This is a genomic window from Quatrionicoccus australiensis, assembly GCF_020510425.1.
GTDB lineage: Bacteria > Pseudomonadota > Gammaproteobacteria > Burkholderiales > Rhodocyclaceae > Azonexus > Azonexus australiensis_A.
In genome coordinates this window covers 3,927,367-3,982,236 of sequence record NZ_JAHBAH010000001.1, presented here as the reverse complement: position 1 = coordinate 3,982,236, position 54,870 = coordinate 3,927,367, and the positions used below count along the sequence as shown (strand labels likewise).

General features: G+C 62.0%; 65 protein-coding genes and 4 tRNA genes (1 of these 69 only partly in view). 14 read left to right on the top strand and 55 right to left on the bottom strand.

All coding sequences use genetic code 11. The features are described from left to right. Together KIG99_RS19075 and KIG99_RS19070 are read right to left on the bottom strand one after the other, a co-directional pair. On the bottom strand, positions 1-1,129 hold the 5' portion of the coding sequence (locus tag KIG99_RS19075) for an OprD family outer membrane porin (protein WP_226461603.1). Its footprint begins 188 nt before the window's first position; 1,129 of the gene's 1,317 nt are visible here — the first part of the coding sequence; it begins with the start codon at positions 1,127-1,129; its stop codon lies off the left edge, out of view. A 32-nt stretch (positions 1,130-1,161) separates the two neighbouring features. Then, positions 1,162-2,580 carry a diguanylate cyclase gene (locus tag KIG99_RS19070; RefSeq protein ID WP_226461602.1) on the bottom strand — a complete coding sequence of 473 codons (1,419 nt, stop codon included), beginning with the start codon at positions 2,578-2,580 and terminating at the stop codon, positions 1,162-1,164. A gap of 345 nt (positions 2,581-2,925) precedes the next feature. Between KIG99_RS19070 and ccoN the strand changes: the two genes are divergently transcribed. Both ccoN and KIG99_RS19060 read left to right on the top strand, forming a co-directional pair. Then, positions 2,926-4,353 (top strand): cytochrome-c oxidase, cbb3-type subunit I, encoded by a 1,428-nt coding sequence (ccoN, locus tag KIG99_RS19065; RefSeq protein ID WP_226461601.1) that lies wholly within the window; start codon positions 2,926-2,928, stop codon positions 4,351-4,353. Next, the gene (locus KIG99_RS19060; protein WP_404817896.1) at positions 4,350-4,556 is read left to right on the top strand and encodes a cbb3-type cytochrome oxidase subunit 3; all 207 of its coding nucleotides are present in this window, start codon (positions 4,350-4,352) and stop codon (positions 4,554-4,556) included. Before ccoN ends, KIG99_RS19060 begins: the two co-directional genes overlap by 4 nt. A 40-nt stretch (positions 4,557-4,596) precedes the next feature. Here KIG99_RS19060 and KIG99_RS19055 read toward each other — a convergent pair whose 3' ends face one another. The 14 genes from KIG99_RS19055 to KIG99_RS18990 all read right to left on the bottom strand — a co-directional run bounded on the left by KIG99_RS19055 (position 4,597) and on the right by KIG99_RS18990 (position 15,705). After that, a complete protein-coding gene (locus tag KIG99_RS19055) occupies positions 4,597-4,800 on the bottom strand; it encodes a zf-HC2 domain-containing protein (protein ID WP_226461600.1) in 204 nt (67 codons plus the stop codon). Further along, entirely contained in the window at positions 4,794-5,387 is a 594-nt protein-coding gene (locus KIG99_RS19050) for a sigma-70 family RNA polymerase sigma factor (RefSeq protein ID WP_226461599.1), read from the bottom strand. The genes KIG99_RS19055 and KIG99_RS19050 overlap by 7 nt, the downstream gene beginning before the upstream one ends. Continuing rightward, positions 5,369-5,908, bottom strand: a complete 540-nt coding sequence (locus KIG99_RS19045; RefSeq protein ID WP_226461598.1) for an HvfX family Cu-binding RiPP maturation protein — start codon at positions 5,906-5,908, stop codon at positions 5,369-5,371. Before KIG99_RS19045 ends, KIG99_RS19050 begins: the two co-directional genes overlap by 19 nt. After that, a complete protein-coding gene (locus KIG99_RS19040; protein ID WP_226461597.1) occupies positions 5,905-6,648 on the bottom strand; it encodes an HvfC family RiPP maturation protein in 744 nt (247 codons plus the stop codon). The genes KIG99_RS19045 and KIG99_RS19040 overlap by 4 nt, the downstream gene beginning before the upstream one ends. Continuing rightward, positions 6,645-7,505, bottom strand: coding sequence for an HvfB family MNIO-type RiPP peptide maturase (locus KIG99_RS19035; protein ID WP_226461596.1), 861 nt, complete (start codon positions 7,503-7,505; stop codon positions 6,645-6,647). Before KIG99_RS19035 ends, KIG99_RS19040 begins: the two co-directional genes overlap by 4 nt. A gap of 65 nt (positions 7,506-7,570) precedes the next feature. Further along, a complete protein-coding gene (locus KIG99_RS19030; protein WP_226461595.1) occupies positions 7,571-7,852 on the bottom strand; it encodes an HvfA family oxazolone/thioamide-modified RiPP metallophore in 282 nt (93 codons plus the stop codon). Positions 7,853-7,993: 141 nt separating this feature from the next. Beyond that, entirely contained in the window at positions 7,994-9,220 is a 1,227-nt protein-coding gene (gene nosD, locus KIG99_RS19025; RefSeq protein WP_226461594.1) for a nitrous oxide reductase family maturation protein NosD, read from the bottom strand. Positions 9,221-9,286: 66 nt separating this feature from the next. After that, positions 9,287-10,657: a cbb3-type cytochrome c oxidase subunit I gene (locus KIG99_RS19020; RefSeq protein WP_226461593.1), complete on the bottom strand. Its 1,371-nt coding sequence runs from the start codon at positions 10,655-10,657 to the stop codon at positions 9,287-9,289. A 10-nt stretch (positions 10,658-10,667) separates the two neighbouring features. After that, positions 10,668-11,096, bottom strand: a complete 429-nt coding sequence (locus KIG99_RS19015; RefSeq protein WP_226461592.1) for a c-type cytochrome — start codon at positions 11,094-11,096, stop codon at positions 10,668-10,670. 163 nt (positions 11,097-11,259) lie between these two features. Further along, on the bottom strand, positions 11,260-13,095 hold the full coding sequence (locus tag KIG99_RS19010) for a nitric oxide reductase activation protein NorD (RefSeq protein ID WP_226461591.1): 1,836 nt from the start codon (positions 13,093-13,095) through the stop codon (positions 11,260-11,262). Between the two features lies 1 nt (position 13,096). Beyond that, a complete protein-coding gene (locus tag KIG99_RS19005) occupies positions 13,097-14,068 on the bottom strand; it encodes a 4Fe-4S binding protein (protein WP_226461590.1) in 972 nt (323 codons plus the stop codon). Next, positions 14,049-14,849: a CbbQ/NirQ/NorQ/GpvN family protein gene (locus tag KIG99_RS19000; protein WP_319002412.1), complete on the bottom strand. Its 801-nt coding sequence runs from the start codon at positions 14,847-14,849 to the stop codon at positions 14,049-14,051. Before KIG99_RS19000 ends, KIG99_RS19005 begins: the two co-directional genes overlap by 20 nt. After that, positions 14,849-15,109, bottom strand: a complete 261-nt coding sequence (locus KIG99_RS18995; protein ID WP_226461589.1) for a cytochrome C oxidase subunit IV family protein — start codon at positions 15,107-15,109, stop codon at positions 14,849-14,851. Before KIG99_RS18995 ends, KIG99_RS19000 begins: the two co-directional genes overlap by 1 nt. After that, complete coding sequence (locus KIG99_RS18990; protein ID WP_226461588.1) at positions 15,106-15,705, bottom strand: cytochrome c oxidase subunit 3 family protein; 600 nt, start codon at positions 15,703-15,705, stop codon at positions 15,106-15,108. The genes KIG99_RS18995 and KIG99_RS18990 overlap by 4 nt, the downstream gene beginning before the upstream one ends. A 411-nt stretch (positions 15,706-16,116) precedes the next feature. Between KIG99_RS18990 and KIG99_RS18985 the strand changes: the two genes are divergently transcribed. Then, positions 16,117-17,739, top strand: a complete 1,623-nt coding sequence (locus tag KIG99_RS18985) for a methyl-accepting chemotaxis protein (protein ID WP_226461587.1) — start codon at positions 16,117-16,119, stop codon at positions 17,737-17,739. A gap of 68 nt (positions 17,740-17,807) precedes the next feature. Then, positions 17,808-18,356 carry a glutathione peroxidase gene (locus KIG99_RS18980; protein ID WP_226461586.1) on the top strand — a complete coding sequence of 183 codons (549 nt, stop codon included), beginning with the start codon at positions 17,808-17,810 and terminating at the stop codon, positions 18,354-18,356. 60 nt (positions 18,357-18,416) lie between these two features. Here the strand turns inward: KIG99_RS18980 and KIG99_RS18975 are convergent, their stop codons facing one another. The 17 genes from KIG99_RS18975 to KIG99_RS18895 form a co-directional block, all read right to left on the bottom strand. Beyond that, a complete protein-coding gene (locus KIG99_RS18975) occupies positions 18,417-19,658 on the bottom strand; it encodes a hypothetical protein (RefSeq protein WP_226461585.1) in 1,242 nt (413 codons plus the stop codon). An 11-nt stretch (positions 19,659-19,669) separates the two neighbouring features. Next, positions 19,670-20,425 (bottom strand): hypothetical protein, encoded by a 756-nt coding sequence (locus KIG99_RS18970; protein ID WP_226461584.1) that lies wholly within the window; start codon positions 20,423-20,425, stop codon positions 19,670-19,672. Positions 20,426-20,466: 41 nt separating this feature from the next. Then, the gene (locus KIG99_RS18965) at positions 20,467-21,012 is read right to left on the bottom strand and encodes a hypothetical protein (protein ID WP_226461583.1); all 546 of its coding nucleotides are present in this window, start codon (positions 21,010-21,012) and stop codon (positions 20,467-20,469) included. After that, positions 21,009-21,287, bottom strand: a complete 279-nt coding sequence (locus KIG99_RS18960) for a DnaJ domain-containing protein (protein WP_226443844.1) — start codon at positions 21,285-21,287, stop codon at positions 21,009-21,011. The genes KIG99_RS18965 and KIG99_RS18960 overlap by 4 nt, the downstream gene beginning before the upstream one ends. A gap of 7 nt (positions 21,288-21,294) precedes the next feature. Further along, on the bottom strand, positions 21,295-21,540 hold the full coding sequence (locus KIG99_RS18955; RefSeq protein WP_226461582.1) for a hypothetical protein: 246 nt from the start codon (positions 21,538-21,540) through the stop codon (positions 21,295-21,297). A gap of 42 nt (positions 21,541-21,582) precedes the next feature. Then, entirely contained in the window at positions 21,583-22,065 is a 483-nt protein-coding gene (locus KIG99_RS18950; protein ID WP_226461581.1) for a type II secretion system protein, read from the bottom strand. Between the two features lie 6 nt (positions 22,066-22,071). After that, entirely contained in the window at positions 22,072-22,437 is a 366-nt protein-coding gene (locus tag KIG99_RS20815; protein WP_319002411.1) for a type IV pilin protein, read from the bottom strand. A 5-nt stretch (positions 22,438-22,442) separates the two neighbouring features. Next, a complete protein-coding gene (locus KIG99_RS18940) occupies positions 22,443-22,916 on the bottom strand; it encodes a type II secretion system protein (protein WP_226461580.1) in 474 nt (157 codons plus the stop codon). Continuing rightward, on the bottom strand, positions 22,913-24,523 hold the full coding sequence (locus tag KIG99_RS18935) for a secretin N-terminal domain-containing protein (protein WP_226461579.1): 1,611 nt from the start codon (positions 24,521-24,523) through the stop codon (positions 22,913-22,915). The genes KIG99_RS18940 and KIG99_RS18935 overlap by 4 nt, the downstream gene beginning before the upstream one ends. Next, complete coding sequence (locus tag KIG99_RS18930; RefSeq protein ID WP_226461578.1) at positions 24,520-25,023, bottom strand: hypothetical protein; 504 nt, start codon at positions 25,021-25,023, stop codon at positions 24,520-24,522. Before KIG99_RS18930 ends, KIG99_RS18935 begins: the two co-directional genes overlap by 4 nt. Next, positions 25,020-25,526 (bottom strand): GspMb/PilO family protein, encoded by a 507-nt coding sequence (locus KIG99_RS18925; protein ID WP_226461577.1) that lies wholly within the window; start codon positions 25,524-25,526, stop codon positions 25,020-25,022. Before KIG99_RS18925 ends, KIG99_RS18930 begins: the two co-directional genes overlap by 4 nt. Continuing rightward, entirely contained in the window at positions 25,523-26,746 is a 1,224-nt protein-coding gene (locus KIG99_RS18920; protein WP_226461576.1) for a hypothetical protein, read from the bottom strand. Before KIG99_RS18920 ends, KIG99_RS18925 begins: the two co-directional genes overlap by 4 nt. Continuing rightward, complete coding sequence (locus KIG99_RS18915) at positions 26,727-28,298, bottom strand: GspE/PulE family protein (RefSeq protein WP_226461575.1); 1,572 nt, start codon at positions 28,296-28,298, stop codon at positions 26,727-26,729. The genes KIG99_RS18920 and KIG99_RS18915 overlap by 20 nt, the downstream gene beginning before the upstream one ends. Continuing rightward, the gene (locus KIG99_RS18910; protein ID WP_226461574.1) at positions 28,295-29,506 is read right to left on the bottom strand and encodes a type II secretion system F family protein; all 1,212 of its coding nucleotides are present in this window, start codon (positions 29,504-29,506) and stop codon (positions 28,295-28,297) included. Before KIG99_RS18910 ends, KIG99_RS18915 begins: the two co-directional genes overlap by 4 nt. 6 nt (positions 29,507-29,512) lie before the next feature. Then, positions 29,513-29,941, bottom strand: coding sequence for a type II secretion system major pseudopilin GspG (gene gspG, locus KIG99_RS18905; RefSeq protein WP_226461573.1), 429 nt, complete (start codon positions 29,939-29,941; stop codon positions 29,513-29,515). Positions 29,942-30,004: 63 nt separating this feature from the next. Beyond that, positions 30,005-31,306 carry an NAD(P)/FAD-dependent oxidoreductase gene (locus tag KIG99_RS18900; RefSeq protein WP_226461572.1) on the bottom strand — a complete coding sequence of 434 codons (1,302 nt, stop codon included), beginning with the start codon at positions 31,304-31,306 and terminating at the stop codon, positions 30,005-30,007. Positions 31,307-31,323: 17 nt separating this feature from the next. After that, entirely contained in the window at positions 31,324-31,713 is a 390-nt protein-coding gene (locus tag KIG99_RS18895) for a c-type cytochrome (protein WP_226461571.1), read from the bottom strand. Between the two features lie 158 nt (positions 31,714-31,871). Here KIG99_RS18895 and KIG99_RS18890 point away from each other — a divergent pair, with 158 nt between their 5' ends. The 6 genes from KIG99_RS18890 (at position 31,872) to KIG99_RS18865 (ending at position 36,568) form a co-directional block, all read left to right on the top strand. After that, a complete protein-coding gene (locus KIG99_RS18890) occupies positions 31,872-33,308 on the top strand; it encodes a HAMP domain-containing sensor histidine kinase (RefSeq protein WP_226461570.1) in 1,437 nt (478 codons plus the stop codon). A gap of 9 nt (positions 33,309-33,317) precedes the next feature. After that, positions 33,318-33,644 (top strand): hypothetical protein, encoded by a 327-nt coding sequence (locus KIG99_RS18885; RefSeq protein ID WP_226461569.1) that lies wholly within the window; start codon positions 33,318-33,320, stop codon positions 33,642-33,644. Continuing rightward, positions 33,645-34,979: a response regulator gene (locus KIG99_RS18880; protein WP_226461568.1), complete on the top strand. Its 1,335-nt coding sequence runs from the start codon at positions 33,645-33,647 to the stop codon at positions 34,977-34,979. Positions 34,980-35,144: 165 nt separating this feature from the next. Continuing rightward, positions 35,145-35,582: an RNase H family protein gene (locus tag KIG99_RS18875; RefSeq protein ID WP_226461567.1), complete on the top strand. Its 438-nt coding sequence runs from the start codon at positions 35,145-35,147 to the stop codon at positions 35,580-35,582. Beyond that, entirely contained in the window at positions 35,524-36,252 is a 729-nt protein-coding gene (locus tag KIG99_RS18870) for a hypothetical protein (protein WP_226461566.1), read from the top strand. The genes KIG99_RS18875 and KIG99_RS18870 overlap by 59 nt, the downstream gene beginning before the upstream one ends. 100 nt (positions 36,253-36,352) lie before the next feature. Next, positions 36,353-36,568: a hypothetical protein gene (locus KIG99_RS18865; RefSeq protein WP_226461565.1), complete on the top strand. Its 216-nt coding sequence runs from the start codon at positions 36,353-36,355 to the stop codon at positions 36,566-36,568. 68 nt (positions 36,569-36,636) lie between these two features. Here the strand turns inward: KIG99_RS18865 and KIG99_RS18860 are convergent, their stop codons facing one another. The 9 genes from KIG99_RS18860 to KIG99_RS18820 all read right to left on the bottom strand — a co-directional run bounded on the left by KIG99_RS18860 (position 36,637) and on the right by KIG99_RS18820 (position 40,941). Then, a complete protein-coding gene (locus KIG99_RS18860; RefSeq protein WP_226461564.1) occupies positions 36,637-36,819 on the bottom strand; it encodes a hypothetical protein in 183 nt (60 codons plus the stop codon). Between the two features lie 202 nt (positions 36,820-37,021). Continuing rightward, on the bottom strand, positions 37,022-37,342 hold the full coding sequence (locus KIG99_RS18855) for a hypothetical protein (protein ID WP_226461563.1): 321 nt from the start codon (positions 37,340-37,342) through the stop codon (positions 37,022-37,024). A gap of 50 nt (positions 37,343-37,392) precedes the next feature. Then, positions 37,393-37,478, bottom strand: a tRNA-Leu gene (locus tag KIG99_RS18850). A 69-nt stretch (positions 37,479-37,547) separates the two neighbouring features. After that, positions 37,548-37,623, bottom strand: a tRNA-Gly gene (locus KIG99_RS18845). Positions 37,624-37,630: 7 nt separating this feature from the next. Continuing rightward, positions 37,631-37,704, bottom strand: a tRNA-Cys gene (locus KIG99_RS18840). A gap of 51 nt (positions 37,705-37,755) precedes the next feature. Continuing rightward, positions 37,756-37,831, bottom strand: a tRNA-Gly gene (locus tag KIG99_RS18835). Between the two features lie 54 nt (positions 37,832-37,885). After that, positions 37,886-38,464, bottom strand: coding sequence for a CDP-diacylglycerol--glycerol-3-phosphate 3-phosphatidyltransferase (gene pgsA, locus KIG99_RS18830; protein ID WP_226461562.1), 579 nt, complete (start codon positions 38,462-38,464; stop codon positions 37,886-37,888). 5 nt (positions 38,465-38,469) lie between these two features. Next, positions 38,470-40,281 carry an excinuclease ABC subunit UvrC gene (gene uvrC / locus KIG99_RS18825; protein ID WP_226461561.1) on the bottom strand — a complete coding sequence of 604 codons (1,812 nt, stop codon included), beginning with the start codon at positions 40,279-40,281 and terminating at the stop codon, positions 38,470-38,472. Between the two features lie 12 nt (positions 40,282-40,293). Then, the gene (locus KIG99_RS18820; protein ID WP_226461560.1) at positions 40,294-40,941 is read right to left on the bottom strand and encodes a uracil-DNA glycosylase; all 648 of its coding nucleotides are present in this window, start codon (positions 40,939-40,941) and stop codon (positions 40,294-40,296) included. Positions 40,942-40,956: 15 nt separating this feature from the next. Between KIG99_RS18820 and earP the strand changes: the two genes are divergently transcribed. From earP to KIG99_RS18800, 4 genes are all read left to right on the top strand, one after another. After that, positions 40,957-42,048 carry an elongation factor P maturation arginine rhamnosyltransferase EarP gene (earP, locus tag KIG99_RS18815; RefSeq protein WP_226461559.1) on the top strand — a complete coding sequence of 364 codons (1,092 nt, stop codon included), beginning with the start codon at positions 40,957-40,959 and terminating at the stop codon, positions 42,046-42,048. 38 nt (positions 42,049-42,086) lie between these two features. Beyond that, entirely contained in the window at positions 42,087-42,644 is a 558-nt protein-coding gene (efp, locus tag KIG99_RS18810; protein ID WP_226461558.1) for an elongation factor P, read from the top strand. Between the two features lie 141 nt (positions 42,645-42,785). After that, complete coding sequence (argC, locus tag KIG99_RS18805) at positions 42,786-43,736, top strand: N-acetyl-gamma-glutamyl-phosphate reductase (RefSeq protein ID WP_226461557.1); 951 nt, start codon at positions 42,786-42,788, stop codon at positions 43,734-43,736. Positions 43,737-43,849: 113 nt separating this feature from the next. Continuing rightward, positions 43,850-44,617, top strand: coding sequence for a hypothetical protein (locus KIG99_RS18800; RefSeq protein ID WP_226461556.1), 768 nt, complete (start codon positions 43,850-43,852; stop codon positions 44,615-44,617). 10 nt (positions 44,618-44,627) lie between these two features. On the opposite strand, the gene nagZ is transcribed toward KIG99_RS18800, so the two are convergent. Genes nagZ through rpoE form a run of 13 tightly spaced genes read right to left on the bottom strand, consistent with a single transcriptional unit; the run spans position 44,628 to position 54,764 of the window. Continuing rightward, on the bottom strand, positions 44,628-45,635 hold the full coding sequence (gene nagZ, locus KIG99_RS18795; protein ID WP_226461555.1) for a beta-N-acetylhexosaminidase: 1,008 nt from the start codon (positions 45,633-45,635) through the stop codon (positions 44,628-44,630). Continuing rightward, complete coding sequence (acpS, locus tag KIG99_RS18790) at positions 45,632-46,009, bottom strand: holo-ACP synthase (protein WP_226443805.1); 378 nt, start codon at positions 46,007-46,009, stop codon at positions 45,632-45,634. The genes nagZ and acpS overlap by 4 nt, the downstream gene beginning before the upstream one ends. Then, positions 46,006-46,761, bottom strand: coding sequence for a pyridoxine 5'-phosphate synthase (locus KIG99_RS18785; RefSeq protein WP_226461554.1), 756 nt, complete (start codon positions 46,759-46,761; stop codon positions 46,006-46,008). Before KIG99_RS18785 ends, acpS begins: the two co-directional genes overlap by 4 nt. Continuing rightward, positions 46,758-47,486 (bottom strand): DNA repair protein RecO, encoded by a 729-nt coding sequence (gene recO, locus KIG99_RS18780; RefSeq protein ID WP_226461553.1) that lies wholly within the window; start codon positions 47,484-47,486, stop codon positions 46,758-46,760. The genes KIG99_RS18785 and recO overlap by 4 nt, the downstream gene beginning before the upstream one ends. Next, the gene (gene era, locus KIG99_RS18775; RefSeq protein ID WP_226461552.1) at positions 47,483-48,367 is read right to left on the bottom strand and encodes a GTPase Era; all 885 of its coding nucleotides are present in this window, start codon (positions 48,365-48,367) and stop codon (positions 47,483-47,485) included. The genes recO and era overlap by 4 nt, the downstream gene beginning before the upstream one ends. Beyond that, entirely contained in the window at positions 48,364-49,032 is a 669-nt protein-coding gene (rnc, locus tag KIG99_RS18770; protein ID WP_226461551.1) for a ribonuclease III, read from the bottom strand. The genes era and rnc overlap by 4 nt, the downstream gene beginning before the upstream one ends. A gap of 6 nt (positions 49,033-49,038) precedes the next feature. Next, positions 49,039-49,389, bottom strand: a complete 351-nt coding sequence (locus KIG99_RS18765) for a DUF4845 domain-containing protein (protein ID WP_226461550.1) — start codon at positions 49,387-49,389, stop codon at positions 49,039-49,041. 10 nt (positions 49,390-49,399) lie between these two features. Next, positions 49,400-50,188 (bottom strand): signal peptidase I, encoded by a 789-nt coding sequence (gene lepB / locus KIG99_RS18760; RefSeq protein WP_226461549.1) that lies wholly within the window; start codon positions 50,186-50,188, stop codon positions 49,400-49,402. An 11-nt stretch (positions 50,189-50,199) separates the two neighbouring features. Then, a complete protein-coding gene (gene lepA / locus KIG99_RS18755; protein WP_226461548.1) occupies positions 50,200-51,990 on the bottom strand; it encodes a translation elongation factor 4 in 1,791 nt (596 codons plus the stop codon). Positions 51,991-52,050: 60 nt separating this feature from the next. Next, entirely contained in the window at positions 52,051-52,296 is a 246-nt protein-coding gene (locus tag KIG99_RS18750; RefSeq protein WP_226461547.1) for a glutaredoxin family protein, read from the bottom strand. Further along, complete coding sequence (locus KIG99_RS18745; RefSeq protein WP_226461546.1) at positions 52,297-53,706, bottom strand: DegQ family serine endoprotease; 1,410 nt, start codon at positions 53,704-53,706, stop codon at positions 52,297-52,299. Positions 53,707-53,727: 21 nt separating this feature from the next. Beyond that, entirely contained in the window at positions 53,728-54,168 is a 441-nt protein-coding gene (locus tag KIG99_RS18740; protein WP_226461545.1) for a SoxR reducing system RseC family protein, read from the bottom strand. Further along, positions 54,165-54,764: an RNA polymerase sigma factor RpoE gene (gene rpoE / locus KIG99_RS18735; protein ID WP_226461544.1), complete on the bottom strand. Its 600-nt coding sequence runs from the start codon at positions 54,762-54,764 to the stop codon at positions 54,165-54,167. The genes KIG99_RS18740 and rpoE overlap by 4 nt, the downstream gene beginning before the upstream one ends. Between the last annotated feature and the right edge of the window lie 106 nt (positions 54,765-54,870).

The following is a 54,870-nucleotide window of genomic DNA, read 5'->3' as shown; positions in this document are numbered from 1 at the left end:
ACAGCAGGCTCTGCTCGGCCAGGCCAATCGAGCGTAGATCCCACAGCACGGCGAGCTTGGCCGTCCGGCTGCCGGCAATGGCCGAGACACCGTTGTTTTCGGCAACGACATAAGGCATCACGACGAACTCCGGGTAGCCGCCCCAGTTGCCATAGGCGCTGACCGTGTTGCGCTGGCCGGTGAACCGGTTGCCGGCCAGTGCCACGCTCAGTCCGCTCGCCTGGTGCGCCAGGGTGCCCTTGAGGCCATACAGAGAGTAGGTCGCATTGAGGCCCTGGCGGGCCAGATAGTCCTTGAACTGACCGACTTCCGCGACATGGTAGGTCTGCGCCTCGGCGACGAGCGAAATATCGTGGCCGAGATCCTGTTTGACGCGGCCGTCGAGATACAGCGAGTTCAGGGTATCAATGCCGTAATAATTCCAGGCCTGGACGCGAAATGCCTTGTCGTAAACCAGGCCGGTAACCCAGACGCCCTTGTTGCCGACCACGCTGGACGGATCGAGCGTCGTGCCATGCGGGCCGTCGAGCGCGCCGTTGGCGGCGACGCGCAGCGAGGTATAGGCCTGCTGCGACATGCTGCGGAACTCGGCAAAGCTGACCACGCCGTCCAGACCGGACATCCGGCTGACATAGGCCAGGGTCAGCGTGGTGTCGGGCAGGTCGCGATTGGTCAGCGTCACCGCCTCGAACAGGTTGGGAATAATCCGGTAGTCGTAGGTATTGATCAGCGGCGAGAAAAACTCCTGCCGCCCGGCAAGCAGTTGGGTCCGGCCCGCTGCGAAGCGGACCTGCGCCTCGCCGATCAGCGAGTACGGCTTCTTGTCGACATCGAACATGTAGGCATCGGTGCGCCGCGCATCGTCGCGCCGCGTTCCCAGGTCGCCGGTGGTGTACCACGCCGCTTTCAGGCTGAAACCGTAGAACGTCCCGGTCTCGCCGCCGAGCTTGCCGCCAAAGCCGGTCGTATTCTGGTTCAGGCGGCCGCCTTTCTTGTCGTCGGCAATGTACATCGCCTTGAAATAGCCGGCGACGCTGCTCTCCGCCAGGGCCGAGCGCAGGTCCTCGCCGGCCTGCACCGGCAAGGCGCCGCAAATGGCCGAAACCGCCAGCGCCAGCCGCAGAAGCACGGACAAACTGCAGCGCTGCCCCATGCTGCGGCTTATTGCACTTCGACGCGATTGCGTCCGAGATGCTTGGCCCGGTAGAGCGCCGCATCGGCCCGCCCAACGATATCGGTGGCCTTGTCCCCGGACAGGAAGGCAGACACGCCGAAACTTGCGGTCAACTGCAAGTCTTTAGCGAACGAATTGGCAACAAAAGCCTGGCGCAGGCTTTCGGCCAGGATGCACGCACCACTCACATCGGTATGCGGACAGATCAGCATGAATTCCTCGCCGCCCCAGCGCCCGAGAATATCGGTTTCGCGGCGCCGTGCCGCAAGCAGCCTGGCCACGTCGACCAGCACCTGATCGCCGACCTGGTGCCCATGCTGGTCATTGACCTGCTTGAAGTGATCGATATCCAGCATGATGACGCTGAAGGGATGGCCAAAACGCAAGGCGCGGTGGATTTCAACATCGAAGGTTTGGTCGAGCTTGCTGCGGTTGAACAGGCCGGTCAGCCGGTCGGTCACTGAAAGACGCACCAGTTCGCGGTTCAGGGTGCTCAGCTTGCGATTCCAGTAAATCGCGACGAGCAGCAGGCAAGCGGCACCCGCCACGATCTCCCATATCGTCCGGTAATCCGGCTTCGGCTGCACACGGATTGCGACATGCCGATTGGAAATTTCCTCGCGTTCCTGCGGCGAAATACTGCCGACGCCCTTGTCGAGAATGTCGCGCAGGACGGGCTCGTCCTTGAGCACGCCGATCCGCAGGCGGTTCGTGTATTCCGGAATCTGACCGGCGATCTTCAGGTTGAACAGGCCTTCCTTCTTGATCGAATAGGCGGCAACCATCAGCGAGCGGATGGTCATGTCGGCCTGGCGCGTCGACACCAGGGCGATCGATTCGTCTTCGCTGTTGGTCAGGATGACGCGCAAGCCGGGATAGTCACGCCGCACCCGCTCCTCGACCATCGTGCTGCGCGGCAAGGCGACGCTTTCCCCCTTGATGCCGGCCAGGTCACCGATAAAGGGATGCTCTTCGCGCGTCACGATGATGTTCGGGTCGCTGAAGATCGGCTGTGTGAAGATCAGCCATTTGTCGCGCGCCGGGGTCTGGTTGAGAAAGCTCATGATCTGGCAATGCTTGCCCTGCGAAGCGGCCAGGCTTTCTTCCCAGGTCTTGACCGGGTACAGCTCGACCTTCAGGCCGACCCGGCTCGCCACCAGTTGCACCAGATCGGCCGCAATGCCTTCATGCCGGCCTTGCTGGTTGATACGCTCGAAGGGAATCCAGTCGGGATCGACACACATCCGGATGCTGGCGACCCGCTCGACATAGGCCTGTTCGCCCGGCGTCAGGCCTATGTCGAGCGGCGCGCCGTCAGCGGCATGCACGACCGCCGGCACCAGCACGCCAAGGGCCAGGCAGCAGTTGCGGACGGTTTTCAGGAACTTTCGGGAAAGAGGCAGCAAGGCGGACGGTTTCTGACGGGAGAAATGAGCTTGACGGGAAGCATCCAGCCGCTTCCTGCCGGTCAACAGGGGAATGCATTATAGATTCCCTGCTCGCCAACGCCTGCAGCGGGCAGAAATATAGTGCAACGGCATCAGCCGACCTGGCCGCGCCAGCCCGCAGCGCGGCACTCCCGGTTTGCCCAAGCGCCGCATTCCCTTGTCCGGCGCGCCTTTGCACTGAAATTTATTTGTAACGAAACGGAACTATTTCACGTCGCCCCTGACCAACAGCCGGCCGCAAAAAAGGCCCGATACGCCGCACCATAGCGACGATCGCTTTCATTCAACAACAGGGCTAGTTCAATGTCAGCAATGGAACACACTTACAACGACAAGGTCGTCCGGCAATTTGCCGTGATGACGGTCATCTGGGGCATCGTCGGCATGCTGGTCGGCGTTGTCATCGCGGCGCAGCTGGTCTGGCCGGAACTCAACGTCGGGCCGTACTTCCACTTCGGCCGCCTGCGCCCGCTGCATACCAATGCGGTGATCTTCGCCTTCGGCGGCTGCGCGCTGTTCGCGACCTCCTATTACGTCGTGCAGCGCACCTGCCACGCCCGCCTGTGGGGTGGCGCGCTGATTCCGCTGACCTTCTGGGGCTGGCAACTGGTCATCGTGCTGGCGGCCATCACGCTGCCGCTCGGCATGACGCAGGGCAAGGAATACGCCGAACTGGAATGGCCGATCGACCTGCTGATCGCCGTCGTCTGGATTGCCTATGCCGCCGTTTTCTTCGGCACGATTGCCCGCCGCACGGTATCGCACATCTACGTCGCCAACTGGTTCTACGGCGCCTTCATCATCGCCGTCGCCCTGCTCCACATCGTCAACAGCGCGGCCGTGCCGGTTTCGCTGACCAAGTCCTACTCGGTCTATTCCGGTGCGCAGGACGCAATGATCCAGTGGTGGTACGGCCATAACGCGGTCGGCTTCTTCCTGACCGCCGGCTTCCTCGGCATGATGTATTACTTCGTGCCGAAGCAGGCCGGGCGTCCGGTGTATTCCTATCGCCTGTCCATCGTGCACTTCTGGGCGCTGATCTTCACCTACATGTGGGCCGGCCCGCACCATCTGCACTACACCGCCCTGCCCGACTGGACGCAATCGGTCGGCATGGTCTTCTCGCTGATCCTGCTCGCGCCGTCCTGGGGCGGCATGATCAACGGCATCATGACCCTGTCCGGCGCCTGGGACAAACTGCGTACCGACCCCATCCTCAAGTTCCTGGTCACCTCGCTGTCCTTCTACGGCATGTCGACCTTCGAAGGCCCGATGATGGCCATCAAGTCGGTCAATGCGCTGTCGCACTACACCGACTGGACGGTCGGCCACGTGCACTCCGGTGCCCTTGGCTGGGTGGCGATGGTGTCGATCGGCTCGATCTACTTCCTGATCCCGAAACTGTTCGGGCGCAAGGAAATGTATAACCAGCAACTGGTCACCGTGCATTTCTGGATGGCGACCATCGGCACCGTGCTCTACATCGCCTCGATGTGGATCGCCGGCGTCATGCAGGGTCTGATGTGGCGCGCCGTCAATACCGACGGCACGCTGGCCTACAGCTTCGTCGAGGGCGTCAAGGGTTCCTACCCGTTCTGGGCGATCCGCTGGCTGGGCGGGATCTTCTTCCTGTCCGGCATGCTGCTGATGGCGTATAACATGTTCAAGACCATTGCCAACGGCAAGGTCGCTCCCGTCCCGGTTCTGGTACCGGCCGAACACCACGCATGATCTTTGCGATAAAGGCCATCACCATGGATATCAACGAAATGCGTTCCCTGATCACCGTTGCAGGCCTGGTCTGCTTCCTCGTGATCGTTTTCTGGGCCTACAGCGGCCGCCGCAAGTCCGACTTCGCCGAAGCCGCCAACCTGCCCTTCTCCGATCCGGAAGAGCTGGAGCTGCAACGCAAGGCGCTGTTGCTGCGCCGCTAAACGGCGGGCTGGACGGTCAACGGGGCTACGGCCCCGTTTTTCATTTGGGCGGCTGCTCTTCGTCGGCCTCAACCCGGCCGAGGAAGCCGCGACAAGCGGTACGCAGAAAGTCCATCTGTTCGCGGAAGTTGCGACAGCCGCTGCACATCGCCAGATGCAGGTGCAACTGCAATTGCTCGCCGGTACCCAGTTTGCGATCCAGTCCTTCGGACATCAGGTGGGTGGCTTCCTTGCAGCTCAGCATGGCTTTTCTCCCGGTGCGAACCAGCTCGTTTCCAGGCAGCGGCGCAGGCCGTTGCGGGCGCGATGCAGGATCACGTTGCAGTTGCTGACGCTGATCGCCAGCTCGCTGCAGACCTCGGCGGTCTCGAATTCAAGAAACTCGCGCATCATGAAGACGCGCGCCGTGTTTTCCGGCAGGTGATTCAGGCAGATCTCGAAGACCTCCCAGAAGCGGCTTTCGCGCAGCGCTTCCTCCGGATTGCCCCAATCGCCCGGACGTGCCTCCGGCCGCCAGTGGGCGTTCTGCTTGAACAGCGTGTCGAAGGCTTCATCCAGCCCGGCCTCATCTTCGCCGAGCGCCGAGATGTTGGTGGTGCGGCTTTGCTGGCGGATCAGGTCGACGATCTTGTGACGCAGGATGGCAAACACCCAGGTCTTCAGCGCGGCGCGCCCGGCAAACTGGCGCGCCCCCGAGCAGGCCGCGGCCAGCGCCTCCTGCACCGCATCTTCGGCCAATGCCGCATCGCGCAACTGCAGTTGCGCGAACTTCAGCAGGTCGCGGCGGATGGCGGTGACAAAATCAGCGTCGATCAGTGCGGTGTCGGGCAAGGCGGCGTCCTGCAGGCGGCGGTTGATGAGGTGCGCTCGAAAAAGCGCCGGATCAGGGTGTCGACCGACAGCTTTCCCGGCCCGAGCAGCAGTAGCGGCAAGAGCATACCAATGAACAGCACGGGCAGTTTGAAATTGCCCTGACCATGGTCGGTGAAGCCGTAACCCTGCATCAGTTCGGCCAGGCCGGACCAGCTTTCCGGCCAATGCACGGCGGCGATGGCGACCACGGTCAACACGATCAGCGATACGGAAAAGAAGCGCGTCGCCAGCCCCAGCACCAGTGCGACGCCGCCCAGCAATTCGAACCAGGTCGCCATCTGCCAGCTGATTTCCGGCGGCACGACATTGAACGGGAAGGGAAAGCGGTCGACGATGTCGGCGAACCAGTTTTCACCGTGAAATTTTTCCAGCCCGGACTCGAAGAAATCCCAGCCGAGCAGCAGGCGCAGGCTGAGCAGGCCGAAATAGAGACCGAGCGCATCGACAGCGGTCAACGCGCGCAAAACGAGCTTTTTCATGTGTGACTCCCAAGCAGGATGCCCTGCCCGCGCAACTCGGTCAGTAACTCGCGACCGTAGCTAAGCAGTAGTTCCGGCTGCGGATGCCCGATTTCATCGGCCAAGCGCAGCAGCAAGCGGCGGCCGCTAGTGGCTTCGTCGGCCAGCAGTTCGAGCAGGCGCGCCGTGAGCGGGCTGATTTCGCTGAAACGGACAGCATCGTCGGCAGCGCAATAGACGACCAGGTGCGTCGGCTGCGCCCGGCGCGGCCGGTAATCCGGGCCGATATGCTGCACCGGCCAGCGATAGGCGAGATTGAGCAGGGCCGGATTGAGGACGATGACCGCGTCCATCAGATCGCCCGCCGGATTGGCCGTGATTTTGCCCGTTTCCATGACGTCGACCGCCAGCTCGGCCCACTCGTAATGCGCCAGCTCCGCCAGCCAGGCCGGCAGCGGCTGGCGGATCGTCGCCTCACCCAGATAGCGCACGAACTCGCCGGGAATCTCGCGAAACCACGGCGTATGCAAATGCCAGTCGCGCAGGAAGCTGCGGCACAAGCGCCGCCAGCGCGGCTCGCCGAGCAGTTGGCGCGCGAGCGGAAAACAGGGATCGAGAAAACTGCACAGCTTGTTGAAGACCAGTTCGCGATAGACGCCGGCGCGCCGCGCCGGCACGCCAGCCGGCCGCGACGCCTGGCGCGGCGCGCGCAGATGTGCGGCCAGATCACGCTGAAAAGTCTGGAAATCGGCGTTCATCATCCCGTCCGCCGGATTTGCCCGGCCGCCGCCTGCAAACGTGAAATCTGCCCGATTTCAGCGGTCAACCGTGCCAGGGAAGGCAAATTGAAATCCCGCTCGAGACAGGTCGGCGGGACGTGCCCGATCAGCGCGTAAGCCTCGGCCAGCAGCGCCCACACCGGGTCGATAACCTCCGCACCGTGCGTATCGATGAGCAGCCCGTCCGGCTCGACGTAATGCCCGGCGACATGGATGTAGCAGGTGCGTTCGAGCGGCAAGGCACGCAGGAAGGCTTCAGGATCGAAGCCGAAATTGCGGCTGTTCACGTAGATGTTGTTCACGTCCAGATGCAGCAGGCAGTCGGCCTGGCCGAGCACCGCAGCGATGAAATCCGTCTCGCTCATCTCGGCGCCCGGCGGCGCGATGTAGTACGAGGCGTTTTCGATGCCGATCCGGCGCCCGAGCAGGTCCTGCGCCCGGCTGATACGGTCGACCGTCCATTTGACGGCTTTTTCCGTCAACGGCAACGGCAGCAGTTCGTAGAGATGACTGCCGGCGGCGCACCAGGACAGATGCTCGGTATAGAGGCCGATGTCGTGTTCCGCCATGAAGGCCTTGATGCGTTGCAGGAGCGCCGTATCGAGCGGATCCGGCCCGCCCAGCGACAGCGACAGGCCATGGCAGACGAAGGCATGCCGCTCGGTGAACTGGCGCAGCTGGCGCGCCGAGCGCCCGCCCATGCCGGCCCAGTTCTCCGGGGCGATTTCGAAAAAGCCGATCGCGTCGGGCACGCCGTCGGCAAGCTCGGTCAGCAGTTCGCGGCGCAGGCCGAGACCGGCACCGTAGGGCATGCGGCCGGCGGAAGTGGCAAAGCTCATCGCATTTCTCCTTGGGCAGCGGGCAACGGGGAATACTCCCCGTGCCGCCACAGATTGCTTGCCGCTTATTTCTTGTTGCCGCCGCAGCTGCCGTCCGCTTTCTTCTCGCCCTTGCCGGCACCACAGCTGCCGTCGGCCTTTTTATCCGCCTTTTTCTCGGCGGCCTTCTTGTCGGCGCCACACTTGGCTTCGCCGCATTTGCCGTCAGCCTTCTTGTCGGCCTGGGCCAACTGGTAGCCGGCGCTCAACTGCTTGGCGGCGAAGGGATTGTCGGTGGCATGGCCGGCAAAGGAAGCGGCGGCAATGACGGAACCGACGGCAAGGGAAACGAGTTTCTGCTTTTTCATGATTTTTCTCCGTGAGGGTTGGGATCCAGCGAGCGGCTTGATCGTCGCTCAGGGGATTAGTCGAACGGAGAACGGTTTTCTTACACATCCGGCGAAATATTTTTCACCAAGGAAAAAGGCGCCTTGCAGCGCCTTGCGTTTTCAGCGCGGCCGGTTGATCAGCGGCGCCGGGTCGCGCAGCACCAGATCGGGTTGCGAAAACGGCGCCAGGCGCTCGAGAAAGTCGAGCAATTCGAGCAGCGGCGAGTTGCGGAAGAACTTGGCGGGCGGTGTCTCCAGCCAGATGCGGTCGGCGTAGGTATAGATCTCGTGCGGCGTATCGCCGACCCCGTCGCCATTGCGGTCGAAGCCCTGATAATCGTCCCAGTAGTTGCCCGACCAGGTGTCGTTCAGCGGATCGCCGGTACTCGCCATCGCGACCTGCCACAGATTGCTTTCGAAACGATTGCGGAGCGCGATGTGACCGCCCTTCTCGCCATAGAAATAGATGCCGGTCACGTTGTGGGCGACCCGGTTGTCGATGAGGACGATACGGTTGATCGGGTGCATCGGCGAATCGGCCATGATGCCGTAGGCGCAATGCACGATGTCGTTGCCGATGATCAGCGCGGCCGAGGTTTCCTTGACGGCGATGCCGGCGCCGGAGGCGTCCATGGCATGCATGACGCGGTTGTTGCGGATGATCAGTCCGTCCGAATTCAGGGCGATGATGCCGGTCGAGTTCCGTTCCAGATGATTGCCCTCGATCAGGCTGCGATTTGCGAAAAGCAGGTTGAAGGCGCGCCGGCTGTCAAACACCCGGTTGCCGACGAAGCGGTTGCGCGGCGAGTTGCTGACCGTGATGTCGCGAATCTGTGCGATGTCGTTGCCGACGATCAGGTTGCCGCTACTGTTCCACAGGCGCAGCCCGTCGCCGCGGTCGGCCGCGGCAAAGGCTTTCGAACGGATGCGGTTGTTGCGCACGATGCTGTCGCCGGTGCTGTGCAGGACGATCCCGAACAGCGCATCGTCGATGCGGTTGTTCTCGATCAGGATGCGCTGCCCTTCGACGTGCAGGCCGCTATCGATGGCATCGTGCGAATCGCCGCTCGCGCGCAAATGCAGCCCGCGCAAGCTGACGTCGTCGGCCTTGACCGTCAGCACCGTGCCGCTGCCGCCGCCGTCGATGATCACCTGCCCGTCACCTTCCAGCGTCAACGCCTTGCTGATCACCGCCGGACCGCTGTAGATGCCGGGCGGCAAACGGATGCGACTGCCCGGCGAAGCCGAGTCGAGCCAGGGTTGCAGCGGTTGGGCGGCAATACCGATGGCCGGTAACAGGCAGGCGAGGAAAAGTTGCAAGCAGGACGTACATTTGTCGTACAGCATGGCTTGTTTGCACCAGAAAAACGGGCCCTCGAGATTCGAGGGCCCCAAAGTTACAGCAGCAATCAATCAGCCGGCGGCCTTTTCGCCTTTGAAAAAGCTGGCCAGGTAAGTCAGCAGGCCGATCAGGAAGATCAGGCCGGCGCCTTCGCGCAGCCAGTAGAACAACGCCACCTGGTCCTGTGTCGCCATGAAACCAAGCGGCGTTTCGCTGACCCGTTGCAGCCAGACTTGCAGGATGCCGGCAGCGGTCAGGAACAGCGTGATGAAGACCATGGCGATGGTCATCAGCCAGAAGCCCCACATTTCCATGACCTGGGCCGCATTGCTGTTGGCAGCGCGACCTCGCATCAAGGGCATGGTGTAGGAGATCATGGTCAGCACGACCATCACGTAGGCACCGTAGAACGCCATGTGACCATGCGCCGCGGTGATCTGCGTGCCGTGCGTATAGTAATTGACCGGGGCCAGCGTATGCAGGAAGCCCCAGACGCCGGCGCCGAGGAAGGCCATCACGCCGGTACCGAGCGCCCACAGCGTGGCAGCACGATTCGGATGCTCACGGCGGCGACGATTCACCATGTTGAAGGCAAACAGCGTCATCGCGAAGAAGGGAATCGGTTCGAGTGCCGAGAACACCGAGCCGAACCACTGCCAGTACTCCGGCGCACCGATCCAGAAATAATGGTGGCCGGTACCGAGGATGCCGGTAATCAGCGTCAGCGTGATGATCACGTACAGCCACTTCTCGATCACTTCGCGGTCGACGCCGGTGATCTTGATCAGCACGAAGGCGAGGATGGAGCCGAGGATCAGTTCCCAGACGCCTTCGACCCAAAGATGCACGACCCACCACCAGTAGAACTTGTCACGCACCAGGTTGTCCGGGTTGACGAAGGAGAACAGGAAGAAGATCGCCAGCCCCCACAGGCCGATCAACATCACCGAGGTGATCGCTGTCTTGCGCCCCTTGAGGAAGGTCATCGACAGGTTGAACAGGAAGGCGAGCGCGACGACGACGATGCCGATCTTGGTGATCCCCGGCTGTTCGAGGAATTCGCGGCCCATGGTGGGCAGCAGGTCGTTGCCGGTAACGCGGGCCAGTGTCGCATACGGCACCGAGAGGTAGCCAATCACGGTCAGGCCGGCGGCGACGAGGAAGATCCAGAACATCGCGATCGCCAGTTTCGGGCTGTACAGCTCGCGCTCAGACTCTTCCGGCACCAGGTAATAGGCCGAACCCATGAAACCCATCAGCAGCCAGACGATCAGCGTATTGGTATGCACCATGCGGGCGACGTTGAACGGAATGGCCGGGAACAGGAAGTCGCCAACCACGTACTGCAGGCCCATGACCAGGCCGAACAGGATCTGCGCGACGAAGAGCACCAGGGCACCGACGAAATAGTGTTTGGCCACTATTTGAGATTTGTATTGCATGCTTGACTCCTTAGCCTTCGATGTTGGGCGGCCAATTGGCGGTATTGATCTCGGAGGCGTACTTCAGGAAGGCGACGATGTCATCGAGATCCTTGTCGCTGAAGTGGAAGTCGGGCATCTGCCGGCGACCGGGCGTACCGGTCGGCTGCGCCTTGATCCAGGCCTTGATGAAATCCGGGCCGCGGCGCTTGTACACGTTGCCCAGTTCCGGCGCAAAGTAGGCCCCTTCGCCGAGCAGCGTATGGCAGCCGACACAGTTGTTGTTTTCCCACAAGCGCTTGCCGGCGACGACGGCCGGATTGTCGAGCTGGGCACGCTGATCCCGCTTCGGCAGTTGCTGCTCCGTGTTGTAGGTCAGCGCCAGGAATATCAGGAAGAAAAACGTACTTCCTCCATAAAACATATTCCGGGCTGCCGAGGTTGAGAATGACGCACTCATTGTTTCCCCCTTGAGCTAAAGTCCCCGCCGGCGGTTGCCGGCAGTTGGACGGAAGGTACGGGAGATGACCGCTTCGGCTCATTGATGGAAGTCAAGAATTTCCGGGGGCGGGCAAAAATGTCCAAAAATACCGGTCGACCGGCCGGCGCCAGCGGATTTGCCATCAATCCCGCGTCAGTTGCGCGTAAAGCAGCGGCAAACGGGTTGCCAACTCCTCGGGTCGGCGCAGCACGGTGAAGCCATGCGCGCCAAAGACATGCGGCAGGTAGCTTGCCGCCTCCTTGTCGATGGTGACGCAAAACGGGCGGATGCCCTGCTCCCGGGCGGCGGCGATGCTCGCCCGGGTGTCTTCGATGCCGTAACGGCCCTCGTAGAGATCGAGATCATGCGGCTTGCCGTCGGAGAGGATGAGCAGCAGGCGCTGCCGGTTGGGTTGGCGGCCGAGCAAGGTGCAACTGTGGCGGATGGCGGCACCGAGCCGGGTGTAATAGCCGGGCTTGATCGCCTGCACGCGGCCACGCGCCAGGTCGTCCCACGGCCGCTCGAAGGCTTTCAGTTCGTGGAAGCGGACATGGCCGCGCTTGAGCGAGGAAAAACCGCACAGCGCGAAACGGTCGCCGGTCGCACCGAGCGCCTCGGCAAACAGCATCAGGCTGTCGCGGATCACGTCGATCACTTTTTGTTCGTTGGAAGCCCAGGCATCGGTCGACAAGGACAAATCGGCCAAAACCAGGCAAGCCAGGTCTCGCTCCTGTTGTACCTGGGCCAGGTAAAGGCCGGCTGCTGCATCCGGGTGTCCGGCCTGACGATCGGCCTGCAAACGTACCCAGGCGTCGATATCCGGCTCGATGCCTTCGGGCTGCGCCTTCAGCCAGCGGCGGGTCGGCGCCAGCGCGGCAAACTGGTTGCGCAGGCGCCGGGCATGCGGACGCAGGCGCTCGGGCAGCGGGATCGGCTCGACATGACGCGATTCCATGGCTTGCAGCCGGCAGTAATCGGGCTGCAGGAGCTGCTTGCGGAAATCCCACTCGGGCAGCGGAATGCCCGGCCCGAGCGGCAGATCGTCCTCGGCCGCAGCCGGCAGGTCGAGGTCGAAACGCACGCGCGACGCGACGCGCTCGCCATCCTGGGCGACGTCGAGCTGATCCATGCTTTCGGCCGCCTTGGCGGCCTTGCCGTCCGGCTCGTCATCCTGCGAGCGATTGACCTTGACGTACTCGGCCCAGGAAAAAATGCTCTCGGCGCGAAACAGCAGCAGGATGCCGTCCTTTTCGGCCGGCATCTCGGTCTGTCGCGCCTTCTGCCGCCCCTCGGCGTCCTCGGCCTCGACATCTGCGGCGGATTCCTGATGTTGCAGGCGCCGCGGCGCCCCCGCGGCGCCTGCAAGCGGATATAGCCACAAGGGAACCGGGGCAATCTCCCGGGCACCACGCCGTGTCAACGCTGGCCAGGATGAGACCGAACCGGGCACCTGCAAGGCCTGCCGCACCGCCGCTTCCTGCGCCGATTCATCTGCCGGCAGGGAACGCACATCCGGGCGCTGGGCGAGCAGCGCCGCAAACAGTTTTTGATAACGTGGCAGCAGGCCCGGATAGCGCGCCAGCGTCACCACCGTCGCCCGCTGGTTGCGGATGATCCACGCCTCGTCGCTCGGCACATCATGCGCGGCGAGCGCCGCCAGCCAGACATAGAGATCGCGATTCAGACCGCTTTCCGGAAAAACGGCGATGTGCGCCGGCAGGCGCAGACTGACGCCATCCAGGCCCGCCGCCTGCATTTTCTCGCCGCTACCCGCCACCCTTTGCAGCAATGAGCGCCGCGCACCGTGCCGCTCGGCGGTGGCGCCCAGTACGCGCAGGCCGGCATCGCCACCGAAGGCGCGAAAGACCATGCCCAGCGTTTTCTCCATTTCCGGGAGGTGGACCGCTGCGCCGGGATAATCCTTCGCCGCCGCACCGCTGATGAACTTGTGCCAGAGGCCGCCTACCCATTCTTCCATTTCAGTCTCGATTTCCGGTCAGGCTGACCTGTGCTTCGTTACGCCGTGCGGCGTCCTTGTCCACCCAGCGCAGCAGGCTTTCCTTGCCGCGCTGTTCCTGCACCGTGCCGCAGGCGCTCACGCACTGGGCGCATTGCGTGCAGGCGAACATCTTGTGCTTGGCCGTGCGCGGCCGCAGGCGCATCGGGCAGACGCCCTCGCAGGCCGCGTAGCCCGGCCCGCCGTTGTCATAGCAGGCGGCACAATCGGCGGCGCGTGGCTTGTCGAAGCCGATCACCATGGCGCCGCGGTTGCTCATCCAGGCCAGGCTCTGGAACAGGCCGACGGCGCAGCCGAAGCGGCAGAACAGGTGGCGGGCGAAAAGGAATTCCAGGGTCAGGACGCTCGTTGCCGCAACCAGGAAAATCCTCTGGTTGCGTGTCGGATCAAGCGCCCACAGGCGGCCGTACACCTCGGCCGGCGGCAGCAGATAGGTAAGCAGCACGACCGCCCACAGGGCCGCGAAACCGATCGCGAAAAGGACCGTCGGTATCCACCAGACCGGGTGCGACGGGCGCGGCGAACCGTCGGCCAGACGCGGCGGCAGCGCCTGTCTGTCCCAGATGCTCAATTTGCCCGAGGCGCGACGCATCAACTGGTTGATGGTTTCGACCGCGGAAAAATGCGGACAGAGCCAGCCGCAATAGATGCGGCCCCAGCGCCAGGCAAACCACATCAGCCCGCCCGCGGCGAGCAGCAGCGGCAGGAACAGCCGCAGCAGAAGATTGCCGCCAGCCTCCAGACCGCTGATCCGGCCCGCCATGAACGCGTCCAGGCCAAGCCGCCAGGGCATGCCGAGCAGCCAGGCGTGCCCGGCTTCGAGGTCATAGCGGAAAATATTGAAAACCGGCGCCAGCGCGAAAAGCAGGAAGAAACAGGCCTGCCAGACGAAGCGCCGGCGCTGGCGCCCCAAATCAGCGGCCGAAGCTGGCAAGGATGATCTCCATCAGGCCGGCCGTGACTTCGGCATCGTCGGACAGGCTTTCGGCCAGCGCGGCGCGGCAGGCGGCGACCGGATCGAGGCCGTCGCCGATCAGGATGGCGGCGTAAACCAGCAGGCGCGTGCTGGCCACTTCCTCGAGATCGACATCCTTCAGGGTGCGGATGCTGTTGCCGAGCGAAACCAGACGTTTGGCAAGCAGCGCGTCGCAGCCGGTTTCACCGATCAGGATGGCTTCCTCGCGAGCCGGCAACGGAAAATCGAAGCGCAGCGAGACGAAGCGCTGGCGCGTCGAGGGCTTCATGCCCTTGAGGAAGTTCTGGTAGCCGGGATTGTAGGAAACGACCAGCATGAAGTTGTCCGGCGCCTGCAACACCTCGCCGGTGCGGTCGATCGGCAGCGAGCGCCGGTGATCGGCGAGAGGATGGATGACCACCGTCGTGTCCTTGCGCGCCTCGACCACCTCGTCGAGATAGCAGATGCCGCCGTGCCGCACGGCGCGGGTCAGCGGCCCGTCGTTCCAGACCGTGCGACCGTCCTCGATGAGGTGGCGACCGACCAGGTCGGCCGCGGTCAAATCGTCGTGACAGGCCACGGTGTGCAGCGGCAAACCGAGCCGGGCCGCCATGTGGGCGACGAAGCGTGTCTTGCCAACGCCGGTCGGGCCCTTGATCAGCACCGGCAGCTTGTTGCGCCAGGCATGTTCGAACAGCGCCACCTCGGCGCCCTCGGCTTCGTAGTACGGCGCTTCCGTTCCTGACGTGCGCATATCCATCAAATTCCTTTCCAGTAAACAGCCATGTTGACCAGCAGGACGAGCAAAAGCCAGCCAATGACCGCCCCCTGCCAAGCCGGCCTGACGCCCCGCAAGGCCATGAATTCACGAATTACCAATACCCCCTTGACGCCGGCAATGGCGAGAATCGCCTGTACGGTCGACGTGCCGGTTTGGCCATTTTCGCCCAGCCACCAGGTCGCGGCCGTACCAAGTAAAAGCACCAGCCACACCGCATCCGTGCGCAAATTTGTGTTCATCGCAGCACGTAGACCAGCGGGAAAAGCACGATCCAGACGAGGTCGACCATGTGCCAGTAGCTGGCACCGCTTTCCATGCCATGGCAGTCGGCCGCCGAATAGCCGCCCTGCCGTGTCTTGTGCCAAACGAAGGCAAGGATGACCAGGCCGAGAATGACGTGCATGAAATGGAAGAAAGTCAGCGACAGGTAGAACATGTAAAACAAATTGGTATCGAGATTGATGCCGGCCGCGAACTTGGCGTCGTACTCGAACAGCTTGACGACGAGAAATCCGAGCCCGGCGAGTATCCCGGCGGCCAGCCAGCGTGCGCTGGCAACACGGGCATCGCCTTTGATCGCCGCCACCGCGCGGGCGACGCACCAGCTGCCGGTGATCAGCAGGACCGTGTTGAGCGCCCCGGCATCCCGGTCCAGCGTCATCTGCATTTCGTTGAACAACTCGACATGGCGCGCCCGCGCCACACCGTAAAGCACAAAGAGGACGGCAAAGGCGAGCAACTCGGCAAGAATGAAAATCCAGATCGCCAGATCGCCCGGAGGATCGCGGAAAACCCGCCGGCCTGGCAGCAGCACATCGAGGCTTACAAGAGACATGTCCGCATGGTGCGGGTCAGACGCGCCAATTACCTTGATCTAGATAAAATTATTGCCCCAGCGGCAAACCACCCGCACTGTTTGCTGCGCAGAGAAGCCATTAGCAGCAGATATCCGGAACTGGATCAGGCTGCCCGGATGCTTACCAGGAAGGAATAGCGGTTTCCTGCATGCCTGGCAAAACACCTGTCGGCACGCACAGGCACTTCCCGGCGCGGCAAGAAGCGGGCCGCATGCCACCCGCATCCCCCACGCGGCACCAGGCACCTAACCAATACTGCATATCCGGTAATACCGACTTCTACATATTGCTTAAGTCATAGCCCATGCGTAGCATCGGGCGGCAAATAATTGAGCACTGACCCGCCAAAAGCGCCAACAGCTGCCAAAAAAAAAGGGATGAAAACAGCAATGCGTAACAACCAGCCTGTCACCAACACGGAAACACTCCTTCCGGAAGGTCAGTTCATCTACTCGCTAACTGACCTCAAAGGGAACATCGTCGAGGCCAATGAAGCCTTTGCCCGGATCAGCGGATTCCGGCGCGAAGAAATGATCGGCCAGTCGCACAACCTGGTACGCCACCCCGACATGCCGGCGCAGGCCTTTGCCGACATGTGGCAGGATCTCAAGAAAGGTCGCCCGTGGCGTGGCGTGGTCAAGAACCGGCGCCGGGATGGCGGTTATTACTGGGTCGTCGCCAATGCCTCGCCGGTTCGCGAAAATGGCCAGATCGTCGGCTACCAGTCGGTACGCACCTGCCCGACCCGCGAAGAAATCAAGGCAACGGAAGCCATCTACCAACGCCTCAAGCAGGGCGACACTTCGATCCGGATCTTTCATGGCCGGGCGGTTCCCGCCCATGCATCCCCCCTCTCCCTGTTTGCCGGGATCGGCCTGCAACCCACGCTGTTCGGGATTTTCGCACTGTTGCTGAGCCTGGCGACATTCGCTGCGTCCGTACTGCCGGCTTCCGCGCTTCAGGTGCTTGCCGGACTGGGCGTTCTCTGGAGCCTGTACTTTCTCGTCTTCTTTGCCCCGAGACTGCACGGCGACCTGAGAAACGCCAACGACTACCTGGAAAACCTGCTGCTCAGCGGCAACCTGAAACAGCGCTTCGACCTCGCCCGCCCCGATGATTTCGGCGTACTGATCCGCAAGATCGACCGTTTCGTCTCATCGGTCCAGGCCACGGTCCAGGGCATGGCGGATACCGCTCACCAGGTCCATCTGGTATCAAGCGAAGTCGGCCAGGGGATTGCCAATGTCGGGCGCTCGGCACGTGTCCAGAACGACGCGACAGCATCGGCCGCCGCCGGCATCGAGGAAATCACCGTTTCGATCGGCGAAGTTGCCTCACATGCCGGGGCAACCCGCGATGCCGCCCAGGCTGCAGCCCGGGTCTCAGCCGATGGCTGCAGGCTTTCCGAAGAAGCCTGCAGCACGATTCTGTCCCTGGCCGACACGGTCAAGACATCGGCAGCGCAGGTCGAGCGCCTGGGTTCCCAATCCGAGGAAATTTCACGGATCACCGGCGTGATCAAGGATATTGCCGACCAGACCAACCTGCTCGCCCTCAATGCGGCCATCGAAGCCGCCCGCGCCGGTGAAGCCGGGCGCGGCTTTGCCGTGGTCGCCGACGAAGTCCGCAAACTGGCCGAGCGCACCGCCAAGGCAACGGAAGAAATCCGCAGCATGACCAATGCCGTGCAGGATGAAACCGGCAAGGCCGTCGATGGAATGCGCACCGGCGCGACGCAGGTCGAAAACGGGGTCACCCTGGTCCAGAACGCACAGCAGGCGCTGCGCGAGATCAACGCCCAGATGACCACGACCATGCAGATGGTCAATGACATCACCCACTCCTCCAGGGAGCAGGAACAGGCGATGAGCGAGATGGCGCAAAGTGTCGAACAGGTCTCCGCGATGACCGAACAGAACATGGCGGTGGTCACCCAGACCACATCGACGGTTGAGCACCTGAACAGCATGGTCGAACGCATGGAAAAGTCGGTGGCGCAATATATCGTCTGAGCACCATGCCGGCGGCACCAATTGCCTTGCGGCTTGTCTCATTGACGTATTCAACCCCGGAGAATTGCATGCCCCACCCGCTCTACGACATCGCCCTCAATGCCATCGACGGCAGCCCGACGACGCTGCAGACACACGCTGGCGAAGTCCTGCTCATCGTCAATGTCGCCTCCAAATGCGGCCTGACGCCGCAATATGCCGGCCTGGAAAAGCTCTACGCCGACTATCGCGAACGCGGCTTCGCCGTGCTCGGCTTTCCCGCCAACGACTTTGCCGGCCAGGAACCGGGCAGCGACAGCGAGATCCAGTCTTTCTGCACCTCGATGTTCGGCGTCAGCTTCCCGCTCTACAGCAAGATCGCCGTCACCGGCCCGGACAAGCATCCGCTCTACGCCTGGCTGAGCGCTGCACAGCCGGTCACCGAGGATCGTGCAGTGATGGAAGAGCAACTGCGCGGCTACAAGATGGAGCCGACGCCGGCACCGGAAGTGCTGTGGAATTTCGAAAAATTCCTGGTCGACCGTAGCGGCAAGGTGGTGCGCCGCTTTGCACCGGACACACTGCCCGACGCCGAAAAGGTGATCGCTGCCATCGAGCTCGAACTGGCGAAAAACTGAGCGACCGCGAATAAAAAAGAGCGACCCACGGGTCGCTCTTTTTGTTTGCTGCAAGCTGCCTCAGCGGCTGCTGCCTTTCCAGCTCGCCATGCAGTTTTTCCGGAACCATTGCAGCGAACGCTCCATGTAGGCATCGGGCATCTGCGGATCGTTGTCGGCGAGATGCACCTCGGCATCCGGCTTGAGATCTTCCAGCCACATCGCCTTGAGGTCTTCCTTCTGCTCGAAGGGAGCGTGCTGGTCGATGAAGGCGAGCACCGCGGCGCTGTCGAAACCGCGCTCACGGAAAGCCTGGATGATGAGCTTGGCTTCCTTGAGCAGGGCCGTCGCCTTGGCCGGCTGGCCGGTCGCGACATTGAGGAAGATCGTGGCCAGCACGGCCGGATCGTCGGCATCGCCCTTGGTGATGCGCACCCACTCGCGTGCCACCAACTTGTCGTAGGCGACGACGTCCTCTTCCGGCATTTCGCGGATGAAGAAAGCGCCCTGTGCCTCGGCATGCAGAATTTCGTCGGCCGACTTTTCGCCCGACTTGAGGCGCGGCAGCACCGTCTCGATGAAGTCCTGCATCGCTTGCTGCGTCAGCTTGCGGAAGTCTTCCGGCGCATCGCGCAGGAAAGCATCGAGCACCGCCGGTTTGGTCTTGAAGGACTTCTTGCGCAGGGTCTCGACCAGTTTGACGAACTGGCTCTTCGACGGAATTTCCAGCGTTGCTGGACCGACATGCAGCACCAGCATCGCCGAGCGGACCACTTCCTCGGCGCTGAAATCCTCGTACTCGTCGGGCTGGGCATTCATCAGGCGGGCCAGCCAGCGGGCGAAGTCGATACGCATCTGGTTGGTCTGGCATTGCCGCAACTGCTCGCGGTAGCTACTCAGGCTGAGCGGAAAGGCGAAGGTCCGCTCGTTGACGAAAAACTTCTGTCCGACGGCGTCGACCGTACGGCGGTGCATGCTGGTTTCGCCCGGCATCGCGTGCAGACGCTTGAGCATTTCCGAGCCGCCGCGCGAGTGCGAGAGCAAGGTGTTGTCGCGCAGCGAGCCGGCGGCGGTGAACAGGTCGCCGTTCGAGAAATCCTCGAGATACAGGCTGATCAGGTTGGCCATGCGCGCCACCGCCGTTTCCAGGTCGGTGCGCAGGTAGGCGGTGCCGAAATGGTCGGCGATCTGGACGATGCCTTTCGGCGCGTCGGCTTCCATCCGGCTCAGGTGCTCGCGGCCGAGAATGCCGTATTCGAGCCCGTAGCGCACGGCGCGCTCGAAAAACGGGCGATCATCGACGATGGCAACAGAATTTTTCACGGGCGCCCTCCTTACAGTGCCGATTCCTCGTCGTCGCCAGGCGCGGCGGCCGGCCGGACCGGTGCCGTGTCTTCCGACTCCTCGAGGCTTTCGACGCGTTGCTGCAGGCGGTCGCGCAGCGTGATGACGATCTGCTCGAAAATGTCAGGCAGGTCGTAACGCAGCACCCAGGCGGTTTCCATCCAGTCGTGGTCGCCGATGTCGGCGCGCGACACCTTGGGCCGCGAACCGGTGATCGAGTTGCCTTCGTGCAGCGCTTCGTCGATTTCGCCGATCTTTTCGTTGAGCCAGGAAATCGAGCGCGCGGCATGCCCGCCATCCCAGTCGAACTCCTCGGAGAACTGGCCGGAGATCGCGAAATCAAGCAATTCGTCGTCGCGCTCGGCGAAGTAGTCGGCGAGGACCTGGTAACCGCCGTCGCTCTCGCCGATCGCTTCGAGATACTCGGCGGTCATGTCGATGTCGCGGTAGAGCACGGCGTTCATCATGCCGTGCAGCGCGGCGTGGGTCTGGTCGCGATAGCGCGTTTCGAGCACGACGGCGCGCGCGAACTGCTCCGGCGTCACCAGCATGTTGACCACGGTCTGCTTGGAGCCGTCGAAACTGCGCATGATGGCAAGCAGGTCCTTGGGCGGCACTTCGTTGAGGACGGTGACCAGCGCTTCGTCGCCGTCGGAATCGGCAATCGCGGTGAGCGCCGTTTCGGCACCCTTGATGTCGCCGGCGAGAATGAGTTGTGATGTCTTGAGTACGACCGGATGTGTCATGTCATGCCTTATCGGGAAATTCGGTTGCGGTATGCAGCAGCTCAGGACTTGGCCGAGTCGAAGCCCTGGTCGGCCAGCCAGTCATCGCCAGCCTCGCCCAGATCGCGGTCGTCATCGTCGCCATCCTCGTCTTCGCCGCGTTCGCGACGCTCGCCATCCTCGTCATCCTCGGCCGCTGCGGCAGGCGCCGCGGTGTCGAACTTGCGGACATACTCGAGACAGGCCGCCGTGACCATGAACTCTTCGCCGGCGCCCTCGCCGAGCACGGCATCGGCCAGCGGTTGCGCCCATGCTTCCAGCTTGACGAAACCAGACAACCGGTCCCAGGTCGGAAAATCGCCGTCGTCCGGCTCGCACTGCACGGCCGCCGCCATCGCCTTCGGGTTGGTGAAGGCAAAGCCGTCGTAGAAGACCGGCACCACCATCTCGGGCGCGAATTCGATCATCGCCAGCAGGCTGTGCAATTCTTGGCGCTTTTCGGCGAGGCGGGCCTTGAGTGCCGACTTGCCTTCCGAATCGCTGAGCAGGTCCTGGATCTCGGCATCGTAGGACGAAGAAAGCTCGGAAAAATAATATGACTGCTTCACTTTTGCATGTTTCCTAAATAATTGCTCCAGATTTCCCGCGCCACGGCAAGCGGGTCGTCGATCAGGCTGGAGCGGCGCGTCTCGTCGTAGGCCTTGCGGCGCTCGACGTCGGCCAGGGTTTCGTAGGCTTCCTGCACGGCCCGGAACTTCCCCGCCGCATCCGCATCGGGATTGCGATCCGGGTGAAACTGCGCGGCCTTGCGCCGGTAAGCCGTCTTGATCAGCTCATGGCTGGCATCCGGCGCGACGCCGAGTAATCCGTAATAGTCTTTCATGGGGTCTTTAACAGAGAGTATTACTGGTCGGCATGGCCGTCATTTCGCCGCCGCAAGCAGCCATCCGGCCACCTGCGGGCAAGGCAAAATCACCTGTTTCGACATGTCGACCGTCAGCCCGGTGCAGCAGTTGCTGCGGCGGGCAAAAATCGGTTCGGGTCGGCTCATCCCGTGATTTTACGATAGACCGGCCCCGGCTCGGAAAATCAATGGCGAATTGAGCGCCGGCAAGACGGAAAAGGATGCGGATCAAGACGCCAATTCGGCGTACCGCCCGCTGCAAGAGCCAGCGGCGCTAGTTCGTGCCGGGCAGCACCGGGCTGACAATCGCGAACACCCATTCCGAGTGTTTTTCCTTGCCTTGCAGGCCAGCCAGATCGACCGGAAAGCCTTCGCGCTTGATCGTCGGCGTTTCGCTCAGGCTGTAGACACCGACGATGCGCTGATCCGGGCCGCGCAGAAGGCCCCATTCGGACTTGCCGGTCAGCGGGTCGTAGTAAATCCGCCGCAGATGCCGGACGATGCCGGCAGACCGGCTGTCGCGCAACAAATCGGCGAGCGCGCGCGGCGCCGGTGACGAACCGTCCGGCGTCGCCGCCGCATAGGATTGCAGGGCATTGCGAAACTCCAGACCGATCGCCAGCAGTTCGGCCTCCGCCTGGCGCATCTGGATGGTGTGGACGACGCGCAAACCGACCGCCGACAGGCCGCCGATCACGGCCAGGGCAAGGAGCAGGGCGAGATAGATCATGCCGCGCTGAAGCGTGTGTTTGCGCATGCCGCCCTACCAGTCGCTGTAAGGCCGACCATTGCGGCTAATGCCGGGAGCGCCGCTGTGCAGGTCGCCGATCCGGCCTTCGGCCGGCGGCAAGGGCGGGCTGAAGCGCCAGTGCTGATTGCTCTCGAGCAAGGGGTCGACCGGTAGCGCCTTGATATAGCGCCGCGTGACCAGCTCGTCGAGCGAGTCGGGATAACGCCCGCGGTCGGCGTTGTACTGTTCCAGCGCATCGCGCGTCAGGCGCAGGTTTTCGCCAAGCACCGCCTCGCGGTTGCGCTCCAGGTATTGCGTGTAGCGCGGCAAGGCAATGCTCGAGAGCAGCGCGACGATGGCCAGGACCACCAGCAGTTCGATCAGGGTGAAGCCGCGCATCATGCTCACCACAGCCGGTAAGGAACGCCGTTCAGCCCGGCCTGCGGCGAACGCGAATAAACATCATAGACATCGCTCCCCTCCTTCGGATCCGCGGCCTCGCTGGCATAGCTGCGCAAGCCCCAGCTATGCGCCGGATCACCGGCCACCCACGGATTCATCGGGTCGGACGGTAAACGCCGCAAAAACCGCAATTTCTGGCGCTGTGGATGTTTCGCATCGGCAACACCGTCGACCAGCACCTGCAAGGAGGCCGGATAACCGCTGGCATTCGCATCGCGCGGCAAGCGCCCTTCCTCGGCGGCGCGCTTGTAGGCGTCGATCGCCTGGCGGATTTCGCGCAAGGCCGTACGCAGCTCCTGCTCCCGACTGCGCTGCACGCCAAGCTGGGCGAGCGGCACGACCAGGCTGGCCAGCACGCCGACGATGGCCAGCGTCACCATCATCTCGATCAGCGTGAAGCCGCGCCGCGATTTCACTGCGCCGCGCCCGGTGCCGGTGCGCTCGGGGGCGGCACCGCTTCGGTGAAGTAGGACATGTCCTGGGTCAGCGGCCGCAGCGCCGACTCGGCACCGATACTGAATTCGCTCTGCTCGATGCCCGGCCGCCGGTTGTTGCGGACCAGCCGCGGCGTGATCGAGAGAACCAGTTCGGTCTTCAGCCCCTCGTCACGTTTCGAGCCAAACAGGCGACCAAGCACCGGAAAGTCGCCCAGACCGGGCACCTTGGCCCCGCTCGAGCGCTCTTCGTCGCTGATCAGGCCGGCCAGTACCTGGTTTTCGCCATCCTTCAGGCGCAATACGGTCGAGGCGTTGCGGGTGCCGATCTGGTAAGCCTGCGTCCCCGACTTGCTCTGCACCAGGCTGACGATATTGCTGACCTCGAGCGCAATGCGGATGGCAATCTCGTTGTCGAGATAGATGGTCGGCTGCACCTCGAGCTTGAGGCCGATATCGATGTATTGCACCGTTTCGGCAACGAAGCCGGTCGCCGTCGAGGTCGTCGTGATGTTCGGCACACGCTCGCCGATCATGATCTTCGCCACTTCGCGGTTGCGCGTACGGATGCGCGGATTGGCCAGCAGGTTGGTATCACCGGTCTCGGCCCGGGCATTGATGCCGAAGGCGGGGAAATTGGCGGCCATGTTCGCCTTCGGCGAAGCGAGCAGGTCCTTGAGGCTGAGTGCGCCGCCGCTGGTCGAGGCGAGCGGCGACAGCATCAGTTGGCTCGGCCAGAGCAGACCGAGTTCCTGCAGGCGGGTCCGCTTGACCTCGAGCACCTCGACATCGAGCATCACCTCCGGTTCCGGCATGTCATGCACGGCGAGCAGCTTTTCCGCCATCCGGATCGCCTCCGGCGTATCGCGCATGACGACGACGTTCTGCTTGTCGTCGGCCACCAGATCACGCGCCTTGAGTATGGTGCGCAGCGTGGTCACCGCCGTCTTCGCCTCGATATTGGTCAGGTAGAAACTGCGCACGGTCAGCGGCTGATAATCGCGCGCCTTGGCCGGCGTATTGGGGTAGATCATCACCGTATCGGCATTGATGTAGCGCTGCTCCAATTGTTGCGCGCGCAGGATCAGGGCCAGCACGTCGCGTACCGGCGTGCGGCGCAGCGCGATGCTGACCGTCTGGTCGGTCGGCACGTCCTTGTCGAAGACAAAATTCAGGCCGGCCGTGCGAAACAGCACCTGGCAGACCTGATGCAGGCTGGCTTCCTTGAAATCGACATTGATCGGCTTGTCCAGACCGGTCAACGGCATTTTTTCGGCCGTTTTCAGGGCGATATCGGCCTGCTGGCGTGCGGCCTTTTCCTGTTCGGCCTGGGCCTGCACCTGCTGCAACTGCCGGGCCATCAGGCGTTCGCGCGTCTGTGCCACGGCCAGCCGCAGTTCGGGATTGTTGGGATGCTCACGCAGGGCACTCTCGAAGCGCGCCAAGGCCTCGTCAAGGCGGCCCTGAGCCAGCAGTTCCCTGCCCTCGGGCGGCAGCGGTGCCTGACTGGCGCAGCCGGTGAGCAACGCCCCCAGCACGATGCCGGCCAACCGGCGGCGCAGCAAACCCTGGAATGGATGATTTTTCATTCTTCTATCTCGTCTTTCCCGATATCGAAAGTCCGGCTCTGCCGGCCCCGCAACCGCTTGATGACCAGCAGCGGCGGCGCCAGCTTGCTGACTTTGAAACCGTCGTTGAAGGACTCGCCCTCGCGCACCACCCAGACCTGGCCCTGCTTGCCCGGCTCACCGATGAACACCGCCCAGCCGGTATCGTCCTGCTGCTTGCCGATCACACGAAAATCCGGGAAGGCCGGTACGACGGGCAGCGCCGCATGTACCGGCGCAAAGGTCGGCGGCTCGCTGCTCGCGGCAAGCGGCGTTTCGCCAGCGAACGGGTCGCGCAGCGGGATGCCGACCGGCTCTGCCCGAGGCGTCCGGCCGGCCCGTTGCAGGCTGCGAATGGACAGGTTCTCGCCAGCATCGATAGTGGCCGGCGCCTCGGTGCCGGCGACAACGCTACGCCCGCCACCGAGCAGGACGGCGAGCAGCAAGGCGGTGCCGCCAAGAAAAAGCGTGGATGGATTCATCGTGATGTCTCCGCGACCAGGAATTGCACGGTCAACGTTGCATTCAGGGCAAAAACCCCTGCCCCGTTCGTTTCGCGCTGAATGTTCAAATGCCGGATTGCAAGCGCTGGCTGGGCGGCAAGCACGGCATCCACGAAAGCCCGGATATCGGCGTAGCTGCCCACCACCGGCAGGCGCATGCTGGCAAGCGTGAAGCGCCCGGCCTGATCGGGCTCCTCGGCATAATCGATTTGTCCGACACCGAGATGATGTGCCGCCGCCGCTGCCAGCACGCTTTGCTGGGCACCGGCCAGGGCATCCGGTGCGAGCAGCAGCGCCCGGAAGTTGCGCTGCGCAGCGAGGACGCGCGCCGGATCAACCGAAGCCGCCACCGGGGAAACCGGCCGAGGCGACGGCTGCATCAGCAGCAGGCCGCCAAGCACGACAATGATCCCGAGCAATGTCGCAACCGCCGGCTGGCGATACAGCATCAATTTCAGATCCAGCCAGTTGTCCCGGTTCATGGCCGCCCTCCTCCGTTCAGCGTCACTTCGACGGCAAACCGGATCGTGAAAATGCCGGCATTTTCAGCGTCGACCGGGCTCTGACTCAGCACGCGTGCCTCGGCAACCAGCGGATCGGCGCGCCAGCGAGCGGGCAGCTCGAGCACGACATGGCTGTCACGGGCTTCGCCGCTGATGGTCAGCCGGCCGGTACGCACATCGGCATCGAAATGACTGATGCGCAGGCTTTGGTCGATACTTGCCTCAAGCAACCCGAGTACCCGCCCCCAGGGAAAATCGAGATCCTCGATTGCGCCATTGATTGCCCGCACCTCCTCACCACCTGGCAACAAGGCCTGGTGCGGCGGCAAGCCGGCTTCAATATCGCCGGCATTGCTCCACAGCAAGGCAAGCAGCAAGGCCAGCATGGCCGATCCCAGGCCGACACGCAGCGGCGAACTGGCTTTGGCGGGAGCGAAATCGAGTTGCAGTTCCTTGCTGCGCCGGCTGTCGGTGATCAGTTCCTCCACCCGGCAGGCAGCAGGTGAAAGATCGAGCGGGCGGCATTCCCGCCGCAGCATGGCCGACAGATCACCGCCCAGCAAACGCAGGGGCGGATGGCTGCGCAAGGCGCGCCATTGCGTTCCGTTGCGAATGCCGATGACCAGCGCGTCATCCGTTGCCAACGCATGCACATCGGTTCCCTTGCGCCTGAAGAGGTGCTGCCGGCGCCCGTTGAAGGCGGCGACAAAACTGCTTTCGAGCCGGCCGAATGACCAGTTGCGCTCGACTGCCAGGGTCTCGAACGTTTCGATCAGGGCGCGAGGCAGCGCCATCGCCGGCCAGCCAGCGGCAAATGCCGTCGCATCGACCCGGACCAGCCACTGGCTGGCCGCATCGCTGCTGTCACCGTAAATCTCCTGCAGTTGCGCCTCGGCCAGCGCGGTGATTTCAGCCGGATCGCGCAAACCGGGAATACGCTCGACGATCCAGGCGCGGCCCAATGCGTCGCTGAACGTGATGTCGAGGCGCCACCGGCCGGCGGGGAACCCTGCCAGCAGGTCGGCCAATGCGGCCTGCAGACTGGCCAGTTGCGCCGTGCTCGGCAGACTGGCGGTAAGCGGCTCAGCCAACGTCCGCCGTTCGGTCTGCTTGCCGTTCGTCAGGCGCAGTTCGCTGCGCCCCACGGCAAGCAGCAGCGGGCGGGCGGGCAACAGGCGATTAATGGCGGGCCGTGACACGGCGCACCTCCTCAAGCGTGGTTTTACCCTGTGCAGCCAGTGCCAGCGCGGCGTCGCGCAGATTGCGCACGCCCTGAGCACGGGCCGCGCTGCGGATTTCGCTGAGCGGCGCCCGTTGGGCTATCAGGGTACGCAGCACGTCATCGAGGGCCAGGATCTCGACAATCGCACTACGTCCCTGATAGCCGGTACCGCGACAGGCCGGGCAACCGACGGCTTTCTTGAAGCCGTGCCGCCCGCTGTCGCCGGAAAGCTGGAGTTCGTCGATCTGCTGCGGCGTCGGCTGGTGCGCGCCGGCACAGGCCGGACACAGACTGCGCACCAGACGCTGCGCCCAGACACCGCTGATTGCCGAGGTCAGCAAGTAGGGATCGATACCCATGTGGCTGAAGCGGCCGAACACATCGAAGACGTGGTTGGCGTGCAGGGTGGACAGCACGCGGTGACCGGTCAACGCCGACTGGATGGCAATTTCTGCCGTTTCACGGTCGCGGATTTCGCCGACCATGATGGTGTCCGGGTCGTGGCGCAGGATGGAGCGCAGGCCGCGCGCGAAAGTCAGGCCTTTTTTCTCGTTGACCGGTATCTGCAACACGCCGGGCAGCTGGTATTCGACCGGGTCCTCGATGGTGATGATCTTTTCCCGGCCGTCGTGGATTTCCGAAAGCACGGCGTAGAGCGAGGTGGTCTTGCCGCTACCGGTCGGCCCGCTGGCGAGCAGCATGCCGTAGGGCTGGGCGGCCAGATCGCGCAGGCGGCGCATGTCTTCGGCGGCAAAGCCGAGCCCTTCCAGGGTCAGCGACTGGCGGTCCTGCATCAGACGGCTCTTGTCGAGGATGCGCAGCACGCCGTCCTCGCCGTGCAGACTGGGCATGATCGACACCCGGAGATCGATGCGCCGCTGCCCCTCGCCGAGCCGGACAGTCAGCCGGCCATCCTGCGGGATGCGGGTTTCGGCAATATCGAGTTCGGCCAGCACCTTGAGCCGGGAAATGACCTGCGGCGCGACATCCACACCGCGTACGCTGCGAATATGTTCCAGCACGCCGTCGATACGGTAACGGATATCCAGCCCCTGCCCCGACGATTCCAGATGCACGTCACTGGCGCCAAGGCGCAAGGCATCATGCAGGGTCGCATTGAGCAGACGAACCACCGGGCTGCTTTGCGCACTGCTCTGCGTAACCGACAAGGTCTTGTCGCTGGTCGCCGCCGCATTCTGGAAGCAGCCCTCGGCCTCCGGTTCCGCCAGCAGGCGCGAACCGGCCGCCTGCTGTTCGAGCCAGGCCGCAAGGTCCGCGGCGCTTGCCAGGTGCCAGACCACCGGCAGCTCAGCACGCGCTTCGGCCCAGCGTTGCTGGCGCTCGGCCAGCGGATCGGAAATGACGCCAAAATAGCGGTCGACCGCCAGGGAGTCACGGAACAGAACGCAGCGCCTGGCCATTGCATCAGCCAGCGACAAGCGGTCGAACGCCGGCACCAGGCGCTGCAGGAGCGCGGCAGAGGCCAGCGGATAATCGCTTTCGGGCGGATCGGGCAAACGCGCATTCATTGAAAACTCCCGGCCAAATCGAAGATCGGCATGTAGAGCAGGACAACGATGCAACCGATGACCAATCCGATCGCCGCCATCAGCAAGGGTTCGAAGCTGCGCGTGAAGCGGTCGATGAAACGCTCGATCTCGCCATCATGAAAGCGGGCAGCACGGGTCAGCATGTCGCCGAGTTGCCCGGTTCGTTCGCCGACGCGCATCAGGCGCAAGGCAACCGGTGTGCACAGGCCGGCTTCATCGAAAGCAGTCGAGGTCGGGATGCCCTCGCCGATCCGGCGGGCAGCACGTTGCAAGGCGCTGCAGGTGCGCGGCGCAACCAGTCCTTCGCAAAGTTCCAGGGCGAGCAGCACCGGCAGGCCGCCGGCGAGCAGCGTGCCGAGCGCCAGATAGAGGCGCGCCAGTTCAAAGACCTGCAAACGCTCGCCGATTTGCGGCAGCCGACGCATCTGGTCAAGCAGGCTGCCGCGCAGTCTTTGCCGCGTCGAAGTCTGGCCGAGCAGGAAGATGATTGCCAGCCCGGCAGCCCCGGCGGCCACGCCAAGAAGTCGCGCATGATCGGCGACAAAACGCCCCCAGTGCATCAGCAGTTGCGAGGCAAGCGGAATGTCGCGCCCGGAATTCTGGTAGACACTGGCGAAACTGGGTACGACATAGCCAAGCAGGAAGAGGCTGACCAGCAGGCCGACCGCGCAGAGGATCGCCGGATAGATCAGGGCCTGCGTGACATGACGCCGCACCAGATCGACGCGACCGCGGTATTCGATGTAACGGGCCAGTGAGTTGTCCAGGCTGGCCGTGCGCTCGGCGGCGCGCATCAGGCCGCTGTAGAGCGGCGGAAAGACGGCCGGCTGCTCAGCCAGCGCTGCCGCAAAACGCTGCCCGTCACCGAGTCGACCGCGCAGCTCGCCGAGAATTGCGGCGATGGCCGGGCGGCGCTCCTTTTCATGTAGCGCAGCAAGCGCTTCGGTCAGGGTCAGCCCGGCTTCGAGCAGGGCGAGCAATTCCTGGCTGAACAGCAGCAAGTCGAAGCTGGCCGGCGCCGGACGGCGAATCAGCCATTGCCCCCAGACCGCCTTCCCGGTTTCCTTGACCGAGAGCGGCCGCAAATCGCGGGCCGCCAGCAGGCGACAGGCATCAGCATGGCTGGCAGCCTCGATTTCGAGGCTTTCCACACCGTGCGGCCCGATAGCGCGAATGGCGAAATTCATGCTGGCTCAGTAGCGGATATCGGCATTTTCGTCGCTGCCACCCGGTCGACCGTCACGGCCCAGGGAAAGCAGTTCGAAATCACGGCCGTTGCCGGCAACCGGACGATAAACGTAAGGATTGCCCCAGGGATCCGGCGGCAACTCCTTCTGCAGATAGGGGCCATTCCAGCGCGGCAGGTTAGCCGGGCGCTGACGCAAGGCATTCAGACCGACATCGGCCGCCGGATAGCGCCCGTTGTCCAGGCGATAGGACTCGAGCGCGCGGGCAATCGCTTCGATCTGCGCTTTTGCCGTCGTCACTTCCGACTTGCCGAGTTGGGAAACGTAACGCGGCCCGACATAGGCAGCGAGCAAGCCGATGATGGCAACGACGACCAGCAATTCAAGCAGCGTAAAGCCGGCAGCGGTGCGTAAAGGGATGGACTTGGCGAACATGGTGTTTTCTCGTTTCCGGAAAAAGGTTCGCGCCCCGATCAGGCCGCGAACCCGCAACCGTCCTCAGGCGAAGGAATCTTCCATCAGGGTGTTAAACCACTTGATCATTTCCTTGTAATTGTCCTTTGAGCGTCCAGCTGCTTCACCCGCTGCACCGGGCACCGGCTGCATCGTGCCGCTGACCGGGTCGTAGGCGAAGATCGCCGTGAGCCACGACGCCGTATCGGCCGTAATCGGCGAATAGCAGGCCGAGTTGGTGATCGGCGAGGGATCCGGACTGCGTCCCGAAAGCAGGCGGACAATCGCATCGGCACAGATCTTTGCTTCCTGGTTGGCGATGTGACCAGCCTTGGGTTGCGTCGTGGCAGATGCATCCCCGATGACATGAATACCCGGCGCAGCGGTGGACTGATACGTCAGCACATCGACGCCGGCCCAGCGCCCGGCGATGTTGGCCAGGCCGTTGTCGCGCACGACCTGGCCGGCCTTGTGCGGCGGAATGGCATTGATCACGCTGGCCTGCAGGTTGCCCAGGTTGGTGTTCAGCGTCATCGTCGTTGCATCGATGCTGTTGATGGTCACGCCCGGATGATATTCGACCACGCCCTTGTGCACGACATCGAAGGCGTTGGCGAAGGCGAGCGGCTCGGCAATGATGCCGGGATTGGCATCAAGCACGATGACCTTAGAACCGGGACGGTTCTTTTTCAGCCAGTCGGCAACGACGCAGGCCCGCTCGTACGGCCCCGGCGGGCAGCGGTAAGGCTTGGCCGGGATGGTCATGACAAAGTTCTGGCCAGCCTTCATGCCAACCAGCATGTTGCGCAACTGGGTCGTCTGCACGCCTGCTTTCCAGGCATGCGGCACCTTGGCTTGCGCCGCGGCGCTTTCGAGTCCGGGGAACACATCGAAATCAACCCCGGGGGCAACAACCAGGCGGTCGTAAGGCAACTTGCTGCCATCGGCCAGGCTGACGCTGTGACCAACCGGATCAATTGCGGTGACGTCGCCCTTGACCATGCGAATGCCGTAGCGGCTGGCCAGGTTGCTGTAGGCGTATTGCAGTGAGGTAATGGTGCGCTGACCGTTGAGCACAAGGTTGCTCAGGATGTTCGAGGTATAGGCGCTGTCACGCTCGACCAGCGTCACCGAAACACCGCTGCCGCCCCACAGGCGCAGGTACTTGGCAACCGTGGCGCCGGCCATGCCGCCGCCGATGACAACCACCCGACCGCTGATGCCGGTGTTGGTCGGAACCGTACCCAGCTGGGCAGCCGTTGCCGCTCCCGCCAGATTGGACCAGGAGGCAGCCGTAGCGCCGAGTCCGGCCAGGCTGGCCAGACGGAAAAAATCACGACGATTCATGATGCAGTCTCCTTGCGTTAGTCTTTTTTCTTGCTGGTGGAGGATTTCTTCGCCGTTGCCACCTTCGTGGCGGAGGCGGTCGCTGTCGTCGTATTTGCCTTGGACAGGTAATCGGCGATCAGGCGGACCTGGGCATCGCTATAGCCACGCGCATGCATGTCCATCATCTCGGGCGATCCCTTGCTGCGCATTTCACGCAGTTCCTTGTAGATTTCCGCAGCCGATTCACCGGCCAGGCGTTCGAAGCCGATGCTCGACTTGCCGTTATAGCCATGACACTGAAAACAGTTCGAGGCGAGCAGTCGACCGGCGGGCGGCTCGGCAGCGGTTTGGGCGGCCGCGCCGAAGCTGGCCAGGGCGATGGATAGCCCGATCAGGCTACGCAAGCGCATTTTCTTTGGATTCATGATGAACCTCCATTCAGGACTGAGCAGTCCAGGTGACAGGGATGCGAGCCCCTGGCCGAGCTCGCAGGGCAGATACTCGGGGATTCCGTCCGCCCCCGGTAGCTGTCGTCTACCCCCGACACTTTTTTCATACGCCGCTCTGACATAGGATGACGGGCATGAAACGTTATCCGCGCTCCTTCCTGCAGCTGGTCACCTTCGGCCACCTGCTGGTCATGCTTCCCCTGCTGGTCGCCGGGGCCTACGTCTTCATCGCGCTGGACACTCTGAACAAGCATTACCGCACCGCCATCGAACAGAATTCGACATCTTCCCGGCTGGGCGGTGAGCTGACGGAAGATCTGGTGCACATGGAACGCGACCTGCGCCGCCATCAAGTCCTGCGGGATGCTCCCTCGCTCCAGGACTACGCCCAGGTTCGCAGCGAATGGCAGAACAATGTGCAAATCTTCTCCAGACTGCCGCCGCTCCCCGCAACAATCATCAACGAGTTGCACGACCATTTGGCCCAGGAAGAAGCCGCCTTCGCAATACTGCGCGCCAGTGGCGACTCGCAGCCTTTGCTTGCCGCGATCACCCACATCAAGGAAAGCTCGGCGAGAACGCTGGACGATGCCCACGCAATACTCGAACGCGAACAGGAAAAATATCTCGCCGAATCCGCCACGTTGCGAGTGCGCATGCTGCTGGCGGCAGGGATCGCTGGCCTGTTTGCGTTTTTCTGCCTGTGGCTGATACGTACGCTGCTGGCCCGCCTGATCGGCCGCTTCGAGCATGCCGTGCTGCGCCTGGGCAAGGGCGACCTGCAGCAGGAAATTGCCCTCGACGGCCCAGGTGACCTGCGCTGGCTGGGGCGCTGGCTTGAGTGGCTGCGACGACGCCTGCTCTCCCTGGAGGAAAGCCGGACCCAGGTCTTGCGCCATGTATCGCACGAGCTCAAGACGCCATTGGCTGCGATGAACGAAGGCGCGTCACTGCTTGCAGAACAAATTGCCGGCCCACTGACCGAAGAGCAGAGCCGGATTGTCAGAATATTGCAAAGCAATTCGCAACGTTTGCAGGATCTGATCGAAGGCCTGCTTCGGCTGCAACAGGCAGAACACGCAGCCGAACGCATCGGCCATGAAAAGCTGCACTTCGACCAGCAGGTCGAACAGGTACTCGATACTTACCGCCTGATCGCTGCCGAACGCAAGATTTCCATCCAGTGCTCGCTGCAGGAAACGCCTATCGTTGCCGGCCGCGAAGCGCTGGTGACCGTGATTCACAACCTCCTGTCAAATGCGGTCAAGTTTTCCCCGGAAGGCGGGGAAATTCGCGTGACCCTGCAGCACGACAGCAAACAGGCAACACTCGATGTGTATGATCAAGGGCCAGGTATTGATGCCGACGACAGCGGAAAAATCTTCGATCCCTTCTACCGGGGGAAGACCACCCGCCAGGTGCCCGGTGTTGGCCTGGGACTCACCATCAGCCGGGAATTCGTCCTTGCCTTGCGTGGCGAACTGTTACTGATGCAAAGCACTGGCGGAGCGCATTTCCGTGTCTTGCTTCCCTGCCATGCCCCCTATCTGAGAATCCAACCTGATGCCTGAGCCCGTTGCATGCTGAGAAAAAAAACCTGTTTAACCATCTGCCTCCTTGGCATCGCTTTGGTGGCAAGCGGCTGCGCCACGCCGCGAGACAAGAAAGCCGAGACTGTCGAAGCGCCACAAGCAGCACCGGCACCGATGCCGACATCGGCAGAGATAGGGCGACTGATCGAAGCGGAGCGGCAACTCGCAGAAAAGCAACGCCACTGCCAGGAGGAAAAGCGGCGCCTCGAACTTGCACTGAAAGACAATCAGAAACGTAACGACGAAGTGCAAAAAAAGCTTGATGCGCTGCTCGCCATCGATCGCGAAATCCGCAACCGGGGGAAGACCCGCTGAATGGGAGTTGGCGCGCGCATCCTGGTCGTCGATGACGACCTCGACATGTTGCACCTGATTGGCCTGCGCCTGACCGCTGCCGGTTATCAGGTAGCCGAGGCCGACTCCGGTGAAGCGGCCCTTGTCCGCTTTCGCGAACACCGCCCCCAACTGGTCATCACCGACCTGCGCATGGGCGGCATGGATGGCCTGGCCCTGTTTGAACATCTGCAACGCGAAGCGCCCACCCTGCCGGTCATCATCCTGACTGCGCACGGCACCATTCCCGATGCGGTTGCCGCAACCCGGCGCGGCGTATTCAGTTTTCTGACAAAGCCATTCGACGGTCAGGAACTGCTTCGACGAACGGCCGATGCGGTGCGCATTTCACCCTCACTGAATCCGGAAGACACTGCCCAGTGGCGCAAAAAACTGATCAGCGTCAGCCCCCTGATGGATGAACTGTTGCGCCAGGCCCTACGGGTCAGCCTGGAATCGAGAAGCAGCCTGATCATCGGCCCGAACGGCTCGGGCAAGGCCAGCCTGGCCAAAGCCATCCATGCTGCGGGAGAGCGCAAGGACGCCCCGTTTGTCTCACTGTCCTGCACCGAGTTTCCAGCCCACGAACTGGAGCAGAAACTGTCACCGACCGATCCAGGCAGCATCTTTGCCGAGGCCGCCGATGGCATTCTCTACATTCAGGACATCGCCGCCCTCTCGGCGATTGCACAAGCTCGCCTGTTTTCACTGCTCTTCGCACAAATGCAGGCCAGAGATCCGCTGTATCGACTCAAATCAACCCAAGCACCGAAAAAAACTCCGGCTGCCCAGATCATTGCCTCCAGCCCTCGCCCGCTCGATACCGCAGTTGCCGATGGCAGCTTCCGCAGTGATCTTTTTTATCTGCTGAGTGGAAGCAGCCTGCGGATTCCCCCCTTGAGCGAAAGACAGGAAGACATTCCCGTTCTGGCCACGCACTTTCTCTCCCGACTCCGCCCAAACGCATCTGCAACCCTGGCGCCGGAGGCTGTCGCAGCCCTGATCGACGGCCGCTGGCCGGGCAATGTCCGTCAGCTCAAAAACGTCATTGAACAGGTTGCCGAACTGAGTCTTACCCCGGTCATTCCGGAAGCCATCGTACGCCGGGTCATGCGCGACTTCGAAGAAGAGAGTCTTGCCGCTTTCGATGATGCCCGCCGCGACTTCGAGCGTGACTACCTGATCCGTCTGCTCCAGGCCACCGCCGGCAATGTCGCCCAGGCGGCCCGCGTCGCCCAACGCAATCGCACCGAGTTCTACAAACTGCTCGCCAGACACGCCCTCGACCCGGCCAATTTCAAACAGAAATTCCGCTAGACAGCCGGGTGCCCCGGACATCACCCTTGGGGCCAGCACCAAGAAAGCCGGTGCCGGGGATCAGCACGCGGTATATTCTCCCCGCCACCGCGCAAATGCCGTTCCATCATGCCCAGAAAACGCCCCAAGAAAAAGCCCCGGCTCCAGTACCCATCGATTGGCCCCTTGCCAGCCAAGTTCGGCAGCCGGTTTGCCGGTCATGTACTGGTTTTTTCCGACGCCAGCGAAAAACGGCATGGCGGACAGGCGGCCGTAATCTTCGCCGATGAAACAGGGGAGCCGCAGATCAACAGCCGCACCACGCCATTGATCGGCAGCAACGAGCAGGAACTGCAAGCCGCCCTCTTCGCCCTGCATCAAGCCGGAACCGGCTTCCCCGGCAAGCCGCTCGCCTTGTTCTGCGACAATCTCGATACGGTCAACCGCCTGCAGCAGGCCAAAATGCACGGACTGGGCAGGGATCCGGAACTGGCACAAATGCTGGTCGATCACCAAATCACCGGCAGCATCCTGGAAAGCTCGGCAATCACCTGGATCAAGGCGCATGCCACCTGTCGCGGCAACACCCTGGCCGACCACCATGCCGCTCTCGCAGCCGCCTGATCGACCAGCGATGCGTTGCGCCGCCCTGCTCCTGATCGCCCTGTCCGCGCCGCTCCTTGCCGATGAATGCGAGCAATTGCCGCAGCCTTCGGTGACCTTCAAGCGCATCGAAGTAGCGACCACACAAAACACCCGCTACAGCTACAAGAGCCTGACCAATATCGGTGCCAGTCTGGCCCGACCGGGCCAGGTCGTGCTTGGCCTGACCCGCGGCAACGCGGTCGTCAAATTCGCCACCGCCACACCCGCCATCATCGACAAAAGCGGGCGCTGGGAATGCATCAGCCCGCAAATCACCATCAGCATCGGCTTTGCCCCCATGGTCCTCTACGTGGCCAGGGAGTTCCCGGCCGGCAGTTGCGCTTACGGCGAGATCTACGAACATGAGCTTCGCCATGTCAAAACCTACCAGGCCCACATTGGTGAAATCGAAAAGGACCTGCTCGCCACACTGAACACCCGCTTTGCCACCGGTGGTCCGTGGCGCGGCCCGGTCGGGCAAAAACGTACGCAACTGCAGCAGGAACTCGACGAACGCTGGCTCCCTTACATCGAACGCCGCATCGCGAGCGTCGACGCGGCGCAGGCCCTGATCGACACGCCGGAAGAGTACGAGCGGGTCGCCAACGCCTGTAACGGCGAAATCCGGAAAACCATTGCCAGGCCATGACAGAGCGAGCCGTTACACAGAAAAAACATCTCCGGTTAACAATTCGATAATCATATCGGGATAAACTGGCGGGCAATAAAATTCATGTGAAAGGCATAAGATGCGCTCATCCAGCAATCGAATCACGCCGCCAGACACCGAAGACCTCGCCCACTACGCCCGCACGGTTGCCGGCATGCACAAGGCGCTGCACCGCATCTTTGCCAACAAGAAGGCAATCAGCGACAGCCTGCTACGCACTGCAGCGACTCTGCGCACGATATCTGCAAGCAATGCCGGCAAGAGTTCAGCACCCTCAATACCGCCAGCCTGCTGAAAAGCCGAACAAACAAAAAGCCGGGTCGCCCCGGCTTTCTTCACTCCCTTCCGTAATCCGGAAGAGACCTAGCGCTCGGCCATTGCCAGCGGAGCGAGGTCAGACCGGCACAAACCGGCCAAATCTGCGACAACACGGTTGATTCCGTTGCCCAACAACCACCAGACGCCGCCATAAGGCTGGATCGTCACACCGTGATCGGCGCAGAGCTTTACTGCCTTTTCACGCAACTGCTCGATTTGATTATTCATATGTTCCTCTTGTAAGCCAGCAAACTTTATCAGGCTGGCATTACATTTTTGTTAAAGCACGTGTTGTCCCAATAAGTTGTTCAACAAGAACAAGGACGACATCGGCATATTACCTGACAAACGGACAGCCTCCCTCGCAATCGGAGAAAAGCCACGCATGCCGGACAAGAAAAAAGTGGAGATAGAGACGTGTAGCTGGCAGCTATGCCATGCTCGACAGCGCATCGCGGAAGTCATCATCTTCCGCCATACCTGAAATATGGCCACGCATTACTTCAACTTCGGAGAGGTAGCCCAAACTCCGGAACAAGCCCGACCAGTGCTCGGCATCGTCAGACGATGCCAGCCACGGCCCGGCCTCCTTGACCCATTTGCCACGATGATCAAGGCATTTCGTAACTACCCGATACACAACCCGGTACCCCAACGATCCGAACAAGCTGCCATAGGGGCAACAAAATCCAGTTGCAAACTCAATTTCAGCCAACGAAAACGATTGCGTGAAATCCGCAATAAGTTTCATTGGCGAACAATTCACCAAAAACAGTTTCAAAACCTCATGAAACACATGATTGGTGCCCGGGACGGGAATCGAACCCGTACAGCCATAAGCCGAGAGATTTTAAGTCTCTTGTGTCTACCAATTTCACCACCCGGGCGGTTTGCCAATTATATCGGCCCCCGAATGCAAAAGAGGGAAAGCGAAAATCGCTTTCCCTCTTTTCATCTGGAGCGGCAGAAGAGTCTCGAACTCTCGACCTATACCTTGGCAAGGTATCGCTCTACCAACTGAGCTACTGCCGCAAAACCCTGGAGGCGCGAGCCGGAGTCGAACCGACCTACACGGATTTGCAATCCGGTGCATAACCGCTTTGCTATCGCGCCTAACCGATACATCTTTACTGCTGAACAAAGCTGCGCTTTGCCCTGAAAAACTGGAGCGGCAGAAGAGTCTCGAACTCTCGACCTATACCTTGGCAAGGTATCGCTCTACCAACTGAGCTACTGCCGCGTCAAACAGAGCGCGCATTATAGACGATTCGCAGACCCTGTCAACATCTGCAGCTTATTTTTCTGCGCTGCGTTTGGCAATTTCTGGCCAAGCCATGCGCAGGTAATAGCCCATCGACCACAAGGTCAGCAAGGCGGCGATCCAGATCAACCAGTTACCGAGCACCAGAACATCCTGCCCGAACAGCGGTACACGGTACAAAAGCAGGGGAATTGCCAGCATCTGGGCTGCCGTCTTGACCTTGCCCAGCATCGAAACGGCAACGCTTTTCGCCGCACCGATCTTGGCCATCCATTCACGCAAGGCAGAAATCGTGATCTCGCGACCGATGATGATGGTCGCGATGATCGCATCGGTACGCCCCAACTGGACCAGCACGATCAGGGCGGCAGCGACCATCAGCTTGTCGGCAACCGGGTCGAGGAAGGCGCCGAACGCCGAAGTCTGGTTCAGGCGCCGGGCCAGGTAGCCGTCCGCCCAGTCGGTGAGCGCGGCCGCGACAAAAATGAGGGTGGCGGCGACATCGCGCTCGGCCAGGGTCGCCCAGCTGGCTGGCAGGTAATAGATCGCAATCAGCAGCGGAATCGCCACAATGCGGAGCCAGGTAAGCAGGATGGGCAAATTGAAAGGCATGGGGCTCAATGTAGCGCAGAATAGATTTTATCGGCCAACTCCCGGCTGACACCGGGGACTTCTGCCAGTTGCTCCGCACTGGCCGCGAGAACGCCGGGCAAGCCACCGAAACGTGCAACCAGTGCCTTGCGCCGGGCCGGGCCGATACCGGGCAGGCTTTCCAGCGTCGAAGTCTTGCGTGCCTTGCTGCGCCGGGCACGGTGGCCGGTGATGGCAAAACGGTGGGCTTCGTCGCGGACTTCCTGGATCAGGTGCAGGGCCGGGTGTTCCGGCGGCAATTGTAACGGCTCCCGCCCCTCAGGGAAAATCAGCGTTTCTAGCCCCGGCTTGCGCTCCTCGCCCTTGGCGACACCAAGCATCGGGATGTGCGTCAGGCGAAGATCGGCCAATGCCGCATAGGCCGAAGCGACCTGCCCCTTGCCGCCATCGATCAGGATCAGGTCGGGCGCCGTCCCCTCGCCGCTCGCGACCTTGTCGTAACGCCGGCTGACCGCCTGGCGCATGGCCGCGTAATCGTCACCCGGCGTTATGTCGCGCATGTTGAAACGGCGGTAGTCGGAGCGCTTCATGCCGTTACCCTGATAAACGACACAGGAAGCGACGGCGGCCTCGCCCATGGTGTGACTGATGTCGAAACATTCGATGCGCTCGATCGCCTCCGGCAACTGCAAGGCTTCCTGCAGCGCAGCGAGGCGTTGTTCCTGCTGCGCCGAGGCCTGGTTGCGCGCCAGGATGGCAAGCCGGACGTTCTGGAAAGCCATCTCGACCCAGGCCTTGTGCAATTCCGAGCGCCCTTCCTGAATCGGCACCGGACGCCCGGCCAGCTCGGCCAGCGCGCCTTCCAGCTCGCCCTTTTCATCAGCCGGCAAGGCCGGCGAAATGAGCAGGCGGGCCGGCGCCGGATGCATTGAGTAATGCTGGCGGATGAAGGCGGCGATGGCATCAACCGGCGTCGATTCGCCGGCATTGCTCGGGAACAGCGGCCGGTCGCCAAGATGACGTCCGCCGCGCACCATGGCCAGATTGACGCACAACTGCCCGGCTTCGCGCTGCGCGACGACGATATCGACGTCCTCGCCCTTGCTGCTCGAGACGAACTGCTTTTCCTGCACCTGGTGCAGCGACTGGATCTGGTCGCGATAGATCGCCGCCTGCTCAAAAGCGAGGCGCGCCGCCGCCTCTTCCATCGCCTGGTTCAGGCGCCTGGTGACTTCCTGCTGCTTGCCGAGCAGGAACATCGCCGCGAGCTGCACATCGGCCGCGTATTCCTCGGGCGAAACCAGATCGACACAGGGGCCGCTGCAGCGTTTGATCTGGTAGAGCAGACAGGGGCGCGAGCGATTGGCGAATACCGTGTCTTCGCAGGTGCGCAGACGGAACATTTTCTGCAGCAGGTGAATGCTGTCGCGCACCGCCCAGGACGACGGATACGGCCCGAAGTAATCGGCCTTGCGATCCGGGTTGCCGCGGTAGAAGCCAAGGCGCGGATAGTCGCCGCGCGTGACGACGATATAGGGATAGGACTTGTCGTCGCGAAACAGGATGTTGTAGCGCGGCGCCAGCGACTTGATCAGGTTGTTCTCGAGCAGCAGCGCCTCGGCTTCGGTGCGCGTCGCGGTCGTCTCGATATGGTCGATCTGGCTGACCATGTGCGCGATGCGCAGGCTCGGCAGGTTTTCCCGGAAATACGAGGTGACCCGCTTCTTGAGGTTTTTCGCCTTGCCGACATAGAGCACGACGTCGTTGGCATCGAGCATCCGGTACACGCCGGGCAACTCGGTCAACGAGGCAAGAAAGGCCTTGTGGTCGAAACTCATCGCCGCGAAGACTCAGCGCAGATGCGTCTGGATGCCGGCGAACACCGCCTCGAAGCTTTCACGCGACAGCCGTCCGGTGCGCCAGTTGTAGCCGCTGCAGTGGTAACTATCGACGAGCAGGCGCCCGTCCGGCAACTGATGCGTGACGTTGTGCCCGAAGACGTGCTCCTTGAGTTTTAGGCCGTAAGCCCAGAGCAACGCCTGGTGCGCGACGCCGCCAAGGGCGACGATCACCTGCAGATTCGGCATGGCAGCCAGCTCAGCTTTGAGATGACCGTTGCACTGGCGGATTTCGGCGGTCACCGGCTTGTTGGCCGGCGGCAGGCAGCGCACGGCATTGGTGACGCGGCAATCGGTCAGCTGCATCAGCGGGTTGGCCCATTTGTCGGCGCCGAGCGGCTCGGCGACGCTGGCGAAACCGAAACGATGCAGGGCCGGATAGAGCAGTTCGCCGGCAACGTCGCCGCTGAACGGTCGACCGGTGCGATTCGCCCCTTTTTCGCCCGGCCCGAGACCGACCACCAGCAGGCGCGCGCTGAGCGGACCGAAGGCCGGCACTGGCAAGGCATGCCAGTCGGGGTCGCGCTGGCGGATCATGGCGAGGTGCGCAGCAAGGCGCGGACAGGCGACGCAGTCCTGAGGATCTTTGAATTCTGGCATGGCGGGAATGTTAGCATGGCGGCCATGCAGCGAGTCTGGGACATCTTTTGCCGGGTCATCGACAACTACGGCGACATCGGCGTGTGCTGGCGGCTGGCCAGGCAACTGGCCGGCGAACACGGCATCGCCGTCCGCCTCTGGGTGGATGAGCCGGCCAGCCTGCAGGCGCTCTGCCCGGCCCTCGATTGCGCGCAGGCCAGCCAGACGGTTGACGGTATCGAGGTCCATCACTGGACAGAGCAATCCACCTTCGAGTCGGTCGGCGACGTCGTTATAGAGGCCTTCGCCTGCGAACTGCCGGCCAGCTATGTCCAAGCGATGGCCGCCGCAACGCCCAAGCCGCACTGGATCAATCTCGAATACCTGAGCGCCGAAAACTGGGTCGAAGGCTGCCACGCCATGGCGTCGCCCCACCCGACCCTGGCGCTGACCAAGCACTTCTTTTTCCCCGGTTTTACGGCGTCGACCGGTGGCCTGCTGCGCGAACGCGATTTGCTGGCCCGGCGCGCCGCTGCGCAGCAAACCCAGGCGAGTAGCCCGGCCCTGCAAATCAGCATGTTTTGCTACGACACGGCGCCACTCGGCGAGTTGCTCGACCAGATGGCCGCAACGCCAACCCCCATCGTCTGCCACGTCCCGCCCGGCAAGCCGCTGGCGGCGGCGCAGGCGCATCTCGGCGGCAGCGGCCCCTGGCAAATCAATCAACTGCGCGTCGAACCGATTCCCTTCCTCAGCCAGGACGATTACGACCGCCTGCTCTGGCGCTGTGACATCAATTTCGTGCGCGGCGAGGACTCCTTCCTGCGCGCCCAGTGGGCCGGCCGTCCCTTCGTCTGGCAGATCTACGAACAGAAGGAAGCGGCCCACCTCGACAAGCTCGAAGCCTTCCTGCAGCGGTACACCGCCGATTTTCGCGAAAAACCTGGGAAGGCCGTCCCCGCCATGTTCCGCGCCTGGAATACCGGCAAAAATGTGGCGACAGCCTGGGACGACTTCCTTGCCGCGCGCGCCGAAATCGGCGAGCAAACCGGACGATGGACGCAAAAGCTCGCCGAACAGCCGGATTTGGCGACGAGGCTCGTCAAATTCTGTTCTCCCAAGGTATAATCTAACGCTTTAATTTTTCAGCTTTTCGGGAATCCAGAATGAAGACCGCACAGGAACTCCGCTCCGGCAACGTGATCATGGTCGGCGCCGACCCGCTCGTCGTCCAGAAGACCGAGTACAACAAATCCGGCCGCAACGCTGCGGTCGTCAAAATGAAGCTCAAGAACCTGTTGACCGCTGCGGCTTCCGAAGCCGTCTACAAGGCCGACGACAAGTTCGAAGTCGTCGTGCTCGACAAGAAGGAAGTGACCTACTCCTACTTCGCTGACCCGATGTACGTGTTCATGGACGCCGACTACGAGCAGTACGAAGTCGAAGCCGAAAACATGACCGACGCGCTGAAATACCTGGAAGACGGCCTGGCTTGCGAAGTTGTTTTCTACAACGGCAAGGCCATTTCCGTCGAATTGCCGAACAGCGTCGTGCGCGAAGTGATCTACACCGAGCCGGCCGTCAAGGGCGACACCTCGGGCAAGGTCATGAAGCCGGCCAAGCTGGCTACCGGTTTCGAACTGCCGGTTCCGGCCTTCGTCAGCATCGGCGACAAGATCGAAATCGACACCCGCACCGACGAGTACAAGAACCGCGTCAAGTAATCCGCGGCTTTACCGGCAGTGCAATCGGGCAGCTTCGGCTGCCCGCTGTTTTTTGTGGCGCAGAAACCCTCCTTGTCGTCAAAGCGACATGTTTTTCTGCCAGAATTCCACCTTCGAACAACAACAAACTCCGGATTCAAGATGACCTATAAAGTCTTTGTCGACGGCCAGGAAGGCACCACCGGCCTGCAGATCAACGAATACCTCGGCAAGCGCGCCGACATCACGCTGCTCAAGATCGATGCCGACAAGCGCAAGGATCTGGCCGAGCGCAAGCGCCTGATCAACGAATCCGACGTCACCTTCCTGTGCCTGCCGGACGATGCGGCCAAGGAGTCGGTCAGCCTCGTCGACAACCCGAACACCTGCATCATCGACGCATCGACCGCGCACCGGATCAACCCGGACTGGACCTTCGGCCTGCCCGAACTGGCCCCGGACCAGCGCGCCAAGATTCGCGCCAGCAAGCGCATCGCCAATCCAGGCTGCCACGCCTCGGCTTTCATCCTGGCGCTCAAGCCGCTGGTCGCCGCCGGCCTACTGCCGGTCGACACGCAAATTGCAGCACATTCCATCACCGGCTACTCAGGTGGCGGCAAGAAGATGATCGCCGACTACGAGGCAGCCAGCGCCAACCCGACCGAACTCAAGGCACCGCGCCCCTACGCGCTCGGCCTCGCCCACAAGCACCTGCCGGAAATGTGCGCCTACACCGGGTTGACCGTCGAGCCGATCTTCCAGCCCATCGTCGGCCCCTTCTACAAGGGCCTGACCGTGACCGCCTTCCTGCAGCCGCAGCAATTCACCCGCCCGGCAACGCCGGCCGAGGTACAGAAGATCATCGCCGACTACTACGCCGGCGAAGCCTTCATCAATGTTTTGCCGGTCGATCTCGAGAGCACGACCGAAGGCGGCTTCTACAACGTCGAAGCCAACAACGACAGCAACCGCGTGGACATCGCCGTCTTCGGCAATGCGCAGCGCATGCTGCTCATGGCGCGCCTCGACAATCTCGGCAAGGGCGCCTCCGGTGCCGCCGTGCAGGCGATGAACGTGCATCTTGGCGTCGAGGAAAGCCTCGGCCTGGTCTGAGCGCTCGCGCTCCGAAAAACCCGTCGGTCGACGGGTTTTTTTATGCCTTTTTGCCCGCCGATCGGGCGGCCGGGTCGTTAAAATACGCCCTCTTCCGAAAACACCGACCCACCATGAATCCTTCTGCCCCCAGCCTCCCCGTCGACCAACTTGCCGACCTGGCCGATCGCGACAGCCAGCGCCTTGCCGCCCGCCTGGCACAGGAGGTTTTCTCGTCCGTCTTCCGCATGGCCTTTTCGACCAGCGAAGAAGAACAGGGCAAGACGCTGGGCGAAGTCACCGCCCATCTGCTCGAATGGAGCCGCAGCGCCGCCAGCCCGGAAGCCGGCACCCTGCGCCTGGCACTGCTGGTCAGCGGTCTCGACCAATGGGGCCTGGCCTATACGCAGACCTTCAACCTGACCGCGATTCCGGCCCTGAGCGCCCTGCTCGGCGCCCTGCGCAGCCAGCTCGATGCCCGCGCCGATGCCTTGTTCCAGGGGTATTTCCAGCAAATCGAGGAAATCGAAACCGATGCCATCGACTTCAAGGTCGATCTGCGGCGCGGCATCCATCTGGCGCTCTGGCACGCGCTGATTGCCTGCGAAACCACCGATGAGGCACATTCCATCGCACAGGTGCTGGGCAGCCTGATGCTGACCCTGAACCAGCGCATGCCGGCCCTCGGCTGGCGCCTGCTTGCCGATGCACTGGCCCACATCCAGATTTATCTGCTCGACGACGATGGCAAGATCGGCGACATCGGCCGCCAGGGCACGCAGCAACTGCTCGCGGCACTGAGCAAGGCGCTACCGCAAACGACTTACCAGGCCATCCAGCGCCAGAGCAGCCAGGTCATCCTCGGCTGGCAGCAGGCGCGGCGTAGCGGACAACCTTCCTGAGTTTTTGCCCTCAGGCCGTCAGCGCGGCGACCTGCGCCAAGGCAGCAAGGTAGGCCGGATCAGTCAAGGCCATCACCGGCTGCTGCGGCAACAGTTTTCCGACCCGCGGCCCGCGCCGGGCATCGATCTGTGGCTGCCAGTTGTCGAGCACCAGGGCGACTGAATCCGGCGCATTGCAAACGAGCAGCATGTCGCAACCGGCAGCATAGGCGGTCTGCACCCGGGCCAGCATGTCGCCGACCACGCCAGCACCGGCCATCGACAAATCGTCGGTAAAAACCACGCCATCAAACTTGATGTCGTTTCTCAAGTAATCAATCCATTTACTTGAAAATACGGCAGTATTGCAATCGAAACACTCGTAGATGACGTGTGCCGCCATGACCGCATCGAGCGCCAGACGGCGATACGGCAGCAGGTCTTCCTGCATCGCATCCAGTGCCCGGTCATCGATCGGCAACTCGACGTGCGAGTCGGGAATCACATAACCGTGCCCCGGATAATGCTTGCCGCAATTGCCCATGCCGGCAGCGTGCAGGCCCTCGCCGAGCGCGCTGGCGAGCGCGATCACGACCTCCGGATCACGATGGAAGGCACGATCGCCGATCACCCGCGACGGGCCGTAATCGAGGTCGAGCACCGGGGTGAAGGAATAATCTACGCCACAGGCACGCAGCTCCGCGGCCAGCACCAGGCCGGCCGCGCGCGTCGCCTCCAGGCCAGCGGCGGCATCACGCTGGTACAACTCGCCCAGCGTGCGCATCGCCGGCAGGCGCGTGAAGCCGTCGCGGAAACGCTGCACCCGCCCGCCTTCGTGATCGACCGCAATGAGCAGGCGCGGCTCGCGCAGCGCGTGGATTTCATCAGTCAGCGCGGTCAACTGCTCGCGCGAGGCAAAATTGCGCGAGAACAGGATGATGCCGCCAACCAGCGGATGGCAAAGACGCTGCCGGTCGAGATCGGTCAGCGTCTGGCCGGCGATGTCTATCATCAGCGGACCATAGGGCAAGGCGCTCATGCGTGCTCCAGAATGACGTAGGCGACGGCGTACTCGGCTTCGTCGCTGATCGAGAGATGGGCCTTCAGGCCGCGGTTTTGCATCATTTCGGCGAGTTGACCGGTAAACAGCAGGGACGGCTTGCCGAGTTCGTCGTGTCCGACCGCGATCGCCGGCAATACGGCCGGCGGACTGATGCCGGTGCCGAGCGCCTTGCCGAAGGCTTCCTTGGCAGCAAAGCGCTTGGCCAGGAAACGCCCCTTGTCGGCGGCACGCGCGAAATCGTCAAGCTCTTGCGGCGCCAGCAGCTTTTCCAGCGCCCGTTCGCCATGGCGTTCCCACATGCCGCGCAGGCGGGCCACCGCGGCGATGTCGGTGCCGATGCCGAATATCATTCGCCCCGCCCGGCCGCTTCGCGCATCAGCTGCTTCATTTCACGCACCGCTTCGCGCAGGCCGACGAAGACCGAGCGGCTGACGATGGCGTGGCCGATGTGCAGTTCGCGCACGCCGGCCAGGCGCGCGACCGGCTGCACGTTGTAATAGTTGAGCGCATGCCCGGCGTTGAAGCGCATGCCCAGCCCGCGGATCGCCTCGCCGGCGGCGCGAATCTTGGCGAGTTCGGCGAGCACGGCCGGTGCCTCGGCGTCGCGGCCGCGCGCGTGGAAAGCGTGCGCATACGGCCCGGTGTGGATTTCGCAGACGCTGGCGCCGATGCGGGCTGCCGCTTCGATCTGCGGGATCTCGGCATCGATGAAGACGCTGGTCACGATGCCGGCATCGGCCAGACGACTGATCACGTCCTTGAGGCGAGCTTCCTGCGCCAGTACGTCGAGACCGCCTTCGGTGGTCACCTCGTGCCGACCTTCCGGCACCAGCATCGCCATTTCCGGCTTGAGGGCACAGGCAATGCCGACCATTTCGTCGGTCGCCGCCATCTCGAGATTGAGCTTGACCTGGGTCAGCTCGCGCAGGCGCCGCACGTCGGCATCCTGGATGTGGCGGCGGTCTTCGCGCAGATGCACGGTGATGCCGTCAGCACCGCCCAGATGCGCCTCGACGGCGCCCCAGACAGGATCGGGTTCGTAGGTCATGCGCGCCTGGCGCAGGGTGGCAATGTGGTCGATATTGACGCCAAGCTCGATCATAATTCCTGCAACTCCTTGAATATCTTGCGTGTTTCCAGTTCGACACCAGCCAGGTAATAGGCCATCAGGGTGCGCATCAGGGCCTTGGCCTCGCTGCGCGAACGCGGATCGGAAAAATCCTCGGCCGCCAGGTCGAGCAGGGTCTGCCCGCTGACAGTCTGGGCGGCCGCTTCGGCATGCTCGACGCGTACCGGCCCCTGCTCCATGCGGTAAGTGTAAATGCCTTCCGGCACGATGTGCTGACCCGAGCTGTCGTGCTCCAGGGTCAGGCCGTAGCCGAGTTCCTGCAGCAGCGCCTTTTCGAAGCTGCGCAGATCAGCCTCGCGCCCCTTGCCGGCGGGATCGGCCGCAAGCCGGGCGAGCATGTCCGCGTAGCGTTCGAACAGGTGCTCATGCGCATCCTCGCGCGGCAGCAGGTGCATCAGCAATTCATTGAGGTAATAGCCGCAGAACAGGGCTTCGCCGGAGAGCAGCGGCAGACCGCCTTGCCATTCGGCTTTCATCAGGGTCAGCACTTCGCCCTTGCCGGCCCAGCCCACCTCGATCGGCTGGAAGGCCATCAGCAGGCCGCGGATCGCGGCGCGCGGCCTGCGCGCGCCGCGCGCCAGCAAAGACATGCGGCCGAAATCGCGGGAAAAGACTTCAACGATGAGACTGGTTTCCCGGAACGGGATGGTGTGCAAAACGAAAGCCGGCTGGGCGTCGACCTTGCTGCGCGGGTTCATTCGTAACCGAGACTCTTCAGCAGGCGTTCGTCATCGTTCCAGCCGGATTTGACCTTGACCCAGATCTCCAGATAGACCTTGCCGCCAAACAGGCGCTCCATGTCCTGGCGGGCTTCGCTGGCGATGCGCTTGAGCGAGTCGCCGCCCTTGCCGATGACGATGGCCTTGTGCCCCTCGCGGTCGACGACGATGGCAGCAAAGATGCGGCGCAGGTTGCCTTCCATCTCGTATTTTTCGATTTCAACTGCGGTCGCATAAGGCAACTCGTCGCCGAGCAGACGGAAGACCTTTTCGCGGATGTATTCCGAAGCAAGGAAACGTTCGCTCTTGTCGGTCAGGTCGTCTTCCGGGAACATCAGGCCTTCGTTCGGCAGATACTTGCGCGCGGCCGCCAGCAAGTCTTCGGTCTGGCGCCCTTTGGCGGCACTGATCGGCACCACGGCAGCAAAATCGTAAGCAGCCGAGGCTTCGGCGACGAACGGGAATAGCGCCATCCGGTCCTTGATCTGGTCGGTCTTGTTGATGACCAGAATGACCGGCCTATCCTTCGGCAGCAGCTTGATGACCGCCTTGTCCTTGGCATCGAAATGCCCGGCTTCGATGACAAAGAGCACCAGATCGACGTCGGCCAGGGTCTGCGTAACGCCACGGTTCATCGTGCGGTTCAGGGCATTCGAGAACTTGGTCTGAAAGCCCGGCGTATCGACGAAAACGAACTGCGAATCGTCGGTGGTGACGATGCCGGTAACGCGATGCCGAGTTGTCTGCGCCTTGCGCGAGACGATACTGATCTTTTCGCCGACCAGACGGTTGAGCAGGGTGGACTTGCCGACGTTGGGACGACCAACGATGGCGATATAACCGGAACGGTATGTTTTCATGCCTTGAGTGCTTTCAGTGCGTTATCGGCGGCAACCTGCTCAGCGATGCGGCGACTGCTGCCGTGACCGATGGTGCGCAAGGGCGGATTATCTATTTCACAGGCCACTTCGAAGCGCTGCTCATGGGCAGCGCCGGTGGTTTCCAGCATCTGGTAGCGCGGCAGCGGCTTTTTCTTGCCCTGCAACCATTCCTGCAGACGCGTCTTGGCATCCTTCTGCGCTTGCCCCGGCCGTAGTTCATCGAACAAGGGCAGATAGAGGCGCGCAATCACCGCCTGCACCGCCACGAAGCCGGCATCGAGATAAATCGCGCCGAACAAGGCTTCCAGGGCATCGGCCAGGATGGAAGGACGCTGGCTGCCGCCGCTTTTCAGTTCGCCCTCGCCGAGCCGCAGACAATCGCCGACCCCGAGTTCGAGCGCCAGGCGATGCAAGGTGTCCTGGCGCACGAGATTGGCCCGCAGACGCGACAGGTCGCCCTCGGGCAAATCGGCAAAGCGCTTGTAGAGCGCGGAGGCAACAACGAAATTGAGCGCGCCATCACCGAGAAACTCGAGGCGCTCATTGTTCGGCGAACCAAAGCTGCGATGCGTCAACGCTGTCTTGAGCAGCGCGGCGTCGGCAAAGTTGTGACCAAGTTTTTGGGCAAGAGCCTGTGCACTCATCCCCGATTACTCAGCGGTCGACCCTTTGTATTCAATCAAAAGGCTGACATTCCAGAACAGGTGAATACGTTTTTCATAGGCAAATTCGATGACGATCTTGCCAGCATCCTTGGAGACATCAAGTTGATTACCCTTGAAGTCGAGATAATCGATTTCAGCAAAACGGTCAAAAGAAGCACGCACATCAGCCACAGTCGAGTCAGGCCCCATTTTGGCAACAACGGCCTTGCTGTCCTTCAGAATCTTGACGTATTCAATGACGGTCGGCGTCACTTTCATACCTAGAACAAGCACCAGCACCAGCACAACGCTCCAGAAAATCAGCCCGGAAAGGGCTACACCACGTTGATATTTCATTTTCAGTCCCTTATCTGAACGAGCCGATCCGGCTCAGATCGCTGAGATTCAACCAGATGAAGAAAGCCTTGCCGACGATATTCTCTTCCGGCACAAAACCCCAGGCCCGACTATCCCGGCTGTTGTCGCGATTATCGCCCATCATGAAGTAATGGCCGGCCGGCACCTTGCAAATTACGCCAGCGGCATTGTAAGTGCAATTTTCACGCTGCGGAAAACGTGCCGCATCGGCAATGAAAGCCGGCGCATCGGCATCGTTAAGCACACGATGTTCAACACCACCCATATTGGCTTGATATTGCTCGGAGAAGTACATTCGGTCGCGATGTTCGAAATCCTCGATTTTTTTCATGTCGACCGCCAGGCCATTGATCGTCAGGCGCTTGTTCTGGTAAGCCACGGTATCACCGGGCACACCAACCACACGCTTGATGTAGTCGAGCGAGGGATCTTCCGGATAACGAAAGACCATGACGTCGCCGCGCTGCGGATCGTTGATGCTGATGATCTTCTTGTTGATCACCGGCAGCCTGATGCCGTAGGCGAACTTGTTGACCAGAATGTAATCGCCGACCAGCAAAGTCGGAATCATCGAACCGGACGGAATCTTGAACGGCTCGAAGAGGAAGGAACGGAGCACGAATACGAGCAGGATGACCGGGAAGAAACCGGCGCCCCACTCCACCCAGAGCGGCTCCGGCGCATTTTTTGCACGCAATTTCCGGAATTTCAGCACGTCGACCGCATAGAGCGCACCGGTGACGAGGAGCAGAATGAAAAGGATCAGGGGAAAGTTCATCGTTCGGTTTCTTAGTTATCGACGCGCAACACGGCCAGGAAGGCTTCCTGCGGGATTTCCACACTACCAACCTGCTTCATGCGCTTTTTGCCGGCCTTCTGCTTTTCCAGCAGCTTCTTCTTGCGGCTGATGTCGCCGCCATAACACTTGGCCAGCACGTCCTTGCGCATCGCCTTGACGTTTTCGCGCGAAATGATGTGTGAACCGATGGCAGCCTGGATCGCCACGTCGTACATCTGACGGGGAATCAGTTCGCGCATCTTGCTTGCCAGCTCGCGGCCGCGATACTGGGCGTTGGAGCGGTGCACGATCAGCGACAGGGCATCAACCTTTTCGCTATTGATCAGGATATCGAGCTTGACCACATCGGCCGGGCGATACTCCTTGAAGTCGTAATCGAGCGAGGCGTAACCCTTGGAGCAGGACTTCAGCTTGTCGAAGAAATCCATGACCACTTCGGCCATCGGCATTTCATAAACCAGCTTCACCTGACGACCGTGGTAATGCATGTCGACCTGATTGCCGCGCTTCTGGTTGCACAGCGTGATGACGTTGCCGAGGTAATCCTGCGGCACGAAAATCGTGGCCGTGATAATCGGCTCGCGCACTTCCTCGATCTTGCTGACATCGGGCAACTTGGCCGGGTTTTCGATCTGGATGACACTGCCGTCGCGGTTGACGACTTCATAAACCACGGTCGGTGCGGTCGTGATCAGATCCTGGTCAAACTCGCGCTCCAGACGCTCCTGCACGATTTCCATGTGCAGCAAACCAAGGAAGCCGCAGCGGAAGCCGAAGCCAAGCGCCTGCGAAACTTCCGGCTCGTATTGCAGCGACGCATCGTTGAGCTTCAGTTTTTCCAGCGATTCGCGTAGCGAGTCGTATTGATTGGACTCGACCGGATACAGACCGGCAAACACCTGCGGCTTGATTTCCTTGAAGCCGGGCAACGGTGCTGCCGCCTTGCGATCCATGGTGGTGATCGTGTCACCAACCTTGGCTGCTTTCAGCTCCTTGATGCCGGAGATGACAAAGCCTACCTCGCCGGCGCGCAACTCGCTGCGCGACACCGACTTCGGCGAAAACACACCAACCTGCTCGCACAACTGCTGCGCACCGGTCGCCATGAAAAACAGCTTGTCCTTCGGACGCATCACGCCATCGACGACGCGCACCAGCATGACCACGCCCACGTAGTTGTCGAACCAGGAGTCGATGATCAGGGCCTTGAGCGGTGCGCTTGCATCGCCCTTCGGCGCCGGAATGCGGGCCACTACGGCTTCGAGGATATCCTCGACACCGAGACCGGTCTTCGCCGAAGCGAGCACGGCGTCGGTCGCATCGATACCGATCACGTCCTCGATTTCCTGGCGGGCATTGTCCGGATCAGCCGACGGCAGGTCGATCTTGTTGAGCACCGGCACGACCTCGACATCAAGATCGAGCGCCGTGTAGCAATTGGCCACGGTCTGTGCCTCGACGCCTTGCGAAGCGTCAACCACCAGCAGCGCACCTTCACAGGCCGACAGCGAACGCGAAACCTCGTAGGAGAAGTCGACGTGTCCCGGCGTATCGATCAGGTTCAGGTTATAGACCTTGCCATCGCGCGCCTTGTAGCTCAGCGAGGCAGTCTGCGCCTTGATGGTGATGCCGCGCTCGCGCTCGATATCCATCGAGTCGAGAACCTGGGCTTCCATTTCACGGTCGGAAAGGCCACCACAAAGATGGATGATGCGATCAGCCAGCGTCGACTTGCCGTGGTCGATGTGGGCGATGATGGAGAAATTACGGATGTGATCCATTGATGCTAGTAAAAAAGGGCGCTTTTCCGGCGCCCTTCCCTGTTCAGAAGACCCTGTATTTTAGCGGATTCCAGCCAAATATTCACGAGTTTTGGCCTCATCCAGGAAGTAATGACAAAGCTCGGTATCGGCATGCAGCAAAACCGGCACCAGTTCATCGTACCTGGCCTCAAGCAGCGGATCGGCATCGACATCGACCACCTTGAGAACGGCGCCGAACTCGGCCAGCAAGGGCGCGAGCGCCACCTCCATATCGTGACAGAGATGGCAATAGCTGCGACTAATCAGGGTTAGCTCAACAGACACTCACAAACCCTTGATGGTGACAAAGGTCTGAATCTCGCCACGCCGGATCAGCAAGGTCACATTGCTGCCCTTGTCGAACTGGGCAAGCAGCTTGTTGAATTGGTCCACCGACCTCACCTCGGTGGTCGCCCCTTTGCTGATCACGGCAACAATGACATCACCGGGACGCAACTCGCCCCGCCCGCCAGAACCGCGCACATCCTCGATCAGCAGACCGGAATTCAGCCTGAGATCACGCTTTTGCTCGACGGACAACTCGGAGACCACCAGACCAAGGCGATTAGCCGCCGGCTCGGCCGGCTTGGCATTGCGCAACGGCCGCCCATTCGCCTGCCTGTCATCAACAATCTCGCCGACCGTGACCGACACTTCGCGCAGCGCACCCTTGCGCCAGATCTGCACAACAGAACGGGTACCGGGTCGGGTCGCGGCAACCAGGCGCGGCAAGTCAGCCGAATTGCCGACATTCTTTCCATCAAACCTGAGAATGACATCACCGGGCTCCAGGCCCGACTTTTCCGCCGGCCCACCCTTCTCCACCGCATTAACCAAGGCGCCAACCGGCTTACTCAAGCCGAGCGAATCGGCCAACTCTTTGCTGACTTCCTGGATGACCACACCAAGGCGGCCGCGGCTGACCTTGCCTGATGCGCGCAACTGCTGTTGGACATCCATCGCCACATCGATCGGAATGGCAAACGAGACACCCATATAGCCGCCGCTGCGGCTGTATATCTGCGAGTTGATGCCGACCACTTCGCCACGCATGTTAAACAGCGGCCCACCCGAATTGCCAGGATTGATCGCCACATCGGTCTGGATGAAAGGCACGTAGTTTTCCTGGGGCAGCGAGCGCCCCTTGGCGGAAACAATGCCCGCCGTCACGGAATTGTCAAAACCGAATGGTGATCCGATCGCAACCACCCATTCTCCGACCTTCAATTGCGCCGGATCGGCCAGTTTGACCACCGGCAAATTACCAGCCTCGATCTTGATCAGCGCAACATCGGTCCGCTTGTCGGCCCCGACAATCTTTGCCTTGAATTCACGCTTGTCGGTCAGACGCACCGTCACTTCGTCAGCCCCGTCGACCACATGGGCATTGGTCAGAACATAGCCATCCGGGCTGATCAGGAAGCCGGAACCCAGCGACTTGTTCTCGAATTCGCGCGGCGCACCACCACCGGGATGCCGGGGAATGAAACGCTTGAAAAACTCGAAGGCCGGATCATTCTCGTCAAACGGAAAAGGCGTGCCTGCAGCACTGCGCTGCACCTGCGTCGTACTGATATTGACCACAGCCGGACCCTGCTTTTCAGCCAGCTCGGTAAAATCTGGCAAGCCGCGTGTCTGGGCAAAAGCAGTGGTACATGCAAAGCAAAGGGAGAAAACAGCCAGCCAGCGTTTCATGAGCGCTTGCCTCCTGATCGACTAGGAACGGGAAATGATGTGCGGTCGCCCGGCGGGATCGGCATTGATTTCGCGCGAGCGGTACCGAACATAAGCCAGCGAAACAAGCATGCCAAGCGCAGCCCCCGACATGGCACCAGCATCACCGGCCACCTGCATACCAAGCACTGCACCCAAAATAATCGCCAACAAGGGAATGCCGTAAGCCAGGTTGGCCGTACGCCTGACGCTACCTGCCGCCACGGCGATGGTCACGCTATCGCCAACGGCTGCACCAAGCGAATTCTCGGCGCGATAAGTCTTCGGCGAACTGCAGAACATCTGCGTCAGATGCTGCCCGCCACAACCACCCTCTTCGTGACAGCGCCCGCAGCCACCTTGGGCGACCTCGACAATGGCATCCGCGCCATCCAGTGCACGCACAACGGCACGAATGGTTGCCGGCTCTTCAACCACGCTCACCACCGTCGATCCGGCGCAATGTCGAGCAAGGGACGCAGCTTGCCGGCAACCGCTTCGCGGGCGCGGAAAATGCGGGAACGTACGGTACCAATCGGGCAATCCATGATGCCGGCAATCTCCTCGTAGGACATGCCTTCGATTTCACGCAGCATGATGGCGGTACGCAACTCTTCGGGCAGCGCATCCATCGCCGCATTGACCGTTTGTCCGATCTGCTTGGAGAGCAGCAAGCTTTCCGGCGTATTGATATCGCGCAATTGACTGGCATCCTCGAAGTTTTCAGCTTCTTCGGAGTCGAACTCGGTCGAGGTTGGCGCCCGCCGACCCTGCGAAACCAGGTAGTTTTTGGCGGTATTGATGCCGATCCGGTAGAGCCAGGTGTAAAAGGCACTATCGCCACGGAAGGACGGCAAAGCACGGTAGGCCTTGATGAATGCTTCCTGGGAGACATCCTCGACCTCTGCCTGGTCGCGAATGAAACGCGACAGCAAACGTCCCAGCTTGCGCTGGTATTTGCTCACCAACTGGTCGAAGGCGCGCTGATCTCCGCCTTGCGCCCGCTCGACCAGCACCTGGTCGACTTCGCGCTCACTCATGGATTGTGGGTTCCCTGGGGATATTCATTGGTCTGTTTGTGGGCCGCAGTATAACGCAGCCCATTTCGGGCAGAGGATAGGTAATTATCCTTAATTGTGACACTCT

Coding starts and splice junctions, on each gene's coding strand:
- KIG99_RS19040 (WP_226461597.1), bottom strand. CDS start 6,648: ATGATGAACGCCGATTTCCAGACTTTTCAGCGTGATCTGGCCGCACAT.
- lepB (WP_226461549.1), bottom strand. CDS start 50,188: ATGAACTTTCCCCTGATCCTTTTCATTCTGCTCCTCGTCACCGGTGCG.
- KIG99_RS19000 (WP_319002412.1), bottom strand. CDS start 14,849: ATGGATATGCGCACGTCAGGAACGGAAGCGCCGTACTACGAAGCCGAG.
- recO (WP_226461553.1), bottom strand. CDS start 47,486: ATGAACCCGCGCAGCAAGGTCGACGCCCAGCCGGCTTTCGTTTTGCAC.
- KIG99_RS18990 (WP_226461588.1), bottom strand. CDS start 15,705: ATGTCTCTTGTAAGCCTCGATGTGCTGCTGCCAGGCCGGCGGGTTTTC.
- KIG99_RS18960 (WP_226443844.1), bottom strand. CDS start 21,287: ATGAAAGACTATTACGGATTACTCGGCGTCGCGCCGGATGCCAGCCAT.
- KIG99_RS18745 (WP_226461546.1), bottom strand. CDS start 53,706: ATGAAACGCTGGCTGGCTGTTTTCTCCCTTTGCTTTGCATGTACCACT.
- earP (WP_226461559.1), top strand. CDS start 40,957: ATGGCGGCCATGCAGCGAGTCTGGGACATCTTTTGCCGGGTCATCGAC.
- KIG99_RS18910 (WP_226461574.1), bottom strand. CDS start 29,506: ATGAATTTCGCCATTCGCGCTATCGGGCCGCACGGTGTGGAAAGCCTC.
- uvrC (WP_226461561.1), bottom strand. CDS start 40,281: ATGAGTTTCGACCACAAGGCCTTTCTTGCCTCGTTGACCGAGTTGCCC.
- KIG99_RS18870 (WP_226461566.1), top strand. CDS start 35,524: ATGCCACCTGTCGCGGCAACACCCTGGCCGACCACCATGCCGCTCTCG.
- KIG99_RS18865 (WP_226461565.1), top strand. CDS start 36,353: ATGCGCTCATCCAGCAATCGAATCACGCCGCCAGACACCGAAGACCTC.
- KIG99_RS19055 (WP_226461600.1), bottom strand. CDS start 4,800: ATGCTGAGCTGCAAGGAAGCCACCCACCTGATGTCCGAAGGACTGGAT.
- KIG99_RS18800 (WP_226461556.1), top strand. CDS start 43,850: ATGAATCCTTCTGCCCCCAGCCTCCCCGTCGACCAACTTGCCGACCTG.
- KIG99_RS18855 (WP_226461563.1), bottom strand. CDS start 37,342: ATGAAACTTATTGCGGATTTCACGCAATCGTTTTCGTTGGCTGAAATT.
- acpS (WP_226443805.1), bottom strand. CDS start 46,009: ATGATATTCGGCATCGGCACCGACATCGCCGCGGTGGCCCGCCTGCGC.
- KIG99_RS18890 (WP_226461570.1), top strand. CDS start 31,872: ATGAAACGTTATCCGCGCTCCTTCCTGCAGCTGGTCACCTTCGGCCAC.
- KIG99_RS18765 (WP_226461550.1), bottom strand. CDS start 49,389: ATGAAATATCAACGTGGTGTAGCCCTTTCCGGGCTGATTTTCTGGAGC.
- pgsA (WP_226461562.1), bottom strand. CDS start 38,464: ATGCCTTTCAATTTGCCCATCCTGCTTACCTGGCTCCGCATTGTGGCG.
- KIG99_RS19030 (WP_226461595.1), bottom strand. CDS start 7,852: ATGAAAAAGCAGAAACTCGTTTCCCTTGCCGTCGGTTCCGTCATTGCC.
- KIG99_RS18785 (WP_226461554.1), bottom strand. CDS start 46,761: ATGATCGAGCTTGGCGTCAATATCGACCACATTGCCACCCTGCGCCAG.
- ccoN (WP_226461601.1), top strand. CDS start 2,926: ATGTCAGCAATGGAACACACTTACAACGACAAGGTCGTCCGGCAATTT.
- KIG99_RS18985 (WP_226461587.1), top strand. CDS start 16,117: ATGCGTAACAACCAGCCTGTCACCAACACGGAAACACTCCTTCCGGAA.
- nagZ (WP_226461555.1), bottom strand. CDS start 45,635: ATGAGCGCCTTGCCCTATGGTCCGCTGATGATAGACATCGCCGGCCAG.
- lepA (WP_226461548.1), bottom strand. CDS start 51,990: ATGGATCACATCCGTAATTTCTCCATCATCGCCCACATCGACCACGGC.
- KIG99_RS18885 (WP_226461569.1), top strand. CDS start 33,318: ATGCTGAGAAAAAAAACCTGTTTAACCATCTGCCTCCTTGGCATCGCT.
- gspG (WP_226461573.1), bottom strand. CDS start 29,941: ATGTTCGCCAAGTCCATCCCTTTACGCACCGCTGCCGGCTTTACGCTG.
- KIG99_RS19020 (WP_226461593.1), bottom strand. CDS start 10,657: ATGCAATACAAATCTCAAATAGTGGCCAAACACTATTTCGTCGGTGCC.
- KIG99_RS18930 (WP_226461578.1), bottom strand. CDS start 25,023: ATGAATCCATCCACGCTTTTTCTTGGCGGCACCGCCTTGCTGCTCGCC.
- KIG99_RS18925 (WP_226461577.1), bottom strand. CDS start 25,526: ATGAACCGGGACAACTGGCTGGATCTGAAATTGATGCTGTATCGCCAG.
- KIG99_RS18950 (WP_226461581.1), bottom strand. CDS start 22,065: ATGCGCAAACACACGCTTCAGCGCGGCATGATCTATCTCGCCCTGCTC.
- KIG99_RS18900 (WP_226461572.1), bottom strand. CDS start 31,306: ATGAATCGTCGTGATTTTTTCCGTCTGGCCAGCCTGGCCGGACTCGGC.
- KIG99_RS18895 (WP_226461571.1), bottom strand. CDS start 31,713: ATGAATCCAAAGAAAATGCGCTTGCGTAGCCTGATCGGGCTATCCATC.
- KIG99_RS19045 (WP_226461598.1), bottom strand. CDS start 5,908: ATGAAAAAGCTCGTTTTGCGCGCGTTGACCGCTGTCGATGCGCTCGGT.
- KIG99_RS19060 (WP_404817896.1), top strand. CDS start 4,350: ATGATCTTTGCGATAAAGGCCATCACCATGGATATCAACGAAATGCGT.
- nosD (WP_226461594.1), bottom strand. CDS start 9,220: ATGCTGTACGACAAATGTACGTCCTGCTTGCAACTTTTCCTCGCCTGC.
- rnc (WP_226461551.1), bottom strand. CDS start 49,032: ATGAGTGCACAGGCTCTTGCCCAAAAACTTGGTCACAACTTTGCCGAC.
- KIG99_RS18820 (WP_226461560.1), bottom strand. CDS start 40,941: ATGCCAGAATTCAAAGATCCTCAGGACTGCGTCGCCTGTCCGCGCCTT.
- KIG99_RS19035 (WP_226461596.1), bottom strand. CDS start 7,505: ATGAGCTTTGCCACTTCCGCCGGCCGCATGCCCTACGGTGCCGGTCTC.
- KIG99_RS18880 (WP_226461568.1), top strand. CDS start 33,645: ATGGGAGTTGGCGCGCGCATCCTGGTCGTCGATGACGACCTCGACATG.
- argC (WP_226461557.1), top strand. CDS start 42,786: ATGACCTATAAAGTCTTTGTCGACGGCCAGGAAGGCACCACCGGCCTG.
- KIG99_RS20815 (WP_319002411.1), bottom strand. CDS start 22,437: ATGCGCGGCTTCACCCTGATCGAACTGCTGGTGGTCCTGGCCATCGTC.
- efp (WP_226461558.1), top strand. CDS start 42,087: ATGAAGACCGCACAGGAACTCCGCTCCGGCAACGTGATCATGGTCGGC.
- KIG99_RS18935 (WP_226461579.1), bottom strand. CDS start 24,523: ATGAAAAATCATCCATTCCAGGGTTTGCTGCGCCGCCGGTTGGCCGGC.
- KIG99_RS18995 (WP_226461589.1), bottom strand. CDS start 15,109: ATGAACACAAATTTGCGCACGGATGCGGTGTGGCTGGTGCTTTTACTT.
- KIG99_RS18915 (WP_226461575.1), bottom strand. CDS start 28,298: ATGAATGCGCGTTTGCCCGATCCGCCCGAAAGCGATTATCCGCTGGCC.
- KIG99_RS18860 (WP_226461564.1), bottom strand. CDS start 36,819: ATGAATAATCAAATCGAGCAGTTGCGTGAAAAGGCAGTAAAGCTCTGC.
- era (WP_226461552.1), bottom strand. CDS start 48,367: ATGAAAACATACCGTTCCGGTTATATCGCCATCGTTGGTCGTCCCAAC.
- rpoE (WP_226461544.1), bottom strand. CDS start 54,764: ATGAGTGAGCGCGAAGTCGACCAGGTGCTGGTCGAGCGGGCGCAAGGC.
- KIG99_RS18980 (WP_226461586.1), top strand. CDS start 17,808: ATGCCCCACCCGCTCTACGACATCGCCCTCAATGCCATCGACGGCAGC.
- KIG99_RS19010 (WP_226461591.1), bottom strand. CDS start 13,095: ATGGAAGAATGGGTAGGCGGCCTCTGGCACAAGTTCATCAGCGGTGCG.
- KIG99_RS19015 (WP_226461592.1), bottom strand. CDS start 11,096: ATGAGTGCGTCATTCTCAACCTCGGCAGCCCGGAATATGTTTTATGGA.
- KIG99_RS18970 (WP_226461584.1), bottom strand. CDS start 20,425: ATGACACATCCGGTCGTACTCAAGACATCACAACTCATTCTCGCCGGC.